The 57,671-nt window shown below is 74.7% G+C and carries 22 protein-coding genes and 3 pseudogenes (1 of these 25 running past the window's edge); 9 read left to right on the plus strand and 16 right to left on the minus strand.

Annotated features, from left to right (window positions below; translation table 11 throughout):
- Nucleotides 1–834 precede the first annotated feature (834 nt).
- Nucleotides 835–1,038 (minus strand): cold-shock protein, encoded by a 204-nt coding sequence (locus ACZ7JZ_RS26065; RefSeq protein ID WP_120089331.1) that lies wholly within the window; start codon nt 1,036–1,038, stop codon nt 835–837.
- Nucleotides 1,039–1,310: 272 nt separating this feature from the next.
- Nucleotides 1,311–1,626: pseudogene (locus ACZ7JZ_RS26070) on the minus strand (response regulator transcription factor); the annotation flags it as partial.
- Between ACZ7JZ_RS26070 and ACZ7JZ_RS26075 the strand changes: the two are divergent.
- A pseudogene (locus ACZ7JZ_RS26075) lies at nt 1,560–1,922 on the plus strand (phospholipase); the annotation flags it as partial. The pseudogenes ACZ7JZ_RS26070 and ACZ7JZ_RS26075 overlap by 67 nt on opposite strands.
- Before the next feature lie 47 nt (nt 1,923–1,969).
- Here ACZ7JZ_RS26075 and ACZ7JZ_RS26080 read toward each other — a convergent pair.
- A complete protein-coding gene (locus ACZ7JZ_RS26080; RefSeq protein WP_470943330.1) occupies nt 1,970–2,554 on the minus strand; it encodes a hypothetical protein in 585 nt (194 codons plus the stop codon).
- A gap of 581 nt (nt 2,555–3,135) precedes the next feature.
- On the opposite strand from ACZ7JZ_RS26080, the gene ACZ7JZ_RS26085 reads away from it, so the two are divergent.
- Nucleotides 3,136–5,427, plus strand: a complete 2,292-nt coding sequence (locus tag ACZ7JZ_RS26085) for an MMPL family transporter (protein WP_470943332.1) — start codon at nt 3,136–3,138, stop codon at nt 5,425–5,427.
- Between the two features lie 70 nt (nt 5,428–5,497).
- Here ACZ7JZ_RS26085 and ACZ7JZ_RS26090 read toward each other — a convergent pair whose 3' ends face one another.
- Nucleotides 5,498–6,259, minus strand: a complete 762-nt coding sequence (locus ACZ7JZ_RS26090) for a GbsR/MarR family transcriptional regulator (RefSeq protein WP_470943333.1) — start codon at nt 6,257–6,259, stop codon at nt 5,498–5,500.
- A gap of 247 nt (nt 6,260–6,506) precedes the next feature.
- Between ACZ7JZ_RS26090 and ACZ7JZ_RS26095 the strand changes: the two genes are divergently transcribed.
- The 6 genes from ACZ7JZ_RS26095 to ACZ7JZ_RS26120 all read left to right on the plus strand — a co-directional run bounded on the left by ACZ7JZ_RS26095 (nt 6,507) and on the right by ACZ7JZ_RS26120 (nt 11,677).
- Complete coding sequence (locus tag ACZ7JZ_RS26095) at nt 6,507–7,175, plus strand: DUF4097 family beta strand repeat-containing protein (RefSeq protein WP_470943334.1); 669 nt, start codon at nt 6,507–6,509, stop codon at nt 7,173–7,175.
- 29 nt (nt 7,176–7,204) lie between these two features.
- Entirely contained in the window at nt 7,205–8,164 is a 960-nt protein-coding gene (locus ACZ7JZ_RS26100; RefSeq protein ID WP_470943336.1) for an ATP-binding cassette domain-containing protein, read from the plus strand.
- Nucleotides 8,161–8,949, plus strand: a complete 789-nt coding sequence (locus ACZ7JZ_RS26105) for an ABC transporter permease (protein ID WP_470943337.1) — start codon at nt 8,161–8,163, stop codon at nt 8,947–8,949. Before ACZ7JZ_RS26100 ends, ACZ7JZ_RS26105 begins: the two co-directional genes overlap by 4 nt.
- A gap of 306 nt (nt 8,950–9,255) precedes the next feature.
- Nucleotides 9,256–10,011 (plus strand): thioesterase II family protein, encoded by a 756-nt coding sequence (locus ACZ7JZ_RS26110; RefSeq protein ID WP_470943338.1) that lies wholly within the window; start codon nt 9,256–9,258, stop codon nt 10,009–10,011.
- A gap of 63 nt (nt 10,012–10,074) precedes the next feature.
- Nucleotides 10,075–10,896, plus strand: coding sequence for an alpha/beta fold hydrolase (locus ACZ7JZ_RS26115; RefSeq protein WP_470943340.1), 822 nt, complete (start codon nt 10,075–10,077; stop codon nt 10,894–10,896).
- Between the two features lie 4 nt (nt 10,897–10,900).
- The gene (locus tag ACZ7JZ_RS26120) at nt 10,901–11,677 is read left to right on the plus strand and encodes a MerR family transcriptional regulator (RefSeq protein WP_470943341.1); all 777 of its coding nucleotides are present in this window, start codon (nt 10,901–10,903) and stop codon (nt 11,675–11,677) included.
- A gap of 42 nt (nt 11,678–11,719) precedes the next feature.
- Here ACZ7JZ_RS26120 and ACZ7JZ_RS26125 read toward each other — a convergent pair whose 3' ends face one another.
- The 8 genes and pseudogenes from ACZ7JZ_RS26125 to ACZ7JZ_RS26160 all read right to left on the minus strand — a co-directional run bounded on the left by ACZ7JZ_RS26125 (nt 11,720) and on the right by ACZ7JZ_RS26160 (nt 36,226).
- Nucleotides 11,720–15,040, minus strand: coding sequence for an AMP-binding protein (locus ACZ7JZ_RS26125; RefSeq protein WP_470943342.1), 3,321 nt, complete (start codon nt 15,038–15,040; stop codon nt 11,720–11,722).
- 140 nt (nt 15,041–15,180) lie between these two features.
- Nucleotides 15,181–18,351, minus strand: coding sequence for a type I polyketide synthase (locus ACZ7JZ_RS26130; protein WP_470943343.1), 3,171 nt, complete (start codon nt 18,349–18,351; stop codon nt 15,181–15,183).
- 5 nt (nt 18,352–18,356) lie between these two features.
- Entirely contained in the window at nt 18,357–24,983 is a 6,627-nt protein-coding gene (locus ACZ7JZ_RS26135; protein WP_470943345.1) for a type I polyketide synthase, read from the minus strand.
- Between the two features lie 9 nt (nt 24,984–24,992).
- Nucleotides 24,993–30,602: pseudogene (locus ACZ7JZ_RS26140) on the minus strand (type I polyketide synthase); the annotation flags it as partial.
- 129 nt (nt 30,603–30,731) lie between these two features.
- Complete coding sequence (locus ACZ7JZ_RS26145) at nt 30,732–33,905, minus strand: type I polyketide synthase (RefSeq protein ID WP_470943347.1); 3,174 nt, start codon at nt 33,903–33,905, stop codon at nt 30,732–30,734.
- A gap of 61 nt (nt 33,906–33,966) precedes the next feature.
- The gene (locus tag ACZ7JZ_RS26150) at nt 33,967–34,707 is read right to left on the minus strand and encodes a thioesterase II family protein (RefSeq protein ID WP_470943348.1); all 741 of its coding nucleotides are present in this window, start codon (nt 34,705–34,707) and stop codon (nt 33,967–33,969) included.
- Nucleotides 34,704–35,954: a cytochrome P450 gene (locus ACZ7JZ_RS26155; RefSeq protein ID WP_470943349.1), complete on the minus strand. Its 1,251-nt coding sequence runs from the start codon at nt 35,952–35,954 to the stop codon at nt 34,704–34,706. The genes ACZ7JZ_RS26150 and ACZ7JZ_RS26155 overlap by 4 nt, the downstream gene beginning before the upstream one ends.
- Nucleotides 35,951–36,226, minus strand: coding sequence for a phosphopantetheine-binding protein (locus ACZ7JZ_RS26160; protein ID WP_470943350.1), 276 nt, complete (start codon nt 36,224–36,226; stop codon nt 35,951–35,953). The genes ACZ7JZ_RS26155 and ACZ7JZ_RS26160 overlap by 4 nt, the downstream gene beginning before the upstream one ends.
- A 341-nt stretch (nt 36,227–36,567) precedes the next feature.
- Between ACZ7JZ_RS26160 and ACZ7JZ_RS26165 the strand changes: the two genes are divergently transcribed.
- Nucleotides 36,568–38,118: an FAD-dependent monooxygenase gene (locus ACZ7JZ_RS26165; protein ID WP_470943352.1), complete on the plus strand. Its 1,551-nt coding sequence runs from the start codon at nt 36,568–36,570 to the stop codon at nt 38,116–38,118.
- Nucleotides 38,119–38,179: 61 nt separating this feature from the next.
- Here the strand turns inward: ACZ7JZ_RS26165 and ACZ7JZ_RS26170 are convergent, their stop codons facing one another.
- From ACZ7JZ_RS26170 to ACZ7JZ_RS26185, 4 genes are all read right to left on the minus strand, one after another.
- Nucleotides 38,180–38,917: a thioesterase II family protein gene (locus ACZ7JZ_RS26170; protein WP_470943354.1), complete on the minus strand. Its 738-nt coding sequence runs from the start codon at nt 38,915–38,917 to the stop codon at nt 38,180–38,182.
- Between the two features lie 69 nt (nt 38,918–38,986).
- Nucleotides 38,987–42,883 (minus strand): non-ribosomal peptide synthetase, encoded by a 3,897-nt coding sequence (locus tag ACZ7JZ_RS26175; RefSeq protein WP_470943356.1) that lies wholly within the window; start codon nt 42,881–42,883, stop codon nt 38,987–38,989.
- Nucleotides 42,884–42,953: 70 nt separating this feature from the next.
- Nucleotides 42,954–50,789: an amino acid adenylation domain-containing protein gene (locus tag ACZ7JZ_RS26180; protein WP_470943357.1), complete on the minus strand. Its 7,836-nt coding sequence runs from the start codon at nt 50,787–50,789 to the stop codon at nt 42,954–42,956.
- Nucleotides 50,790–50,804: 15 nt separating this feature from the next.
- A protein-coding gene (locus ACZ7JZ_RS26185) for an amino acid adenylation domain-containing protein (protein ID WP_470943358.1) crosses the window boundary here: on the minus strand, nt 50,805–57,671 show its 3' portion. 918 nt of this gene lie beyond the right edge of the window; 6,867 of the gene's 7,785 nt are visible here — the last part of the coding sequence; its start codon lies off the right edge, out of view; its stop codon occupies nt 50,805–50,807.

Genomic DNA, 57,671 nt, shown 5'->3' on the forward strand with positions numbered 1-57,671 from the left:
CCCCGCGGAGCGGGTCCCTCCACGCTGCGCGTGGAGGAGGGAACCCCTTCGCTGCGCTCGGGGGCTCGGCTTCGCCGAGCTGGGGCCGGCCCTTTGGGCCGGGTCCTTCAGCGCTGCGCGCTGAAGAGCGGGGACGGCTCGCTGCGCTCGCCGTCTTTGGGGGCGCTTCGCGCCCCCAAAGCGAGCCCCTTCGGGGCTCGGAGGCTTCCGCTTCGCTACAGCCCAAGGGCTTCTTCAGCGCTGCGCGCTGAAGAGCGAAGCCGCGCGCAGCGCGCGCGGTCTTTGGGGCCGCGAAGCGGCCCCAAAGCGAGCCCCTTCGGGGCTCGAACGCTTCCGCTTCGCTTCAGCGCAAAGCGAGGCCCCCTGCGGGGGCCTCGAGGCTTTCGCTCCGCTTCAGCCCTCTTCAGCGCTACGCGCTGAAGAGCGAGGACGGCTCGCTGCGCTCGCCGTCTTTGGGGGCGCAGCGCGCCCCCAAAGCGGGCCCCTTCGGGCCCGGGGCTTCCGCTTCGCTTCAGCCCAAAGGGTTTCTTCAGCGCGCGCGCTGAAGAGTGAAACCGCGGCCCTTCGGGCCCGGGTAGCTTCCGCTTCGCTTAGCGCTTGTAAGTGTGACCGCGCGCGGAACGCGCGGTACTTGGGCCCGCTTGGCCGGCCCAAGGCGATCCCTTCGGGCTGGGGGTTTCCGACTCGCTGCAGCCAAAGAAGGTCTGCTCAGCGCTAAGCGCTCGAGGACTTGCATCTCACGCCGGCCCGGATGAAGTTCAGGGTTCCCTTCGCGCTGCGGGACCAGGGGAGCCGGCTGGGCCCGCAGGCAGGCCCAGTCGGCAGCCGCCGCGGTTAGATCGCGCGGACCTGCTGAGCCTGGGGGCCCTTCTGGCCTTGTCCGATCTCGAACTCGACGCGCTGCCCCTCGTCAAGGCTCTTGTAACCGTTGCCCTGGATCTCCGAGTAGTGCACGAACACGTCAGGACCACCACCGTCCTGCTCGATGAACCCGAACCCCTTCTCGCCGTTGAACCACTTCACACTGCCCTGAGCCATGACCTAAATCCCTTGACCTCACAGCCACCCGCACATTGCCGGCAGCACGCGCCCATCCTCCCCCAGGTATGGAGCAAGAAACTCCACAGAAGCAGTTCATGACCCGAACAGCGCAACGAATACATGGACAGGTGCTTCATATTTGATGGCGGATAAGCTCTGGGCCGTGGCACATGGGGCGACCGCGTCGCTCTCGTCGCTCATTGGCCGGCGGTTGACCGCGCGGGCGTTGGGCGACTGGTAGCCGGAGGCTCGCGCGGTGGCCTCGGGGGTCAGGAGCGGAGGTAGGCGAGGACTGCCCAGACTCGGCGGTGGGTGTGGTCGGCTGGGGGGAGGTCCAGTTTGGTGAGGATCGAGCCGATGTGTTGCCTACTGCGGCTTCGGAGACGACCAGTTGGCGGGCGAAGGCTGCGTTGGACTTGCCTTCGGCTACCAGGCCCAGGACTTCGCGTTCGCGTCCTGGCCCACACGGTCCTTGAGGAGGTACCCGACGCCCGCGCCGTCGCCGGAGTCGAGGAGGCGCGGCGAGCTACAACGCCTGGTCGGCGGCGCGCGGCGACCAGGGGGCCTGGTCGGCGTACGGGTTCGACTGGTCGACGGACTACTGCACGACCTCGCCGGACAACCCCTTCGGCTTCCCGTTCCAGAACTCCTGCGCCCGGCACGACTTCGGCTACCGCAACTACAAGGCGGCCGGCTCCTTCGCCGCCAACAAGGCCCGCCTGGACGACGCCTTCTACACCGACCTCAAGCGGGTGTGCTCGGCGTACTCGGGGCTGAAGAAGACCTCCTGCGACTCCACTGCCTGGACCTACTACCAGGCCGTCAAGGCCTTCGGCGCCAGCGCGGCCGTGGACGGCGCCGCCTCCGTCGCGGCCCGGTAGGCCGTCACCTGCGGATCCCGGCGGGTCCGCGGTGCGCGGTGCACCCGCTACGGCAGCCGGGCCCAGGTGGGCGGTACGGGGTCGGCCAGGTCCGGGCGGTCCTCCGCGAGCTGCCAGCGGCCGGCCGGGGTGCGGGTGAAGACGAGGGTGTGGGGCAGTTCGTACTCCGTGTGCGGCGGCGCGCCGCCCCCGGCGTCCTCGTGGGACAGCCGGGTGTGCTCGGTGACCCGCAGGACGGCCCGGCCGGACCCGGACCCGGACCCCGGGCCCGCCGCGGTGACGGTGACCTCGGCGCGGCTGAAGCCGTGCCCGGCGGCGCGCAGGGCGCGGCCGGACTCGGCCAGGTCCGCGAACTCCCCGGCCAGCAGGGCCGCGAGGGGCGGGGCGACCCCGGTGACCGGACCCGGCGGGACGCCGGTCGCGGTGACGGCGTCGGCGCGCTGCTGGAGGTACGCGTCCCCGATCCGGACCAGGCCGCGGACGTCCGCCTCGGACAGCCCGGCCTTGCTGCGGCCGTCCCCGTCACGCCCGTCCCCGCCGCGGCCGTCCCCGGCGGCGGGGAGCAGGAGCGCGGCGGCGGCAGCGAGGGCGGCCGCCCCGGTGAGGGCGGCGGCGAGGGTACGGCGGCGCATGGCGCTCCTTCTTCGCGGGCCGGTTCCGATCATGGACACGCCGGGTGGCGGCGGACGGTTGCGCTCCGGCTGCCGCCCCCGCGGACGGCCGCAGCAGAGGGGGCGGCAGGGGGCGTTGAGGCTGCTGGGGTAGGCGAGTCAGTCGGGCCGGGTGGGCCCTATGGCGCCAGAGAGGTCAAAGAAACAGGGGGACCGGTTTGGTTTTGGCCAAGTTGTCGAGGGTTCAGCCAGGGCGGGACGTCCGCTTTTCGACCGTCGGCCGAGCACTCCCCCACCCCCGCCCCACCGCGGCTCCGACCCGGCCCCCGCCGGACCACCGGGACTCCAGGAGTACTCCAGTACGGCACGCCACGCTTGTGGCGTGCCGTTTTTCCGGTCCGTACGGGGGCGCGCCGCGCGCGCGACCACGGTCGGGACCGGGGAGGGGTGCATGCGACCCGGTTGAGCGGTGCCTGGTTCCGCCGCACCCCAGGACTCCTGTGGGGTGGCGGAGAAGCGTCGGGTTCACAATAAACCGCATAAGCGGTTTGTTAACCTCCCCGGGTCTTGTTGCTATTTGATCCTGACGGGAGTCCCCCACCGTGGCAACGTTCCTCCATAAGCTGGGCCGCTTCGCGTTCCGAAGGCGCGGCTTGACAGCTCTGCTGTGGCTGTTCGTCTTCCTGGGGGCGGGCGCCGCGGCCGGCGCGGCCCCCGCGCCCCCGGCCGACACCTTCTCCATGCCCGGCACCGAATCGCAGAAGGCCTTCGACCTCCTGGAGGAGAAGTTCCCGGCCGCGAGCGTCGACGGGGCCAGCGCCCGCGTCGTCGTGCGCGCGCCCAAGGGGGAGCAGGTCACCTCCGCCGACAACAAGGCCGCGGTGGCCGCACTCGTCGGGAAGCTGGGCAGGGTCCCGGACGTCACCCGGGTCACCGACCCGTTCACCTCCGGGGCGGTCAGCAAGGACGGGACCACCGCCTACGCCGTGGCCACGTACAAGGTGGCGGCGCTCAAGCTGACGGACAAGCAGCACGACGCCCTCGACAAGGTCCTCAAGGACGGCCGGGCCGCGGGCCTGACCGTGGAGGCCGGCGGTGACGCGGTCAAGGTCGACGTGTCCATGAACGGCACCGGCGAGAAGATCGGCCTGCTGATCTCCGCCGTGGTCCTCGTCATGACCTTCGGCTCCATGATCGCCGCGGGGATGCCCCTGCTGACCGCCCTGATCGGCGTCGGCACCGGTATCAGCGCCATCACCGCGGTCAGCGCCACCTTCGGCCTGTCCGCCGCCACGTCCAACCTCGCCATGATGCTGGGCCTGGCCGTCGGCATCGACTACGCCCTCTTCATCGTCTCCCGCTACCGCGCGGAGCTGGTCGAGGGCCACTCCCATGAGGAGGCCGCGGGCCGCGCGGTGGGCACCGCGGGCTCCGCGGTGGTCTTCGCCGGACTCACCGTCATCGTCGCGCTCGCGGGTCTGAGCGTGGTGAACATCCCGATGCTGACCAAGATGGGCCTGGCCGCCGCGGGCGCCGTGGTCGTGGCGGTCCTCATCGCGGTCTCGCTCGTCCCCGCACTGCTCGGCTTCGCGCCGGTGAAGGTGCTGCGCCGCCGCGAGCGGGCCTCGTACCCGGTCGCGCCGAAGAACGCGCGCCAGGAGCGCAGGGCCGCCAAGCGGGAGGCGAAGCTCGCCGCCCGGGCCGCCAAGCAGGCGGGCAGGCCCGCCAGGGCGACGGACCCCGGGAAGCCCAACCTGGGCGCCCGCTGGGCCGCGTTCGTACTGCGCCGCCCGGTCGCGGTGCTGCTGGTCGGCGTACTCGGCCTCGGCGCCGTGGCGCTGCCCGCGGCCGACCTGGAGCTGGGCCTGCCCGGCGAGGGCACGATGGCCCCCGAGACCACCCAGCGCAAGGCGTACGACATGCTGTCGGCCTCCTTCGGGGACGGCTTCAACGGCCCGCTGACGGTCACCGTCGAGGCCGAGAAGGCGGCCGAGGCGGGCAAGACGGTCGGGGCGGAGCTGGCGAAGCAGGAGGGCGTGGTCTCGGTGTCCCCGCCGGTGGCCAACGAGGCCGGCGACACCGCCATCCTCAGCGTGGTCCCCTCCAGCGGTCCCACCGAGTCGGCCACCGAGGACCTGGTGCGCGCCCTGCGCGAACTGGCCGGCGGGCTGGAGGAGCAGACCTCCTCGGAGATCCTCGTGACCGGCCAGACCGCGCTGTTCATCGACTTCTCCCGCACCCTGGACGAGGCGCTGCTGCCCTACCTCGCCCTGGTCGTGGGCCTGGCGTTCCTGCTGCTGATGGTGGTCTTCCGGTCCGTTCTCGTCCCGTTCAAGGCGGCCCTGGGCTTCCTGCTGTCGGTGGGCGCGGCGATCGGCGCGGTCGTGGCGGTCTTCCAGAAGGGCCACCTCGCGGACCTGTTCGGCGTGGACCAGCCCGGTCCGATCATGAGCACCATGCCGATCCTGATGATCGGCGTGGTCTTCGGACTGGCCATGGACTACGAGGTGTTCCTCGTCAGCCGGATGCGCGAGGCGTACGTCCACGGGGCCGACCCGGGCGAGGCGGTCGTCACCGGCTTCCGCTACAGCGGGCGGGTGGTCACGGCCGCCGCGATCATCATGATCAGCGTGTTCTCCGGGTTCATCACCGAGCAGCACGACCTGATCAAGATGATGGGCTTCGCCCTGGCGGCCGCGGTGCTCTTCGACGCCTTCGTGGTCCGCATGGCGATCATCCCGGCGCTGTTCGCACTGCTCGGCAAGTCGGCCTGGTGGCTGCCGGGCTGGCTCGACAAGGTGCTGCCGAACGTGGACGTCGAGGGCGAGAAGCTGGGCCGGCTGCCCGCCTCCCCGCCGCCGGCGGCCGAGCGCGAGCGCGAGCTGATCCACTGAACCGGCCGGCCCCGGGGGCCTTCGCCCGCGGCGCGCGTGCGCCGCGGGGGGAGGCCGCCCGGGCCGCCGCTCAGGCGGTGGCGCCTTCCTCCTGCTGCTCCTCGCCTTCGTCCTCCTCGGACTCCGGCCCCGTGTGCAGGACTTCGCGGGCCTGTTCGGCGGCGCGGGTGATGCTCTCGGTGACGAAGTCCACGAAGCGGGCGATGTTCTCCAGGCGCACACCGGCGTGGGTGGCGGGGCCGAGGATGCCGACGCCCTGGCGGGCGATCTCCACGAGCTGTGCGGAGGCCCGGGCGCTGGCCATCATCGACTGGTACCAGACGTCGTCGTCGACGAGGTAGCGCTCGCGCCGCCGCTCGTCCCGCTCCCGGCGGACCAGCCCCTGGGTCTCCAGGAACGCGACGGCCTTGGAGATCGAGGCCGGGCTGACCTGGAGGCGCTGGACCAGCTCGGCGGCGGTGAGGCTGCCCTCGTCGGTGGTGTAGAGGCAGACCAGCACCCGGGACATCATCTTCGGCAGCCCGGAGGCCATGAGGACGGTGGTGAAGGTCTCCTCGTACTCGGCGACCGCCTCGGCGTCGCGGCCGTGCTGCTGCGGGGCGCTCCCCGGGGTCCGGGGGGCGGTCTGCTTGCGGCGGTGGGCGCGGTGCTCGGTGGCCCGGTGGGCGAGGTCGGCCCGGTAGGAGGTGGGGCCGCCGTTGCGCATCACCTCGCGGGTGATCGTCGAGGTGGGGCGGTCGAGGCGTCGGGCGATCTCCGCGTAGGCGAGGCCGTCGGCCAGACCCAGCGCGATCTGCTGGCGTTCCTGCTGGGTGAGTCTGCCTCCCGGCATCGGGGTCTCCTTCGCTGTGGCAGTGGATCTCCAGTATAGCGTTCACCTCCAGTTCATTGCAACGCACCCCCTCGGCATCATTGCGTTAGATTCGAGACCATTGCAATGATTGCAATCGCCTGACCTGGTATTTCTTAGATTCTGCGCAACGAATCTGTTGTCAGCATCTAGAAAGCAACGTAGTGTTTCACCCATCGGAAACGACGGGCGGCGCAAGCGGCCCGCGATGCGGATGAAGGAGAGCACCATGAACTTCGACACCCCCAACCCGGTCGCGGCCGTCCTCGACATCGCCGCCGGCCGGATCCACCTGATCGCCGCCGACCGGGCCGACACCGCCGTCGAGGTCCGGCCCGCGGACCCCTCGAAGAGCCGCGACGCCAAGGCCGCCGAGGAGACCTCGGTCTCCTTCGCCGACGGGGTCCTGCGCATCGAGGGCGGGCCCGCGGAGCACCGGGCGCTCGGCAGCTCCGGCTCGGTGGAGGTCACCGTCCAGCTGCCCGCCGGCTCCCGGGTGGAGGCCAGGGCCGCCGCCGCCGACATCCGCGGGGTCGGGCGCCTGGGCGAGGTCTCCTTCGAGGGCGCGCAGGCCACGGTCAAGATCGACGAGGCCGAGAGCGCCCGCCTGACCCTCCAGGACGGCACCGTCTACGTCGGCCGGCTGGCCGGTTCCGCGGAGATCACCACCCAGCGCGGCAGCCTGGAGATCGCCGAGGCAGTCAGCGGCAGGGTCAGCCTGAGCACCCAGCACGGCGAGATCTCGGTCGGCGCCGCCCGCGGGGTCTCCGCCTCCCTCGACGCCGGCACCACCTACGGCCGGATCAGCAACTCGCTCCACAACGCCGACGGCCCCGCCGCCGCGCTGAGCATCCACGCGACCACCGCGTACGGCGACATCACCGCCCGCAGCCTCTGACACCGCAGCCCCCTGAAGGAGCACCCATCATGACCAACCTGGCCATCGCGGCGAACGGGCTGCGCAAGTCGTACGGCGACAAGCTCGTACTCGACGGGGTCGACCTCAACGTCGCCGAGGGCACGATCTTCTCCCTGCTCGGCCAGAACGGCGCCGGCAAGACCACCGCCGTGAAGATCCTCTCCACCCTGATCTCGGCCGACGGCGGCACCGCCGCCGTCGGCGGGCACGACCTGGCCTCCGAGGCCCAGGCCGTCCGCGCCGCCATCGGCGTCACCGGCCAGTTCTCCGCCGTCGACGGTCTGATCACCGGCGAGGAGAACATGCTCCTCATGGCCGACCTGCACCACCTCTCCAAGGAGGAGGGCAAGCGGGTCACCGCCGAACTCCTGGAGCGCTTCGACCTCGTCGAGGCCGCCCAGAAGCCCGCCTCCACCTACTCCGGCGGCATGAAGCGGCGCCTCGACATCGCCATGACCCTGGTCGGCAGCCCCCGGATCATCTTCCTGGACGAGCCCACCACCGGCCTCGACCCCCGCTCCCGCCACAACATGTGGCAGATCATCAGGGAGCTGGTCAACGGCGGCGTCACCGTCTTCCTCACCACCCAGTACCTGGAGGAGGCCGACGAGCTCGCCGACCGCATCGCCGTCCTCAACAACGGCCGGATCGTCGCCGAGGGCAGCGCCGAGGAGCTCAAGCGGCTCATCCCCGGCGGGCACGTCCGCCTCCGCTTCTCCGACCCCGCGGCCTACAACTTCGCCGCCCTCGCGCTCGGCGACGCCACCCGCGACGACGAGGCCCTGTCCCTGCAGATCCTCAGCGGCGGCAGCCAGCGCGACCTGCGCGCCATCCTCGACCGGCTGGAGTCCGCCGGCATCGAGGCGGACGAGCTCACCGTGCACACCCCCGACCTCGACGACGTCTTCTTCGCCCTGACCGGCAGCGACGTTCCGACCCCCGCCCAGTCCAAGGAGGCTGTCCGATGAGCTCCCTCTCCCTCGCCGTACGCGACTCGGCGACCATGCTGCGCCGCAACCTGCTGCACGCGCGCCGCTACCCGTCGCTGACGCTGAACCTGCTCCTCACCCCGATCATGCTGCTCCTGCTCTTCGTCTACATCTTCGGAGACGCGATGGGCGCGGGCCTGGGCGGCGCCGCGGACCGGGACGCGTACATCGCGTACATCGTCCCCGGCATCCTGCTGATGACCATCGGGTCCACCGTGGTCGGCACCGCGGTCTCCGTCGCGGGCGACATGAACGAGGGCATCATCGCCCGCTTCCGCACCATGGCCATCCACCGCGGCTCCGTCCTCTTCGGGCACGTGGCCGGCAGCGTGCTCCAGGCGATCATGGCGGTGGTCCTGGTCGGCCTGGTCGGCGTGGCCATCGGCTTCCGGTCCGTGGACGCGAGCTTCGTCGAGTGGATCGCGGCCTTCGGCCTGCTGTCGCTGTTCGCCCTGGCGTTCACCTGGATCGCGGTCGGCATGGGCCTCGGCAGCCCGAACGCCGAGGCCGCGAGCAACGCCGCCACCCCGATGATCCTGCTGCCCCTGATCTCCAGCGCCTTCGTGCCGCTCGACTCGATGCCCGGCTGGTTCCAGCCGATCGCCGAGTACCAGCCCTTCACCCCGGCCATCGAGACCCTGCGCGGCCTGCTCCTCGGCACCGAGATCGGCAACAGCTGGTGGATCGCGATCGCCTGGTGCCTCGCCCTCACCCTGCTCGGCTACCGCTGGTCGAAGTCGCAGTTCGAGAGCGAGCCGAAGTAGGAGCCGGCGCGGGGCCCCAGCAGCCCTGAAGCCCCCGCCCCCAGGACGCGGCGGCGTATTCCGAACCCCCGTCGGAGTACGCCGCCGCTCTTCCCGTTCCGCCCCCGGGCCCGCCTCGACCGCATCGCGAGCCCCCTTCGAGCGCGGGGCGCGAAGCTCGGTACCAGCTCCGGTACGGACGGGCAGCGACCCCCCGCGGAGCACCGAACCGCCCGCCGGCGCCCCCATCCCCCGAGGGCACCGGCGGGCCTTCGCCCGTCCGCTGCCGGATCGAGCCCGCCGGCGCAGACGAAGGGACAGCCGACGATGAACACCACCTGGTTCCGGCGCTTCACCAAGACCGCGGGGACCGGGCCCCGGCTCGTGTGCTTCCCGCACGCGGGCGGGTCCGCGACCGCCTACATGCAGCTGGCGCGCACCCTGCCCGAGGACCTGGACGTGGTCTCCGTGCAGTACCCGGGGCGCCAGGACCGCTACCGCGAGGAGCCGTTCACCGAACTGGCCCCGCTGGTCGAGGCCGTGGCCGCGGAGCTGGCCCGGGACCTGGCCGCCGAACCGGGGCGCCCGTACGCCCTGTTCGGCCACAGCATGGGCGCGCTCGTCGCCTACGAGACGGCCCGGCGGCTCGCCGCCACCGGGCAGCCCGCGCCGCTGCGGCTGTTCCTCTCGGGCCGGGGCGCGCCGGAGACCCGGCCGAGCCCCTTCGGCACCTCCTTCACCGACGCCGACGTGCTGGCCGAGGTCCGCAAGCTGAACGGCACGGACCAGTCCATGCTCGACAACCCCGAGGTGGTCGAGATGGTGCTGCCGGCCCTGCGCGCCGACTACCGGACCCTCGGCTCGTACCGCTGGGGCGGGGGCGGGCCGCTGAGCTCCCCGATCACCTCGCTGATCGGCGACGCGGACCCGATGGTGACGGTCCCCGAGGCGCAGGCCTGGCAGGGGCACACCACGGGCGGGTACGAGCTGAAGGTGTTCACCGGCGGGCACTTCTACCTCCAGGAGCACCTGGCGGGGGTGGCCGCGGCCGTCACCGGGGGACTGCTCGCCCCGGCGGCCTGATCCGCGATATGGCGCGATAGGCCGGGTTGACCCTGACCCAAGGTCAGGGTGGACGCTGGTTCCATGACGAATTCGACCACTTCGAGTCCTTCGCCCAAGACCGGTCTGCTGCCCTTCGAGGACACCGGCCTGTCGCTGAGCGACACGCGCGGCCCGGGCCGGCCCGTCGTCTACCTGAACGGCGCCTATGCCGACCGCCGCCCCTGGCTGCCCGTCGCCGCCGACCTCGACGCGGACGGCGACAGCGGCTGGCGGCACATCATGTACGACGAGCGGGCCCGGGGCCGTTCGCGGACCTCCGCGGACTACTCCTTCGACGCCTGCCTGCGGGATCTGGACGCGGTGCTGAAGGCGACGGGGGTGGCGCGGCCGCTGCTGGTCGGCTGGTCGTACGGTGCGGCGCTGGGTGTGCACTGGGCCGCCCGGAACCCCGGCCGCGCCGTGGGCGTGGTCTGCGTGGACGGGGGCATCCCGTACGGGCTGACCGGCGCGGAGGGCGAGGAGCGGATCCGCAGGCTGTTCCGCCGGATGGGCTGGATGCTGCCGCTGGTACGGCCGTTCGGCATGGCCGCGCGGATGTCCGCCGCCCAGCACGCGGAGGTCAACATCGAGGCCAACCGGGTCAACGCGGAGATCGGACCGGTGCTCGACCGGCTGGACTGCCCGGTGCGGTACGTGCTGGCCACCGGCGGCAGCCTCGGCGGCGGCAGGGAGGAGATGGAGGAGATGCGGGCCTCCCTCGATCCGGTGCTGGAGCGCAACCCCGGCATCCGGGTGAGCGCGAAGGTGCCGAGCAACCACTCCCACGTCCTGCGCAAGGACTTCCGGGCCGTCGCCCGCGCCGTACGGGAGACCGCGGCCGCCCACGACCAGAGGACCCGCTGAGCACATGGAGTACGGAGTCACGATCGGCCAGGCGGCCGCCTTCGCGGGCGTCACGGTGAAGGCCGTGCGCCACTACCACCGGCTCGGGCTGGTGGCGGAGCCGGAGCGGGACCGCTCCGGGTACCGGCGCTACGGGTCCTCGGACATGCTGCGGCTGGTGCAGGTGCGGACGCTGGCGGGGGCGGGGGTGCCGCTGGCCGAGATCGGGGAGCTGCTGGACGCGGGGCCCGAGCGCTTCGCCGCGGCCCTGGACGACATCGAGCGGCGGCTGACCGAGCGGATCGCCGAGCTGACCGCGCGGCGGGCGGTGCTGCACCGGCTGGCCTCCGGGGACCGGCTGCTGCTGCCCGAGCGGGCCTGCCTGGCCCTGGACCGGCTCGCGGAGCTCGGGTTCGGCGCCGACTACGTGGCCCTCCAGCAGGAGGCGCTGGTCCTGGCCCGGGCGCTGGTGCCGGAGGTGTTCGACGGGTTCCTGACGCAGATGGAGCAGCAGCTCGGGGACCCGGAGTACGTGGCGCTGGTGAAGCGCTGCCGGGACGCGGAGGGCTGGGATCCGGACGATCCGCGGCTGGCCGGGCTGGCGGCCGCGCTGGCCGCCAAGGTGCTGGCGCACCCCGAACTGCTGTCCATGCCGGCCGAGTTCCGGGCCCGCCCCGACGCGGCCACCCGCTACGGGCTGGTCAACCACCACCGGGCCGAGCAGGCCCCGGCGGCCGCCCGGCTGAACGAGCTGCTGGAGGACCGCCTGCGGGCCGCGGGGGTGGACATCCCCGCACCGTGACGGCCGCCCGCCCGCAGTGCGGGCGGCCGTCACGGGAGCGGGTCACAGGACCGCGCCCGCCTTGGTGCGGCGGCGCAGGCTGGGCCTGCTGGACTGGGACAGGTCGTCCCACATGTCGGAGAGGCCGATGACGGTGCGGGCGGCGAACAGCCTGCGGATCGACACCTCCTGCCCCAGCTCGGAGCGGATCAGGCCGACCAGCCGGATCGCCCGCAGGGAGTTGCCTCCGAGGTCGAAGAAGTCCTGGTCGATGCCGACCCGGTCCAGTTCGAGCACATCGGCGAAGGCCGCGGCGAGCACCCGCTCGGTCTCGTTGCGCGGGGCCTTGTACGAGCCGTCCTCGAAGGCGGGCTCGGGGAGCGCCGCGCGGTCCAGGCGGCCGCCCGCGGTGACGGGCAGGCGGTCCAGCACGGTGAAGACCGCGGGGACCATGGACTCCGGCAGCAGGCCCGCGGCGAAGCGGCGCAGCTCGTCGGCGGAGACCTGCTGCCCCGCGGCGGGGACCACGTAGGCGGCGAGCTTCTGCTGCCCGGCCGGGTCCTCCCTGACCGCGACGGCGCACTGCGCGAGCCCGGTGTGGACGGACAGCAGCTCCTCGACCTCGGCCAGTTCGACGGCCGTGCCGCGGACGTCGACGCGGGTGCCGGCCCCGCCGACGTACTCCAGACGGTCCCCGGCGCCCCAGCGGACCCGGTCGCCGGTGCGGTACATGACCGATCCGGCGGGACCGAACGGGCAGGGGACGAAGCGGGCGGCGGTGGCCGCGGGGCGCCCGGCGTACCCGCGGGCCACGCCCTCGCCCGCCACGTAGAGCTCCCCGGGCACGCCGGCGGGTACGGGCGCCAGGCCCGGCCCGAGGACGTACACGGCGGTGTTGTCCAGGGGGCGGCCGACGGCGCCGGCGTGGTGCACGGGCTCGTCGGCGGCCAGCCGGTGGGCGGCGGCGAACACGGCGGTCTCGGCGGGGCCGTGGCCGTTGACGACGCTCAGCCCGGGGCAGGTCTCGCGGACCCGGCGCAGGGCGGCGGCGGAGACCCGGTCCCCGCCGGTCCACACCTCGCGCAGGCCGGCGAGGGCCTCGGGGCGCTCGGCCGCCAGGGCGGCGAAGCGGGCGGCGGGCAGCCAGACGGCGGTGACCCCGTGGGCGGCCTGCGCGGCGGCCAGGGAGTCGGCGGTGAGCCCGTCCCCAGGGGCCACGGCCACGCAGCCGCCGTTGAGGAGGGGCACCCAGACCTCCAGGGCGAGGCTGTCCGCGGTGACCGGCGCGTGCCACAGGACCGTGCCGCTGCCCGCGGCGCGCCACTGGCGGTCGAGGGCGAGGCGGCGCAGGTTGCGGTGGGTCAGGGCGACGGCGGCGGGGGCCTCGCCGGGCGCGGTGCCGTGGGCCAGGGCGAAGAGGCCGTCCTGCGGCAGCGGACCGGCCGGTTCGGGGGCTGCGGCATCCGCTGCGGCGTCCGCTCCGGCCTCGGCGAGGAGCTCCTCGAGGAGGGTCGGGGCGAGTCCGGTGGCGGCGGAGGCGGCGGCCGCGGAGGCGGAGTCCGCGATCAGCAGGCGGGCGCCGGAGTCGGCGGCGGCCGTCTTCGCGAAGGCGCCGGGCAGGGCGGGGTCGAGCGGGAGGTGGGCGGCGCCGGTGCGGGCCACGGCGAGCAGGGCGGTGACCAGTTCGGCGGAGCGCGGCAGGGCCACCGCGACCACGGCCCCGGGTCCGGCCCCGCGGGCCCGCAGGGCGGCGGCGAGCCGGCCGGCGCGCTCGTCGAGGGTGCGGTACGAGAGCTCGGTGCCGGCGCCGACCACGGCCGGGGCCTGGGGATCGCGGCGGACCTGCGCGGTGAACAGCTCCGGAATGGAGAGTTCCGGCACCTCCGCGGCGGTGTCGTTCGCGGAGTTCAGCAGCTGCTCGCGCTCGGCGCCCGCGAGCACGTCCAGGGCGCCGACCGGCTCCTCCGGGGAGGCCACGGCGGCGCGGATGTAGGAGATCAGGGACTCTCCGATGAAGCGCAGCTCCGCCCGGTGGTACAGGTTCGCGGGGGCGTCGAGGCGGATGTAGAGGTCGCTGTCCGGGCTGCCGTCGGAGTAGACGCCGACCGACAGCTCCTCGAAGGTGCCGGTGGTGGCGCCGGAGTAGCGGGCCGGGGCGTCGCCGAAGTGCAGCTGCTCCGCGAACTCGACCACGTTGACGACGGTGCCGAAGCTGCCGCGGCCGCTCAGGGTGGTGCCCGCGGCCCGCTGGATGTCGGAGTAGTGCAGGGCCGCGTGGTCGAAGATCTCGTACGTCTCCTCGGAGATCGCCTCGGCGACCTCGGCGAAGCTCGCGCCGAGCGGGACCTCCACGCGGACGGGGACCACGTTGACGGCGAGGCCGGGGGTGCGGCTGGCCACGCCCACGCGGTTGCCGACGGCGAGCGACAGGAGGAACTCCGGGCGGTCGCAGCGGTGCCGGAAGAACACCGCGGCGGCGGCGGTGACCAGCTGCGAGGTCCACAGGCCCAGCTCCTGGGCGGCCTCGGTCCACTGGTCGGCCTCGGCGCGCGGGACGGTCAGCGTACGGCTCACCATGCCGATGGTCTCGGCCACCTCGGACCAGCGGTCGGCGCTGCTCAGCGGCTCGGCGAGGGCGGTGCGCACGGACTCGGGCAGCTCGAAGCGCGGGACCTGGGCGGGGGCGGGGGCGTCGGCGAGGTACCCGGCCCAGAAGGAGGAGTCCTCGGTGAACTTCTCGGAGGCGAGGTAGTCGACGGCCTCGGCGGCGAAGGACTCCGTGTCCCAGGGGTGCGGGAGCTCCGGCACGGCCCCGCCGCGCACGAGGGCGGTGTACACCTCGGCGAGGCGCTTGGAGAGCAGGCCGCCGGCCCCGTACCCGTCGGAGATGAGGTGGTGGTAGGCGATCACGAGCAGGAAGCGGTCGGCGGCGAGGGTGACCGTGCCGAGCCGGAACAGCAGGTCCTTCTCCAGGTCGAAGGGCTCGCGGACCAGGTCGGCGAGGGCCTCGCGGGCCGCCTGCTCGGGGTCCGGCGCGCCGCTCAGGTCGAGGGCGAAGGGCCGCCAGTCCCCCAGCTCGCGGGGGGTCAGGCGCAGGCCGCTGCCGTCGTCGGAGAAGGTGACGCGCAGCACCTCCGCCTCGGCCATGACGTGGCGGAATGCGGATTCCATCGCGGCGGTGTCCAGTTCACCGGCCACGTCCCACATGGTCAGCGCATGGTTCGGCGTGTCGGCAGCCATTTGCTGCGCCCGCCACATGCCTTTATGCGCAGACGACGCACCGAACGAACGCACACAGATCAACCCCTCGGAAAACAGGCCCGGAATCCAGAATTCGGAATGCGGAATGCGGAAGGACCGGAAGAATTCGCAGATCACCCCCATCTTCGAGGGGGTGCATCCGCCGTTCAAGACAAGTCGGTGCCCGGCGGGACGGTCCGCGGCCCGGGTGGCGGGCAGGCGGCGGGCAGGCGGCGTCCCGCCGGCGGGACAGGACCGCCGGCGGGACGCTGCGTGCGGCCGGGTCAGCCGCCGGCGGCCGCCGAGGACACGAGGTGCCCGGCGATCTGCCGCGGCGACGGGTGCCGCAGCACCAGGTTGGCCTTCAGCTTCAGGCCGGTGGAGGCCTTCAGCCGCTTGCTCAGCTCCACCGACAGCAGGGAGTCGAAGCCGATCTCCTTGAACTCCTGGTCGGGGTTGATGGCCGCGCTCGACGGGTGCCCGAGGACCACGGCGACCTTTTCGAGCACGTGGTCCAGGGCCAGGGCCTGCGCGTCCTCGGCGGGCAGGGCGCTGAGCCGCTCGGCGAGCGGGACGGACGACTCGTCGGCGGCGGGGCCGGCGGGGTCAGCGGGACCGGTGGCGGGGTCCGCGGCCACGGCGGCGGGGACCGCGGGGGCCGTGTGCTCGGAGCTGAGCCAGTAGCGCTGCCGCTGGAAGGCGTACGTCGGCAGGTCCACCCGGCGGCGGCTGCCGTACACGGCCTGCCAGTCCACGGATCCGCCGCGGACGTGGAACCGGCCCAGGGAGGCGAGGACGGCCTCCGGCTCGCTGCGGTCGCGGCGGGCCGAGGACAGGACCAGGGCCTCCGCGGAGTCCGCTGCCCCGGCCTCCTCGGCCTCCTCGAGGATCTCCTGCACGGGGACGGTCAGCACGGGGTGCGGGCTCATCTCGATGAACACCCGGAAGCCGTCCGCGGCCAGCCGGCGCACGGAGGTCTCGAAGACCACCTTTTCGCGGAGGTTCTCGTACCAGTAGTCCGCATCGAGGCGGGCGGTGTCGATGACCTCGCCGTACAGCGTGGAATAGAAGGGCAGCCCGGAGGATTTCGGGCTGATGTCGGAAAGGGATGCGAGGACCTGTTCGCGGACCCGGGTGACGTGGTGGGAGTGCGAGGCGTACTCCACGGATATCCGGCGGGCCTGACCGCCCTCGGACTTCACCTCGGCGACGAATGCGTCGAGGGCGTCGGGCTCTCCGGAGACGACCACCGAGCGGGGGCCGTTGACCACGGCGATGCTCACCCGGTCACCCCACGGAATGATGCGTTCCGCCACCTCGTCGGCGGATTCGGCGACCGAGGCCATCGTGCCGTGCCCGATCAGGCCGACCAGCGCCTTGCTGCGCAGGGCCACGGTCTTGGCGGCGTCGCGCAGGCTGAGCCCGCCGGCGACGTACGCGGCGGCGATCTCGCCCTGGCTGTGGCCGATCACGGCGGTGGGCTCCACGCCCCAGGAGCGCCACAGCGCGGCGGTGGAGACCATCACGGCGAACAGGGCCGGCTGGACCACGTCCACCCGGTCCAGGCCCGGGGCCCCCTCGGCACCGCGGATCACGTCGGTCAGGGACCAGTCCACCCATTCGGACAGGGCCTCCGCGCAGGCGTCCAGGCTCCGGGCGAACACCGGGAAGGCCTCGTAGAGCCCGCGGCCCATCCCGACCCACTGCGAGCCCTGGCCGGGGAAGACGAAGGCCGTTCCGCCCTGCTTCCCGGCCGCGGCGCCGCTGACCACCGCGGGGGACTCGGCGCCGCGCCCGAGGGCGTCGAGCGCGCCGAGGAGTTCCCCGCGGCTGCTGCCGACGACCACGGCGCGGTGCTCGAAGCGGGAGCGGCCCGAGGCCAGGGACCAGCCGATGGCGGCGGGGTCGGCGGCCGGGTCGGCGGCCACGGCCGCGTGCAGCCGGGCGGCCTGCGCCCGGAGGGCGGCCGGGGTCTTGGCGGACAGGATCCAGGGCACGGCGGCCGCGGGGGCGTCCGCCGCTCCCGCAGCCTCAGGGGAGTCGGGTGCCTCGGGGGCCTCCTCCAGGATGACGTGGGCGTTGGTGCCGCTGACCCCGAAGGAGGAGACGCCGGCCCGGCGCGGCCCGGCGCCCCGGGTCCACTCGCGGCCCTCCGACAGCAGCTCCACCGCCCCGGCGGACCAGTCCACGTGCGGGGACGGGGTGTCCGCGTGCAGGGTCTTGGGCAGGTGGCCGTGGCGCATGGCCATGACGGTCTTGATGACCCCGGCGACGCCCGCGGCGGCCTGGGCGTGGCCCATGTTGGACTTCAGGGAGCCCAGCCTCAGCGGCCGGGCGGGGTCGCGGTCCTGTCCGTACGTGGCCAGCAGGGCCTGGGCCTCGATGGGGTCGCCCAGCCTGGTGCCGGTGCCGTGGGCCTCGACGAGGTCCACGTCGGCGGCCCGGACCCCGGCGTTCTCCAGGGCCCTGCGGATCACCTTCTCCTGGGCGAGCCCGTTGGGGGCGGTCAGGCCGTTGCTGCGGCCGTCCTGGTTGACGGCGGAGCCGCGGACCACGGCGAGCACGGGGTGCCCGTTGCGGCGGGCGTCGGAGAGCCGCTCCAGCAGCAGGACGCCCACGCCCTCGGCCCAGCCGGTGCCGTCGGCGCCGTCCGCGAAGGCCTTGCAGCGGCCGTCGGGCGACAGGGCGCCCTGGCGGGCGAACTCCACGAAGGCGGCGGGCGAGGACATCACCAGCGCCCCGCCGGCCAGGGCGAGGGAGCACTCCCCCGCGCGCAGCGCCTGCACGGCCATGTGGAGGGTGACCAGGGAGGAGGAGCAGGCGGTGTCCACGGACACGGCCGGGCCGGTCAGGCCCAGTTCGTACGCGACGCGCCCGGAGGCCACGCTCAGGGAGCTGCCGTAGAGCAGGTAGCCCTCCAGCTCCTGGCGGCCGGACTCCAGGAAGCGCCAGCCGTACTCGGTGGAGCTGATCCCGGCGAAGACGCCGACCTCGGAGCCGCGGACGTCGGCGGGGACGATGCCGGCCCGTTCGAAGGCCTCCCAGGAGGTCTCCAGCAGCAGCCGCTGCTGGGGGTCGGTGGCGAGGGCCTCGCGGGGGCTGATGCCGAAGAACTCGGCGTCGAAGCCCGCGGGGTCGGCGAGGAAGCCGCCCTGGCGCACGTACGCGCTGCCGGGGGCGTCCGGGTCCGGGTCGTACACGTCGCGCCAGCCGCGGTCCGCGGGGAAGGCGTCGACGACGTCGCGGCCGCTGCGGACCACGTCCCACAGCTCCTCGGGCGAGGACACGCCGCCGGGGTAGCGGCAGGCCATGGACACCACGGCGATGGGCTCGCCGCGGCCGGACTTCAGGTCCTCGTTCTCCTGGCGGAGGCGGTCGCGCTCCTCCAGCAGGGTGCGCAGTGCCCGCTGGACCCGGTCCGCTCCCTCCGCCGTCTGCTCTGCGGAGTTGGTCATGTCACTTACCTCTTCTCATCCAGGGCCAGGTCGAGCAGCGCGTCGAGGTCCAGGTCGGACAGTTCTTCCGCCGGGGCGGCGGGGGCCGCGTCCGCCGCGGGGGCGGGGGCGGCGCAGGCGAGGAGCTGCTCCAGCAGGCCGGCGCTGCGCAGGCTCGCCACGGAGACGGTCCGCAGCAGCTCCCGCACCTCCTCGTCGGTGGCCGCGGCGGCGGGTGCCGCTGCGGCCGCCGGGGCCTCGGGGCGCAGGAGTCCGGCGAGGTGGCCGCCCAGTTCGCGCGGGGTCGGGTAGCTGAAGACGAGCGTGGAGGCCAGGCGCAGCCCGGTGGCGGCGGAGAGCCGGTTGCACAGTTCGACGGCGGTCAGCGAGTCGAAGCCGAGCTGGGTGAAGGCCTGGTCGGCGTCGATGCCGGCGCCGGAGGGGTGGCCGAGGACCACGGCGGCCTGCTCGCGCAGCCACTCCACCACGGCCTCCTCGGCCTCCGCGGGCGGCAGGGCGGCCAGCCGGGCCGTCAGGCCCGCGGCCCCGCCGTCCTTGGGGGCGGCGGACCGGCTGCGGCGGGGGCGGCCGTCGGCGACGAGGTCGCGCAGCAGGAGGGGGACCTCCTCGGCGGGTCCGCCGCGCAGGGCGGCGAGGTCCAGCCGGGCGGGGAGCAGGACGGGCTTGCCGTTGCCGCGGGCGGCGTCGAAGAGGGCCAGCGCCTCGGGGGTCGGCATCGCGCCGATGCCCATCCGGCGGAGCCGGGACAGGTCGGCCCCGTCCAGTTCCCCGGCCATGCCGCGGCTCTCCTCCCACCAGCCCCAGGCCAGTGCGGAGCCCGGCAGTCCGGCGGCCCGGCGGACGGCGGCGAGGCCGTCGAGGAAGCCGTTGGCGGCGGCGTAGTTGGCCTGTCCGGCCGTGCCGAGGGTGCCGGCGAGGGCCGAGAACAGCACGAAGGCCGACAGCGGCAGGCCGCGGGTGAGCTCGTGCAGGTGGAGCGCGCCGCCGGCCTTGGCGGCGAGGACGCGGTCCAGGCCCTCGGGGGTCAGGGACTCGACGGTGCCGTCCGCGAGGACGCCCGCCGCGTGCACGACCGCCGTGACCGGGTACTGCGGGGGCGCCTGGGCGAGCAGGGCGGCCACGGCGTCCCGGTCGGAGACGTCGCAGGCCGCGATGCGGACGGTGGCGCCGGCCGCCTCCAGTTCGGCGGCGAGTGCGGCCGCCCCGTCGGCTTCGGCGCCGCGGCGGCCGGCCAGCAGCAGGCTCTTCACCCCGTGCGCGGTGGCGAGGTGGCGGGCCAGTACGGAGCCGACGCCGCCGGTGCCGCCGGTGATCAGGACGGTGCCGCCGCCGAGTCCGCCGCCCACGTCGAAGACGAGCTTGCCGGTGTGCCGGCCCTGGCCCATCTCGCGGAACGTCGTACGGGCGTCGCGGATGTCGCGGACGGAGACCGGGCTCAGCCGGACGTGCCCGGCCGCGAACAGGGCCATGACCTCCTCGAACATCGCGCCGATCGCGTCCGGCCCGGCCTCGTACAGGTCGAAGGCCCGGTAGGAGACCCCGGGGTGGTCCTGCGCCACCCGTGCGGGCTCGCGGATGTCGGTCTTGCCCATCTCGACGAAGTGGCCGCCGCCGGGGAGCAGTTCCAGCGAGGCGTCGACGAACTTGTGCGCGAGCGAGTTGAGGACCACGTCCACGCCGCGGCCGCCCGTGGCCTCCAGGAACTTCGGTACGAAGTCCAGGTCGCGGGAGGAGGCCAGGTGGGCCTCGTCCAGGCCCAGTTCGCCGAGCGCGGCCCACTTGGCGGGGCTGGCGGTGCCGTAGACCTCGGCGCCGACGTGGCGGGCGAGCTGGACGGCGGCCATGCCGACGCCGCCCGCGGCCGCGTGGATGAGGATCTTCTGGCCCTTTTCGAGCTTCATCACGTGGAAGAGCGCGAAGTAGGCGGTCAGGAAGGTGCTCGGCATGGACGCGGCCTCGGCGTAGCTCCACCCGTCGGGGACGTGGGTGAGCAGCCGGTGGTCGGCCACGGCGGTGCGGCCGAAGGCCCCGGTGAAGATGCCGGTCACGCGGTCGCCGGGGGCGATGCCGGTGACGTCGTCGGCGACCTCCAGGACGAGTCCGGCGCCCTCGCTGCCGAGTCCGGCGTCGATGGCCGTGCGGTCGACCAGGCCCAGGGCGATGGTGACGTCGCGGAAGTTGAGTCCGGCGGCCTGGACGGCGATCCGGACCTGGCCGCTCTCCAGCGGCCCGTCCACCTCGGGGCAGGGGATCCAGGCCAGGTTCTCCAGGGTGCCCTTGCTGGGGATGCCCAGCCGGTGGGCGCCGGCGGGCGGGGCCTCCAGCCGCTGGGCGGCGGGGGCCGCCGGGGCCATCCGCGGGACGAGCAGGGCGCCGCCGCGCAGGGCGAGCTGCCCCTCGCCGAGGGCGAGGGCGGCGGCGGTGCGGTCCCGGGAGGAGTCCTCGCCGTCGGTGTCGATCAGGCGGAAGCGGCCGGGGTGCTCGGTCTGGGCGGAGCGGACCAGGCCCCACACGGAGGAGCCGGACAGGCCGGCGACGCCTTCGTCGGGGCTGGTGCCGGTGTCCAGGGCGCGGCGGGTGAGGACGGTCAGGACGGAGTCGGCGAACCGCTCCTCGGCGAGGAGGCGCTGGACGGCGGCGAGGACGTGCCGGGCGGCGGCGGCCGCCGCGTCGAGCGCTCCGGCCCCGGCCGCCCCGTCCCCGGCTGCTCCGGGGGCGTCGTCGAGGCAGAGGACGAGGTGGCGGGCCGCGTCAGTCGCGGGGACCTCGTCGAGGGAGGCCGCGAGCACGGCGCCGTGCCCGGCCGCGGCGAGGGCTCCGGCCTGTCCGTCCGCCGTGCCGATGGCGGTCCAACGAGCGGGCGGGGCGGGCTGTCCGGCCTCCTCGGCGGGTTTCCACGCCAGCTCGTACAGCGGCCGCTCGCGCTCTCCGCGGACCTGTTCGGCGGTGGCCGGGCGGAAGGTCAGCGAGGCGACCGAGGCGACCGGTGCGCCGTGCTCGTCGGCGACGGCCACGGAGACGGTCCCCGGGCCGGTCGGGGTGATGCGGACCCGCGCGGTCGGGCCGCACGGCCGCTCCAGGTGGACCCCGGACCAGGCGAAGGGCATCCAGCCCTGTTCGCCGGTGACCTCGATGACCCCGGCGACCACGACGGCGTGGAGCACGGTGTCGAGGAGCGCCGGGTGCAGGCCGAAGCCGCCGCCGGCCGCGGTGCCGGCGTCCTCGGGCAGGGTGGCGAGGGCGAAGACCTCCTCGCCGCGGCGCCACACCTCGCGCAGTCCGCGGAAGGCGGGCCCGTAGTCGAAGCCGCCGTCGAGCAGGGAGTCGTAGAGCCCGTCGAAGGGGAGCGGGCCGGCTCCGGCGGGCGGCCAGGCGGCCAGGTCCGGCCCGGGGCCGCCGGGCTGCGGGGCCCCGGCGGCCAGGGTGCCCATGGCGTGGCGGGTCCAGCCGGCGGTGTCGTCCGCGGCGGGGCGCGCGTACACGTCCAGGGAGCGGCGGCCGTCCGCACCGGGGGCGCCGGCCACGGCGCGGACCTGCACCCCGCCCTCGTCGGGGAGGAGCAGGGGGACTTCGAGGGAGAGCTCCTCGACCCCGGCGGCGCCGACGTGCGCGGCGACGGAGAGGGCCAGGTCGAGGTGGGCGGTGGCGGGGATGACGGCCGCGCCGAAGACGGCGTGGTCGGCGAGCCATTCGCGGGTGCGCAGGGACCACACGTCGGTGAAGACCGTCTCGCCGGTGCCGGGGTGCTCCACGGCGGCGCCGAGCAGGGGGTGCGCGGCGGCGGTGAGGCCCGCGGAGGACAGGTCGGCGGAACCGGTCCCGGCGAGGAAGTCGAGCCAGTAGCGCCGGCGCTGGAAGGCGTACGTCGGCAGTTCCGCGCGCGGCTGGGGTCCGAAGAGGGCCGGCCAGTCGACGGGCAGTCCGCGCACGTGCAGTTCGGCGAGGGCGGCGACGAGGGCGTCGGGGGCGCCGCGGTCGCGCCGGGCGGCGGACAGGACCAGCGGGCCGGTCACGTCCTGGGCGGCGAAGGCGTCCTTGGTGAGGCCCGTGAGGGTGGCTCCGGGGCCCACTTCGAGGAAGAGGTCCGCGCCGGCGGCGCGGGCGCACTCGACGGCCGCGTGGAAGCGGACGGGCTCGCGGACGTGGTCGACCCAGTAGCCGGCGGAGGACAGCTCCTGCACGCTCGCCTCGCGGCCCAGGCGGGTGGAGACGACGGGGATCTCCATGGGGCCGGTGTGCAGTCCGCGGATGGCCTCGGCGAACTCCTCCAGGACCGGGTCCATCAGCGGGGAGTGGAAGGCGTGCTCCACCGCGAGCAGCTTGGCGGACTTCTTGTCGGCGACGAGCCGGTCGCGGAGCTCGTGGACCTGCTCGCGCAGGCCCGACAGGACCACCGACTCGGGGCCGTTGACGGCCGCGATGCCGACCCGGTCGTAGGGGGCGGCCAGGGCGGCGGCCTCGGCCTCCGGGATGCGTACGGCCAGCATGGCGCCGCGCTCGCGGACGGTCTGCATGATGCGGCCGCGGGCGGCGACGAGCCGGGTGGCGCTCTCGAGGCCGAGGATGCCGGAGACGTGGGCGGCGGCGATCTCGCCGACGGAGTGGCCGATCAGGAGGTCGGGCTGCGGGAGGTACTGCGCGACCGTGCGGTACAGGGCGACCTGGAGGGCGAACAGCGCGGGCTGGGCGATGTCCGTGCGCTCGGGGTCGGCGGGCGCGCCGGACAGCAGCAGGGCCTTCAGGTCGAAGGGCAGGTGGGCGTCGAACTGCGCGCAGACCTCGTCGAGGGTGCGGGCGAAGACGGGGAAGGCCTCGTACAGCGGTCCCGCGGCCCCGGCCCACGGGGAGCCCTGGCCGGGGAACATGAAGACGGAGCGGCCGGGCTCGCCCGCGGTGCCGCGGAAGGCGGCGGCCGAGTCGGTGCCCTCGGCGAGGGCGTCGAGGGCGGTGAGGAGCGCGTCGCGGTCGTGGCCGACGACCACGGCGCGGTGCTCGAACAGGGCGCGGGTGGCGGCCAGGGAGGCGCCGGTCGCGGCGGGGGAGGCGCCCTCGGCGGCGGGGGAGGCGGCGAAGGCGCGCAGCTTGGCCGCCTGGGCGCGCAGGGCCTCGGCGGAGCGGGCGGAGAGCGGCCAGGCGACCGGGATGCCCGCGGTGCCGGCGGTGCCCGCGGCGGGGGCCTCCTGCGGCGGGGCGGCCCGGTCGTCGGCGGCCGGTTCGGCGCCCGGTTCGGCGGCGGCGGGGGCGGGGGCCTCTTCGAGGATCAGGTGGGCGTTGGTGCCGCTGGCGCCGAAGGAGGAGACGCCCGCGCGGCGCGGGTGCCCGGGGGCGCTGGGCCAGGGCCGGGCCTCGGTGAGGAGCTCGACGGCTCCGGCCGTCCAGTCCACGTGCGTCGAGGGCTTGTCCACGTGCAGGGTCTTGGGGAGCACCCCGTGCTGCATCGCCATCAGCATCTTGATGATGCCGCCGACGCCCGCGGCGGCCTGCGTGTGGCCGACGTTGGACTTCAGGGAGCCCAGCCACAGCGGCTTGGCGGGGTCGCGGTCCTGTCCGTACGTGGCCAGCAGGGCCTGGGCCTCGATGGGGTCGCCGAGGGTGGTGCCGGTGCCGTGGGCCTCGACCACGTCGACGTCGCCGGCCTGGACGCGGGCGTTGGCGAGGGCGGCGCGGATCACGCGCTGCTGGGCCGGGCCGCTCGGGGCGGTGAGGCCGTTGGAGGCGCCGTCCTGGTTGAGGGCGGAGCCGCGGATGACGCCCCAGATGCGGCGCCCGTTGCGCTGTGCGTCGGAGAGCCGCTCCAGGACGAGCATGCCGACGCCCTCGGCGAAGCCGGTGCCGTCGGCGGCGTCCGCGAAGGCCTTGCAGCGGCCGTCGGCCGACAGTCCGCGCAGCCGGGACATCTCGCGCAGGACCTGCGATGTGGCCATGACGGTGACCCCGCCCGCGAGGGCGAGCCCGCACTCGCCCTGGCGCAGGGACTGCACGGCCTGGTGGACCGCCACCAGCGAGGAGGAGCAGGCGGTGTCGGTGGAGATCGCCGGGCCTTCGAGGCCGAGGGCGTACGCGATGCGGCCGGAGGCCACGCTCAGCAGGGAGCCGATCTGCCCGTAGCCGGCGATGGCCTCGGGGGTCTCGTAGTGGTTGCCGTAGCCGAAGTAGGCGAGTCCGGCGAAGACGCCGGTGCTGCTGCCGCGCAGGGTGTGCGGGTCGATGCCGGCCCGCTCCAGGGACTCCCAGGAGGTCTCCAGGAGGAGCCGCTGCTGCGGGTCGGCGGAGAGCGCCTCGCGCGGGCTGATCTCGAAGAACTCGGCGTCGAACTCCCCGGCGTCGTGCAGGAACCCGCCGGAGCGGGCGTAGCAGGTGCCGGGGGTGTCCGGGTCGGGGTCGTAGAGGGCGTCGAGGTCCCAGTGGCGGTCCTGCGGGAAGTCCGACACCACGTCGGCGCCCGCCTCCACCAGGTCCCACAGGGCCTCCGGGGAGGCGGCCCCGCCGGGGAAGCGGCAGGCGACGCCGACCACGGCGACGGGCTCGCCGGCGGCGTCCGTCAGCGCCTTGAGGCGCTTGCGGGTCTCCAGCAGCTCGATGGAGGTCCGCTTGAGGTACTCGAGGACCTCGGCGTTGTTGTCGTTCGTCATCGCTTTCCCCTAGCCGAGCTCTTTGTCGAGGAGGGAGAGGAGCTCTCCCACCGAGGCCGAACTGATCTGGTCGGCGGCTGCGGCCGGGGCCCCGGCGTTCGCCATCGAGCGGACTCGGCCCTGCAGCTCGCCGAGCAGTGTGGAGACGGTGTCGCGGTCCTCGTCCGCGAGCCCCGCGAAGCCCTCGTCCAGCAGGGCGCCCAGTCCCTCGATCCCCTGCACCAGGCGGGCGGCCGGGGACTCCGGCTCGGCGGCGGGGGTGTCGGGGGCGAGGCGCGCCTTGAGGAACTGCACGAGCGCGTTCGGGTTCGGGTGGTCGAAGACGAGGGTGGCGGGCAGCTTGAGGCCGGTGGCCGCGGTGAGCTTGTTGCGCAGTTCGAGGGCCGTCAGCGAGTCGATGCCGAGCTTGCGGAAGGCGACGGCCGGGCCGATCTGCGCGGTGTCGGGGTGGCCCAGGACCAGGGCGGTCTGGGTGCGGACGGCGTCCAGCAGGGCGGCCTCGGCGGCGGCCGGGGCCAGCGCGGCCACCTGTTCGGCGAGGCCCGGCCCGGCGGGTCCGGCGCCGGGGCCCGCGGGGGCGCCGGCGAGGGTGCGCAGCAGCGGCGAGGCCATGGCCGCGCCCTGCGGTGCGGCCAGGGCCGCGGGGTCGAGGCGGACGGGCACCAGGACCGGCTCGGCCGCGGGGACGGCCGCGTCGAAGAGCGCGATGCCCTCCTGCGAGGACAGCGGCTGCACGCCCTGGCGCTGGAGGCGTACGACGTCGGCGTCGAGGAGTTCGGCGCTCATCTCGCTGCGTTCCGCCCAGAAGCCCCAGCACAGGGCGAGGGCGGGCAGTCCGGCGGCGCGGCGGTCCTCGGCGAGGCCGTTGAGGAAGGCGTTGGCCGCCGCGTAGTTGGCCTGGCCCGCCGTGCCGAGCACGCTCGCGATGGAGGAGAACAACACGAAGGCCGACAGGTCCAGGCCGCGGGTCAGCTCGTGCAGGTTCCAGGCGCCGCGCACCTTCGGGGCGAGGACGGCGTCCACGCGGTCCTCGGTGAGGGCCTCGACCACCCCGTCGTCCAGGACGGCGGCGCAGTGCACGACGGCGCTGAGCGGCCGGTCCGCGGGGACGGAGGCGAGGAGGGCGGCGACGGACCCGCGGTCGGCGACGTCGCAGGCGGCGATCTCGACGCGGGCGCCCGCGGCCGTGAGCTCCTCGTACAGGGCGGCGGCGGCCGGGGCCGCGGGGCCGCGCCGGCTGGTGAGCAGCAGGCTCTCCACCCCGTGCCGGGCGACCAGGTGGCGGGCCAGCATGGCGCCCAGGCCGGTGGTGCCGCCGGTGATCAGCACGGTGCCGGTGCCGAGGGCGGGGGCGTCCGGGGCGGCGGGGGCGGCGGCGCGGGCCAGCTGCGGTACGGACGCGAGCCCGGCGCGGACCGCGAGCTGGTCCTCACCGGTGGCGGCGGCCGCCGGGAGGGCGGCCCAGGACTCGGCCAGGCCGTCGGTGTCCACGAGGGCGAAGCGGCCCGGGTTCTCGGTCTGGGCGGTGCGTACGAAGCCCCAGACCGCGGTGGCGGCGGGGTCGGTGCGGGGCACCTGCGCGCCGTGGAAGGCGTCGCGGGTGACGAGGGCGAGGCGGGACTCGGAGAACCGCTCGTCGGAGAGCCAGTCCCGGATCCAGCCCAGGACCCGGTGGAGGTTGCGCTCGGCGGCCGCGGGGGCGTCGGCCCGGCCCGCTGCCGCCTCGGGGCCGTCCGCGTCGACCACGGCGAGGACGAGCGGGGGCACGGCCCCGGCGGCGGCGAGGGCGGCCGGGCCGGAATGGACCGCGGCGGGCTGCGCCGCGCCCGCTGCGAGGGTCCCGGCGAGGGCGCCGGGGGCGCCGGGGGCGCCGGGGGCGCCGGGGGCGCCGGGGGCGCCGGGGGCGCCGGGGGCGCCGATGACGGCGTACGGGCCGGGGGCCGCCGGGGCGGGCGCGGTGAGCGGCGCCCACTCGGTGCGGAACAGCGAGTCCTGGTGGTCGAAGCTCAGTTCGGCCAGCCGGGCCGTGTCGACGGGCCGCAGGCCCAGGGAGCCGAGGCTGCCGACGGGGGTGCCCGTGCGGTCGGCGAGGGTGACGGTCAGGGCGCCGTCCGGCCCGGTGGGGGCGAGGCGCACCCGCAGGGCGGTGGTCCGGCCGGGGGCGGTGCGCAGGCCGGTGATGCGGTGGGGCAGGAGCGGCCCGGCGGATCCGGCGTCCGCGGATCCGGCGAGGGCGGCCGGGAGCAGGGCGGCCTGGAGCAGGGCGGGGTGGATCCGGTAGGCGTTCCGGTCGGGGGCGCCCTCGGGCAGCTCGGCCTCGGCGAACAGCGTGTCGCCGCGGCGCCAGACCTCCTTGAGTCCGCGGAAGAGGGGCCCGTGGGCGAGGCCGAGGGCGGCCAGCCGGTCGTACTCCTGCCCGGCGGGCACGCGGACGGCGCCGGCGGGGGGCCAGGAGCCCAGCTCCGCGTCCGCGGCGGCGGGCGCCGCGGTGGCGGTGCCGGCGAGGCCGACGGCGTTGCGGGTCCAGCCGGTGTCCCCGCGGCCGCGGGAGTGGACCGCGATCTCGCGCTTGGCGTCGAGGACGACGCGGATCTCGCGCTCGCCGGTGCGGGGCAGCACCAGCGGGGTCTCCAGGGTGAGTTCCTCGACGGAGTCGAAGCCCGCCTTGGCGGCGGCCCAGCCGGCCAGTTCGACGAGGACGGCGGCCGGCACCAGGGCGGCGCCGTGGACGGTGTGCTCGGCCAGCCAGGGGCGGCGCTCGGCGGACAGGCGCCCGCCTGCGACGACCGCGGCGTGCCCGCCCTCCTCGGGCAGGTCGACCACGGCGTCGAGCAGCGGGTGGTCGGAGGTGCTCGCGCCGGTGGCCTCGTCGGGGGCGGCGAGCCAGTAGGTGCGGCGCTGGAAGGGGTACGTGGGGATCAGGTCGGCCGCGTCGGCGTCCGCGCCGCCGGGCAGGGCGGCCGTCCAGTCCACGGGGACGCCCGCGGTGAAGGCCTCGGCCGCGGAGGCGAGGAAGCGGGTGAGGCCGCCCTCGTCGCGGCGCAGGGTGGCGAAGGCGCGGGCGGTGGCGCCGGGCACGGCGTCGTAGATCTCCTGGATGCTCAGGGTGAGCAGCGGGTGCGGGCTGACCTCGAAGACGGCGGCGCCGGGGTCGCGGGCCGCGAGGACCTGCATCGCGGGGGCGAAGCGGACGGGCTCGCGCAGGTTGCGGAACCAGTACGCGGTGTCGAGCGCGGCCGGGTCGACGGGGGCGCCGGTGACGGTGGAGTAGATCTCGACGGCGGTGGGGGCGGGGGTGATCCGGCCCAGCTCCGTCGTGAGCGCGTCCTCGAAGCGGTCCATGAGCGCCGAGTGGCCGGGCACGCTGGACTTGATCATCCGGGCGCGGGCGCCCTCCGCCTCGCAGAGCGCGACCAGGGCGCGGACGGCCTCCGTCTCGCCGGAGACGGTGGTGGAGCCGGGGCCGTTGACCCCCGCGATGCCGACCCTGCCGCCGAACTGCTCCAGCAGTTCGAGCACGCGGGCCTCGGGCAGCAGGAGTGCGGCCATGCCGCCCTGGCCGGCGGCGGAGGCCAGCAGCCGGGAGCGGACGGCGACGATCTTGGCGGCGTCCTCCAGGGTGAGGGCGCCGGCCACGTGGGCCGCGGCGATCTCGCCCTGGGAGTGGCCGACGACCACGTCGGGGGTGACGCCCAGGGAGCGCCACACCTCGGCCAGGGAGACCATCACGGCGAACAGCGCGGGCTGGACGACGTCGATGTCCTCCAGGTCGGCGGCGTCCGGGCCCCCGCACACGGTGTCGACCAGCGGCCAGGAGACGTGGGGCTCCAGGGCCCGGGCGCAGGCGCGCAGCTTCTCGGCGAAGACCGGGGAGGTCTCGTACAGTTCGCGGCCCATCGCGGTCCACTGGCCGCCCTGGCCGGGGAAGACGAAGACGGTGCGGCCGACGGGTGCGGCGGTGCCGGCGACCGAGGCGCAGCCGGGTCCGGCGGGGGTTTCCTCCCCGCCCGCGGCCGCGGCGGCCAGGCCGGCGAGGAGCTCCTCGCGGCCGGTGCCGATGACGACCCGGCGGTGCTCGAAGAGGGAGCGGGTGCCCACGAGGGCGCGGCCGATCCCGGCGAGCGGCGCCTGCGCCGCGGCGGAGACGGCCTCGTGGAGGCGGCGGGCCTGCTCGCGCAGGGCCTCGGGCGAGCGGGCCGACAGGATCCAGGGCAGGGCGGCGGAACCGGCCGCGCCTTCTGGCGCCGCCGCCGCTTCAGGGGCCGCGGGGGCTTCGGGGGCCTGCTCCAGGATCAGGTGGGCGTTGGTGCCGCTGATGCCGAAGGAGGAGACGCCCGCGCGCCGGGGGTGGCCGGGGACGGCGGGCCAGGGCCGGGCCTCGGTGAGCAGTTCGACCGCTCCGGCGGACCAGTCCACGTGCTCCGAGGGCTTGTCCACGTGCAGGGTCTTGGGGAGCACCCCGTGCCGCATCGCCATCAGCATCTTGATGATGCCGCCGACGCCCGCGGCGGCCTGCGTGTGCCCGATGTTCGACTTGAGGGAGCCGAGGTACAGGGGGGTCTGCGGGTCGCGGCCCTGGCCGTACGTGGCGAGCAGGGCCTCCGCCTCCAGCGGGTCGCCGAGCCGGGTGCCGGTGCCGTGGGCCTCGACGGCGTCCACGGATCCGGCGGCCAGGCCGGCGTCGGCGAGGGCGGCGCGGATGACCTTCTGCTGCGCCAGGCCGTTGGGAGCGCTCAGGCCGTTGGAGGCACCGTCCTGGTTGACGGCGGAGCCGCGGATGACGCCCCAGATGCGGCGCCCGTTGCGCAGGGCGTCGGAGAGCCGCTCCAGGACGAGGACGCCCGCGCCCTCGGAGAAGCCGGTGCCGTCGGCGGCGTCGGCGAAGGCCTTGCAGCGGCCGTCGGCCGACAGGCCGCGCTGGCGGGCGAGTTCGACGAACATGCCCGGGGTGGGCATGGTGGTGACCCCGCCGGCCAGGGCGAGCCCGACCTCGCCGGAGCGCAGGGAGCGCACGGCCTGGTGGACGGCCACGAGCGAGGAGGAGCAGGCGGTGTCGGTGGAGACCGCCGGGCCCTCCAGGCCGAGTACGTACGCCACGCGGCCGGAGGCCACGCTGTTGTAGAGGCCGGTCATGGCGAAGCCCTCGACCTCGCCGGCCGCGCCGCCGCCCATCCGGGGCCCGTAGTCGGTGGCGTACAGGCCGGTGAACACGCCGGTGGCGGTGCCCTTGAGGGAGGCCGGGTCGATGCCCGCCCGCTCCAGGGCCTCCCACGAGGTCTCCAGCACCAGCCGCTGCTGCGGGTCCATGGCCAGCGCCTCGCGCGGGCTGATCCCGAAGAACGGGGCGTCGAACCCGCCCAGGCCGGGCAGGAACCCGCCCGAGCGGGTGTACGTCTTGCCGAGCGCCTCGGGGTCGGGATCGTACAGCGCCTCGACGTCCCAGCCGCGGTCCTGCGGGAAGTCCCCCATGGCGTCCACGCCGCCGGAGACGATCCCCCAGAGTTCCTCGGGGGAGGCCGCCCCGCCCGGGAAGCGGCACCCGACGCCGACGACCGCGACGGGTTCGCGGGCCGAGTCCTCCAGTTCGCGCACGCGCTCGCGCAGCTCCTGCGCGTCGCCTACGGCGCGTCGCAAGTAGGACCGGAGCTTGTCGACATCCTCCACCAGGGCCTCCCCCAACGGTTGCTTGAAGTACGGGTACTGCGGGTCATGCGGGTGGTGCGGGTGGTGCAGGTGGTGCAGGTGCGGCTACACGTAGCCGCGGTCGATCAGGGCGTACAGGTCGTCGTCGCTGCTGCTGTCCACGCCGGCCGGGGCCGCGGGGGCCGGGGCCGGCTGCGGTGCCGGGGCCGGGACCTCCTGTGCGGCCGCGGGCGCCTGCGGGGCGAGCAGCTCGAAGACGCGGCCCGCGAGGGCCTGCGGCGAGGGGTGGGTGAAGGCGACGGTGGCCGGGAGGCGGACCCCGGCGGCCGCGGCGAGGCGGTTGCGCAGCCCCACCGCCATGGAGGAGTCGAAGCCCAGGCTCTTGAAGGAGTCGCCCGCGCGGGCGGCGAGGGAGGCGCCGGTCAGGGCCGCGTCCTTCGCGCTCAGCAGGGCCGCGGTCTCGGCGCACACCAGGGCGAGGACCGCCGCGGGGGTGTCCAGTCCCTCGGCCCGGGCGGGGGCCGCGGGCGCGGCCGCGCCGCCTGCCGGGTCGGCGGATCCGGCGGCGCCGGGGGCGCTGAGCCAGTACCGCGCGCGCTGGAAGGCGTACGTCGGCAGGGCCGTGCGGCGCGGGCGGGCGGCGCCGGACGCGGGGGCGAACAGCGGCCGCCAGTCCACCGGCACCCCGCGCACGTGCAGTTCGGCCAGCGAGGCCAGCACCTTGCCGGGGCTCCCGTCGTGCCTGCTCAGGGTGTTGACGACCACGGGCGGGACGGGCAGCGCATCGGCGGCCTCCTCCATCGCGACCTGGAGCACCGGGTGCGGGCTGACCTCGACGAAGACCCCGCCGGTGGTGTCCATCAGCCCTTCGACGACCTCGCCGAAGCGCACCTGCGAGCGCAGGTTGTCGTACCAGTACGCGCCGTCGAGGGACCGGGTGTCGAGGAGGCCGCCGGTGACGGTGGAGTGGAACCGCACGGCGGACTCGCGGGGTTCGATGCCCGCGGTGTCCGCCAGGAGGCGTTCGCGGATGCGCTCCACGTGGTGGGAGTGCGAGGCGTAGTCGACCTTGATCCGCCGGACCCGCACGCCCTCGGCCCCCGCGGCCTCGGCGAAGGCGTCCAGGGCCTCGCCGTCCCCGGCGAGGACGGTGGAGGCGGGGCCGTTGACGGCGGCCACGGAGATCCGGCCGGACCAGGCCGCCAGCCGCTCGCGGACCCAGGACTCGGGGGCGGCCGCGGCGCTCATCCCGCCCCGGAGCCCGGCCAGGTCGGTCAGGGCCCGGCTGCGCAGGGCGACGATCCGCGCCGCGTCGTCCAGGCTGAGGGCGCCCGACACGCAGGCCGCGGCGATCTCGCCCTGCGAGTGGCCGACGACGGCGTCGGGGACCACGCCCAGGGAGCGCCAGACCCGCGCCAGGGAGACCATCATGGCGAACAGCGCGGGCTGGACCACGTCCACGCGGTCCAGGGAGGCCGCCCCGTCGGCGCCGGTCAGCACCTCCGTCAGCGACCAGTCCACGTACGGGGCGAGGGCCTTCTCGCAGTCCTCGACCCCCTGCGCGAAGGCCTCGGACCCGGCGTACAGCTGCCGGCCCATGCCGAGCCACTGGGAGCCCTGGCCGGGGAAGACGAACACGACGTCCCCGGCGGGGGCGGCCGTCCCGCGCAGGACCTGCGCCGAGTCGCCGCCGGAGGCGAGGAGTCCGAGCCCGGCGCGGGCCTGGTCGCGGTCGGCGGCGAGGACGACGGCGCGGTGCTCGAAGAGGGTGCGGGTCGTGAGCAGGGAGTGGGCCACGTCGGCGGGCTCCGGCGCGGGGTCCGCGGCCAGCAGGGCGCCGAGCCGGGCGGCCTGCTCGCGCAGGGCGGGCTCGGAGCGGGCGGACAGGACCCAGGGCAGGACGCGGGCCTGCGCGGGGGCGTCCGTACGGGCCTCCGTACCGGCGTCGGTCCCGGCGCCCGTCCCGGTGTCCGTACGGGCCTCCGCAAGGGACTGCGGGGCCTGTTCGAGGATGACGTGGGCGGTGGTGCCGCCCATGCCGAAGGCCGAGACCCCGGCCCGGCGCGGCCGGCCGGGGCCGCCGGGCCAGGGCCGCGGGGCGACCGGCACCTCGAAGTCCTCGTGGAATCCGGCGACGGCCGGGTTCGGGGAGCGGAAGTTCAGGCTGGGCACCAGCTCGCCGCGGTCCACGCACAGGGCCGCCTTGACGAACCCGACCATGCCCGCGGCCGGCTCCAGGTGGCCCACGTTCGTCTTCGCGGAGCCGACGGCCAGGGGGCGGGTGCGGGCGTCCGTACGGGAGACCTCGCGCAGTCCGGCGAGTTCGGCCGGGTCGCCCATGCGGGTGCCGGTGCCGTGGGCCTCGACGTAGTCGACGGAGTCGAAGGGCAGGCCCGCGCGGGCCAGGGCGGCCCGCACGGCCGCCGCCTGCCCGCTCGGGCTGGGGTCGGGCATCCGGGCGGAGGAGCCGCCGCTGGCGACCCCCCAGCCGCGGACGACCGCGTACACGTGGTCGCCGTCGGCGAGGGCCTGGTCGAGCCGCTTGAGGAGCACGAAGGCCCCGCCCTCGCCGCGGGCGAACCCGCCGGCCCGCTCGTCGAAGGTGAAGCAGCGCCCGTCGGGCGAGAGCGCGCCCAGGTTGGCCAGACCGCTGCCCGTCTCGGGGTCGACGATCAGGTGCACACCGCCGGCCAGCGCCATGTCCACGGCGCCGGAGGCGATCCGCTCGCAGGTCAGGGCCAGGGACACCAGGGAGGAGGACTGGCCGGAGTCGGCGCAGAAGCTCATCCCGCGGACGTCGAAGAGGCTGGAGATGCGGTTGGCGATGAGCGCTCCGGAGGAGCCGAGGGCCGCGTAGTGGTCGTCCCGGTCGCTGCCCGTGCGCCTGCGCAGCTGCTCGTACCCGGAGGGGCCGGAGCCGACGACCACGTCGATCTCGCGGCCGGCGAGCGCGGTCGCGGGGATCCCGGCGTCCTCGACGGCCTCCCAGGCCAGTTCGAGGCCGAGGCGCTGGGCGGGGTCCATCGCGGCGGCCTCCGCCGCGCCGGTCCCGAAGAACCCGGCGTCGAACCCGTCCAGGGACTCGAGGAACGAGCCCGTGCCCAGGGTGTCGGCGTCGGGGTGGGAGGTGTGGCTCGCGTCGGCGGCCCGGGATGCGGGGAAGGTCCCCACGGTCGACTCCCCCGCGCGCAGCAGGCGCCAGAAACCCTCCGGGTCCCGGACGCCGGGGAAGCGGCACGACATCCCGACGACGGCAATATCGGCGGCTGCGCCACTCATGTGAATTCCTTCCGGTTCCCTCGGGATACGGCTCGTGCGGGCGGCGGCGCTGCTTTCACTTTCACCGCCAGGAGGTCAGCAGGTCCCGGAGTCCGGCCGGGGCTTCCATGAACTCGTAGTGGCCGCCCTCGACCACGTGGAATTCGACGGAATCCGCGTACCGGCGCCAGCCGTCGAGTTCCTCGAGGCTGGTGTCGGGGTCGTCCTTCCAGTGCAGGACGGTGACCGGGCAGTCCACCCCGGCCGGCTCGGTGCGGGCGTAGGCCCCGGCGGCGGCGTGGTCGCGGAGCAGGACGAGCATCCCCAGGTCGACCATGTCCGGGCGGGGCTCGATCCCGCGGCTGCGGATGAAGGCCTCCAGCTCGGCCCGCAGCCCGTCCTCGGTGAGGGTGAGCATCCGGTCGCGCGAGGCGTCGTGCGGGGCGGGCTGCCCCGAGACGAACAGCCGCTGCGGGCCGGGCAGGCCCCGCTCGGCGAGGCGCAGCACGGTCTCGTACGCGGGGATGGCGCCCGCGCAGTGCGCGAAGAAGGCGTACGGGCGGTCCAGCTGCGGTGCCAGGGCCTCGGCGAGGGAGTCGGCGAGGTTCTCGTAGGTGCCGTAGTGGGGGTGCCCGAGCCGGTTCTCGCGGCCCGGGAACTGCACCGGGACCACTTCGGCCCCGCCGATGGCGGCGGGCCAGGCGCTGAAGGCGGAGGCGCCGGAGCCGGAGAAGGGGAAGCAGAAGAGCCGGGCGGGGTGCTCGCCGGAGGGCGGCCGTACGAACCAGGGCGAGGCGGCCGCGGTGGTGGTGCCGGTGGTCATGGCGCCTGCCGTTTCTGGGCGGTGATCGGGAGGTGGGTCATGCCGGCGATGAAGTACGAGCGCAGGTGCTGCGGCTCGCCGGCGAGTTCGAGGGACTCGAAGCGGGTGAGCAGTTCCTCGAAGAAGATCCGCAGGGTCATCCGGGCCAGGGGGGCGCCGATGCAGAAGTGCGTGCCGAAGCCGAAGGCGGCCTGGCGCTTGGCCCCGGCGCGGGTGATGTCGAAGGTGTGCGGGTCCGGGAAGAGGGTCTCGTCGCGGTTGGCGGAGCCGATCCAGGCGACGACCGCCCCGCCGGCGGGGATGGTGCCCCCGGCGATCTCCACGTCGTCCACGGCGTACCGCATGAAGTTGCAGGCGGCCGAGGTCCAGCGCAGCCCCTCCTCGACCAGGTTGGGGACCAGGGAGGGGTCGGCGACGGCCTTGTCCCACTGCACGGGCCGCTCGATGAGGGCCTGCACGGTGCCGGAGACGGTGTGCGGGGTGGTCACGTTGGCGCCCAGCAGGATGCTGTAGCCGTCGAGGGCGATCTCCTCGTCGCTCAGGGGGGCGCCGCCGGGGCGGACGCTCATGAGGTGGTGGAGGAGGCTGTCGTCCTCTTCGCCGGTGGCGCGGCGGTTCCTGACCCACTCGCGGACGTAGGTGACCAGCTCGTGGTGGGAGATGGCGAGGGTGGCGGCCTCGTGGCCGACCATGAAGTGCGGGTCGGAGGGGGCCGTGACCATCGCGGTCAGCTGGACGAGCTCGGCCCAGTCCTTCTCGGGGATGCCGAGGAGGGGTCCGGTGACCATCGCGGGCAGCAGGAGGGCCTGTTCGGCCAGGTCGAAGACCTCGCCGTCGAGTGCGGGCTCCAGGAAGCGCACGACCGTCGCGCGGATGGAGTCCTCCCAGGACTTCACGGCGCGGGCGGTCAGCTTGGAGCCGAGGGGGCGGCGGACCTCGGTGTGGCGCGGCGGGTCGGTGGAGGTCATGAGCACGCCGGCGGCGGCGTCGTCCGTACCGAGGTGGGTGGGGACGGTGCCGCGCTCCGAGGTGAACTCGCGGTGGTCGGCGAGGACGCGGTGCACGTCCTCGTAGCGGGTGACCGACCAGAACTCGCGGCCGTCCGGCAGGACCTGGTGGTGCAGGGGCGCCTTCGCCCGCATCACGTCCCAGATCGGGTGCGGGTCGCCCTCGCTGTAGAGGTCCAGGTCGAACAGGTCGAGGGAGCCGAGGTCGACCTCGCGGGCGGGACCCGGGGTCAACCTCACGCCGCGGCCCTCCCTCGCTCGATCAGCTCGGCGACCCTGGCCGGGGTCTGCGCCAGGTAGAAGTCGCGTACGGACAGCTGGACGCCGTAGTCCGCGGCGACCCGCTCGATGATTTTGATGCCGGTCAGCGAATTCCCGCCGAGCACGAAGAAGTCGTCCTCGACCCCGACCTCGGGGGCGTTGAGGAATTCCGCCCAGAGGGCGGCGACTTCCTGCGCCAGCTCTCCGCCCTTTCCACCGTCCTGGTGGACCACCTGCGTCGCCGATTCCATTGCCAGCCTTCCGTTCTTCCACCGACCGGGAATGCCCGCTCGAACACTTCTCTGAAATGGCCGGAGCGAGTCTTGCGCGGATTCGTGTCCGCGCACACCGCTGCCGGAGGCGTCCGGGTCCGCCGGGCGGCGGGGTGGCGGGCGGACCGGAGGTCCGTCCGCGCGCACCGCGGAGCCCCGCGGCGCGCGGCACCGTCCCGCCGGCGGGACGGGCGGGCCCGCGGACGGTTCCCGTCCCCGGCCGGGCGCGAGCGTTCCTCGACCGGTCTGGGCCACGTTCAGTGAACGTGAAGGCTATTCAGCGGCGTTAGAGGCGCACTGGAATGAGGGGGAGGGACGCGATGGACACGACGGGCGCAGCAGACCCGACGGGCACGGCACACAGCGGTCCGGACGCGGACGTGGTGATCGCGGGCGCCGGGCCGACCGGCCTGATGCTCGCCTGCGAGCTGCGGCTCGCGGGCGTGGACGTGGTCGTGGTCGACCCGCTCGCGGAGCGCTCGGGCGAGTCCCGGGCCGGCGGCATGCACTCGCGCACCCTGGAGGTGCTGGACCAGCGGGGCGTGCTGGAGCGGTTCCTGGCGGCCGGCGAGCTCCAGCCGGTGGGCCACTTCTCGGGTCTGTACCTGGACTTCGACGAGTTCGAGTCCCGCCACCCGTACCCGCTGATGATCCTCCAGTCGACGATCGAGCGGCTGCTGGAGGAGTGGGCCGCGGAGCTGGGCGTACGGGTGCGGCGCTCCGCCGGGGTCTGCGGGTTCGCGCAGGACGGCGACGGGGTGACGGTGGAGCTGGAGACCGCCGCGGGCCCGGAGCGCCTGCGGGCCGGCTACCTGGTGGGCTGCGACGGCGGCCGCAGCGCGGTCCGCAAGCTCGCGGGCATCGCCTTCCCCGGCACCGAGGCCACGATGACGGCCCTGATCGGGGACGTGGAGCTGCCGGGCCTGACCGAGGACTACATCTGGATCCGGCGCTGCGCCGGCGGGGACTACTCGGCGATCGCGTTCGAGCCGGGCTGGTACCGGGTGATCACCTCCGAGTACGACCGGGTGGTCGACCGGGACGAGCCGGTCACGTTTGAACAGCTGCGGGAGTCGATGACCCGGCTCGCGGGCACCGACTTCGGGATGCACAGCCCGCGCTGGGTGTCCCGCTTCAACGACGCCGCGCGGCAGGCCGCGCAGTACCGGCAGGGCCGGGTGCTGCTGGCGGGGGACGCGGCGCACATCCACTTCCCGGCGGGCGGCCAGGGTCTGAACATGGGCGTGCAGGACGCCGTCAACCTGGGCTGGAAGCTGGCCGCGGTGGTCAGGGGCACGGCTCCCGAGACCCTGCTGGACACCTACCACGACGAGCGCCACCCGGTCGGCGAGCGGGTGCTGCACAACACCCGGGCCCAGTCGGCCCTGGCCCGGCCGGGCGCCCAGACGGACGCGCTGCGCGAGGTCTTCGGCGAGCTGATGGTCTTCGACGAGGTCAACCGGACCCTGCGCAACATGCTCACCGCGCTGGACGTCCGCTACCCGGTGCCCGGCGGCGGCCACCCGCTGGCGGGCCGCCGGGTCCCGGACGCCGACCTGAAGACGGCGGGCGGCGAGAGCCGGGTGTACGAGCTGCTGCGCACGGGCCGGCCGGTCCTGCTGGACCTGGGCGCGGGCCCCGCGGCGACCGCGGCGGCCGGGGGCTGGACGGACCGGGTGGACGTGGTCGAGGCGGTGTCGGAGGACGGGGCCTGGCCGGTCCCGGTGATCGACGAGGTCCCCGCCCCCGCCGCGGTGCTGATCCGCCCCGACGGGCACGTGGCCTGGGCGGCGCAGGAGGGGGAGCCGGTGGACACCGCGTCCCTCCGGACGGCCCTCACCACCTGGTTCGGCCCGCCCCGGCAGGGCTGAGCGGCACGCGGAGGCGGCCGCCGCACCCCCGAAGGGTGCGGCGGCCGCCTCCGTACGTCCTCTACCGGTCGCCCGCGGACTCCCGCTCGATGGTGTCCAGCACCTCGCGGCCGGCGTCCACGAGGTACATGTGGTCGCCGGGGAACTCGGCGTAGGTGAAGGCGGCCGTGGTGGCGGCCCGCCACTGGCGGCCCTCCTCGGCGGTGACCAGCCCGTCCACGTCGCCCCGCAGGGAGGTGATCGGGACGGAGACCGGCACGTCGGTGCTCGGGACGTAGTTCTCGTGCATCTCGCAGTCGGCCTGGAGCACCGGGAGGATCAGCTCGCGCATCTCCGGGTGGTCGAGGGCCTCGTGCCGGAAGCCGGCGAACTCCTCGACGCGGGCGAGGAACTCCTCGTCCTCCAGGCCGGTGGCCCGCCGCTCGCGCTGGGTCCAGGGGCCCGGGGAGCCGCTGACGACCAGCCGCTGGACGCGGATCCCGCGCTCGGTGAGCAGGTGGACCAGCTCGTAGGCGAGCACCGCGCCGAGGCTGTGCCCGAAGAGCACGACCCGGGCGCCCTCGCCGAGGTCCTCGACGATCTCGTCGACCGAGCCCTTGGCGGCCTCGAAGACGTTGCGGTACGGCTCCTCGAGGATCCGCCGCTCCCGGCCGGGCAGTTCGACGGACGCGATCCGCCAGCGGCCCGCGGCCAGGTCCCGCCACGGGTGGAAGAACGACGGCCCCGCCCCCGCGAAGGGGACGCACAGCAGCGTCGGTTCACCGTCCTGCGCGGGCACTCCGGACTCCTTCTGCGTCATTGCGACCAACCCCCATCAGTGTGTCGTTCTGCTTGTGTGCGTGCGTGCGGCGGCCGCACCGGCGTGCGGTCACGGGAGCCTCGGGGCGACGACCTCGAAGAACTCGGACACCGGCGCCGGCATGTGCATCTCGTGGTGGGTGGCCCGCATCTCGTGGACCTCCAGGTTCCCCTGGACGTAGGGGCGCCACAGGTGGGCGTACGACTTGTCCTCCAGCGTGGCGTGGAAGTACAGGACGTCGCCGCGGTAGGCCGGGGAGGTGTAGTCCATCATCCGGGCCGTGTTGTTGGCCATGACCCGGGCCATGGTGTCGAGGAAGCCCTGCCGGTTGCCCATCCGGATGTACTGGCTGAAGTCGTCCTCCAGCTCGGCCCGGTAGTCGTCCGAGTCCTTGCCGGCGTGGACCTCGGTGAACCCGTGGCCGCCGGGCTGGGCGTCCAGGATGCAGACGAGGGAGACCTCGTGGCCGAGCCGGTCGAGGGCGTCGGCGACGGCGTGGACGACGGTGCCTCCGTAGGACCAGCCGATGAGGTAGAAGGGTCCCTCGGGCTGGATCTTCAGCATCTCGGCCGTGTAGTCGTCGACCATCTCCTGCACCGAGCCGGCGAGGGCGTCCTCGCCGTCGGAGCCGCGGGACTGCAGGGCGTAGGCCGGGCGGTCCGCCAGGTGGGTGACGAAGCTGTAGTACGCCCAGCCCAGCCCGCCGCCGCCGTGGAAGAACCAGACCGGCGGCTTGCCGGTGCCGGGGTCGGTGTTCAGCGGCAGGACGACGGCGAAGGTGTCCGCGTCGTCGGAGGGGACGCCGCCGGCGAGCATCAGGGCGGCCAGTTCGGCGACCGTCGGGTACTTGATGATCGTCCGGATCGGGATGTCGATGTCGAACTCGCTGCGGATGCGCACGCTGAGCCGGGTGGCGAGCAGCGAGTGGCCGCCGAGGGCGAAGAAGCCGTCGTCGATGCCGACCTGCTCGCGGCCGAGGAGTTCGGCGTACAGGGCGCACAGCCCGCGCTCGTAGGCGTTGCGCGGCTCGCGGCCGGCGGCGGCCGGGGCGGGGTCCCCGGAGGGCAGGGCCCGCTTGTCGAGCTTGCCGTTCGAGGTGAGCGGGATCTCGTCGAGGGCGACGACCGCGGAGGGGACCATGTAGTCCGGGAGGCGCTCGCGCAGGTACGCGGTGAGCTCCTCGGCGAAGGCGGGGCCGGCGGCGCCCGGCTCGGGCACGGCGTACGCGACCAGCCGCTTGTCGTCCTCCTGGTTCTCGCGGACGAGGACCACGGCCTGGGCCACGTCCGGGTGCCCGGAGACGGCGTGCTCGATCTCGCCGAGCTCGATGCGGAAGCCGCGGACCTTCACCTGGGAGTCGGCCCGGCCCACGTATTCGAGGCGGCCGCCCTTGCTCCAGCGGACCAGGTCGCCGGAGCGGTACATGCGCTCGCCGGGCTCCCCGAAGGGGGAGGCGACGAAGCGGCCGGCGGTCAGGCCGGGGCGGCCGTGGTAGCCGCGGGCCAGGCCGTAGCCCGCCACGTACAGCTCGCCGGTGACCCCGGTGGGGGTGGGCTTGAGGCTGCTGTCGAGCACGTAGGCGCGCAGGCCCGGGACGGCGGGGCCGATGACGCTGGCCTTGAACTCCCCGGCGGAGTCCGCGTCGAGGTCGACGCGGGTGACGTGCACGGTGGTCTCGGTGATGCCGTACATGTTGACGAGCACCGGGGCGTCGGAGGCGTGGCGGGCGTACCAGTCGGCGAGCCGGTTCAGGTCGAGGGCCTCGCCGCCGAAGACCACGTACCGCAGGGCGAGTTCCTGCCCCGGGGCCTCGGCGTCGGCCTGGACGAGCTGGTAGAAGGCCGAGGGGGTCTGGTTGAGGACGGTGACCTTCTCGCGGGAGAGCAGGGTCAGGAAGTCCGCCGGGGAGCGGGAGACGTCGTACGGGACGACGACCAGGCGGCCGCCGTGCAGCAGCGGGCCCCACAGCTCCCAGACCGAGAAGTCGAAGGCGTAGGAGTGGAAGAGGGTCCACACGTCGTCCGCGCCGAAGCCGAAGTCCGCGGTGGCCGCGAACAGGCCGACCACGTTGCGGTGCGGGACGGGGACGCCCTTGGGGCGGCCGGTGGAGCCCGAGGTGTAGATGACGTAGGCCGGGTGGAGGGCCGTCAGGGGGCTGCGGCGCTCGGTGTCGGCGAGGTCGGCGCCGGAGGTGCCGGCGAGGTCGCCGAGGGAGTCGAGGTGGACCTGCGGCAGCTCGAGGGAGAGCTCGCGGCCCGCGGCGCTGCTGCTGGTGGTGACCAGCAGGACCGGCTGGGCGTCCTCGACGATGTAGGCGGTGCGGTCGGCCGGGGAGTCGGGGTCGATGGGCAGGTAGGCGCCGCCGGCCTTGAGGACCGCGAGGAGGGCGGTGACCAGGTCGGCCGAGCGCTCCAGGCAGACGCCGACGAGGGACTCGGGGCCGACGCCCCGGGCCACGAGGTGCCGGGCGAGGCGGTTGGCGCGCGAGTTCAGCTCGGCGTACGTGAGGGAGGTGCCCCCGTAGCTGACGGCGACGGAGCCGGGGTGCAGGGCGGCCTGCTGCTCGAAGAGCGCGGCGAGGGTGGCGTCGGGGATCTCGCCGCCCGCGGCGTTGACCCCGTGGAGCAGGTGCGCGCGCTCCTCCTCGGAGAGCACGTCGATGTCCCCGATGCGCAGGGACGGGTCGGCGGCCAGCTGCTCCAGGACGCGGCCGAGGCGGCCGGCGATGACCTCGGCGGAGTCCCGGTCGAAGAGCTGGGTGGCGTACTGGAGGTCGCCGCGCAGGGCTCCGGTCTCGTCCACGGTGAGGCTGAAGAACAGGTCGACCATGGCGGTGGAGGGGATGGCCTGCTCGAACTGCACGTCGAGGCCGGGGATGCCGAGGTCGGGCTTCTGGTAGCTCTGCCAGGCGAACATGACCTGGAACAGGGGCTGGTAGGAGGCGGAGCGCTCGGGGTTGATGGCCTCGACCAGCAGGTCGAAGGGGACGTCCTGGTACTCGTACGCCGTCAGGGCCTTGTCGCGGACCTGGGCGAGGAGCTCGGTGAAGGCCGGGTTCCCGGCGAGGTCGGCGCGCAGCACCTGGGTGTTGACGAAGAAGCCGATGAGGTCGGCGAGGGCCTCGTCGGTGCGGCCGGCGATGGGGCTGCCGATGGTGACGTCGTCGCCGGCGCCGAGCTTGCGGAGCAGGACGGACAGGGCGGCCTGGAGGACCATGGACATGGAGGCGCCGCGCTCGTCGGCGATCTTCTGGAGCCCGGCGGCGACCCCGGCGGGGAAGTGCAGCCCGATGGTCCCGCCGCGGGAGTCGGCGGTGGCGGGGCGGGGCCGGTCGGTGGGCAGGCTGATCGGCTGCGGTACGCCGTCGAGCTCCTTGCGCCAGTACTCGACCTGCTGGGCGGCCAGGCTCCCGGGGTCGGAGACCTCGCCGAGCACGGCGCGCTGCCACTGCGCGTACTCCTTGTACTGGACGGGCAGCGGCTCCCACAGGGGGGCGGCGCCGTCCTTGCGGGCGGCGTAGGCCTGGATGAGGTCGCGCATCATGGGGGCGCTGGAGCTGCCGTCCGAGGCGATGTGGTGGACGACCATGACGAGCACGTGCTCCTCGTCGGAGACCCGCAGGAGGTGGGCCCGCAGGGGGATCTCGCCTTCGAGGTCGAAGCCGTGGGAGACGGCCGCGTCGATGGCGCGGCGCAGGTCCGCGGGGTCCGCGTCGGCGGTGCGCACCTGCGGTGCGGCCTCCTCGACGGTGAGGATCCGGGAGTGGGGTTCGCCGTCCGCGTCGGTGGCGTAGGTGGTGCGCAGGATCTCGTGCCGGTCGACCAGGTCGCGGACCGCGGCGGCCAGGGCGTCCTGGTCGAGGGGGCCGGTCAGCCGGAACGCCGCCGAGATGTTGTAGGTGGCCGCCCCCCGCTCCAGCTGGTGCAGAAGCCACATGCGGCGTTGTGCGAATGACAGCGGAATCATTTGTTCAGTCCTTTGCGTGCATCAGTGACGGCAGGGGGGCGGGCGGCGGGTGCGGGCGGCGGCTGCCGCTTCAGCCCTTGCCGGCCATCTGGAGCAGACTGGGGCGGCGGGGCGCGGCCGACTCCTGCGACCAGGCGGCGAGTGCCGCGACCGTCGGCAGGTCGAACACCTTGCGGATGGGGATCTCGATCGACAGTTCGGCGCGGGCGCGGCTGATGAGCCGGGTGGCGAGCAGGGAGTGCCCGCCGAGCTCGAAGAAGCCGTCGTCGACGCCCACCCGCTCCACGCCGAGCACCTCGGCGAAGAGCCGGGCGAGGGTCTCCTCGCGGGCGTTGCGCGGGGCGCGGTACTCGGCGCCGGTGAACTCCGGCTCGGGGAGCGCCTTGCGGTCGAGTTTGCCGTTGGGGGCCAGCGGCAGCCGGTCGAGGACCACGAAGGCGGACGGCACCATGAACTCGGGCAGCCGCTCGGCGACGTGGGCGTGCAGTTCCCTCGGCTCCGGTCCGGCGTAGCCGGGGTCCTCGGCCGCGGCGGGTACGGCGTAGGCGACGAGCCGCTTGCCGGTGCCCTCGGCCCTGCCCTCGCGGGCGACGACGACGGCCTGGGCGATGCCGGGGTGGGAGGCGAGGGCGGCCTCGACCTCGGCGGGTTCGACGCGGAAGCCGCGGACCTTGACCTGGGAGTCGGCGCGGCCCTCGTACTGGATCCGGCCGCCTTCGCCGGTGCGGGCGAGGTCGCCGGTGCGGTAGAGCCGCTCGCCGGGCTCCCCGAAGGGGGAGGCGACGAAGCGCTCGGCGGTCAGGGCGGGGCGGCCGTGGTAGCCGCGGCCGATGGCGCCGCCGACGTACAGCTCGCCGACCGTGCCGGGGGGCACGGGGGTGAGGCCGGGGCCCAGGACGTAGGCCCGCATCCCGCCGAGGGGGGTGCCGACGGGGGCGCTGCCGTTCCAGTCGCGGGCTCCGGCGGGGACGGTGTGGGTGGTGGCGTAGAAGGATTCGCTCTGGCCGTAGGCGTTGACGATCCGTACGCCGGGGAAGGCGGCCCGGGTCTTGTCGACCAGGGCGGCGGGCAGGGCCTCGCCGGCGAAGACGACGGTCTCGACGCGGGTGCGGCCGGCGATCTCGTCGACGAGTTCGGCGAAGGCGGAGGGGACGGTGGAGATGACGCTGCCGGTCCACTCCTTGCGCTCGCCGAGGACGAGGACGTCGCGGACGACCTCGACCACGCCGCCGGCGGCGAGGGTGGTGAAGACCTCGAAGGCGGAGACGTCGAAGTTGACCGAGGTGCCGGCGAGCATCCGCTTGCCGGCGGCCATGCCGACGCGCTCGGCGAGCCGGCGGACGCCGTTGACCACGCCCGCGTGGGTGATGGCGACGCCCTTGGGCTTGCCGGTGGACCCGGAGGTGTACATCACGTACGCGAGCTGCTGGGGGTGGACCTGCGGTGCGGGCTCCCCGTCGCCGCCGTCGCCGGCAGCCAGGTCGAGGGTGTCGATCCGCAGTTCCGGGGCCCCGTGCTCCGGCAGGGCCGCGGCCGTGTCGGAGTGCGTGAGCACCAGGCGCGGGCGGGCCTCGTCCAGGATGGCGGCGAGCCGGCTGCTCGGGTACTTGGGGTCGACGGGCAGGTAGGCGCCGCCGGCCTTGAGGACCGCGAGGAGGGCGGTGACCAGGTCGGCGGAGCGCGGCAGCGAGACCGCGACCACCGATTCGGCGCCCACGCCGCGGCGGACGAGCTCGCGGGCCAGCCGGTCGGCGCGGGCTTCGAGCCCGGCGTACGTGAGCTCCTCGTCCCCGGCGGTGACGGCGGTCGCGCCGGGGGTGCGGGCGGCCTGGGCCGACAGCAGCCCGTGCACGGTGGCGGGGGCCTCGGGCAGGGCCGGTGCGGTGTGCGCGCCGAACCCGGCGAGCAGCTGCTCGCGCTCGGCGGGGGCGAGCACGTCCACCTGGGCCACCGTCAGCTGCGGGTCGGCGGCCAGGGCGCGCAGGACGCGCACCAGCCGCTCGCCGAGGGCCTCGACCGCGTCCCGCCCGAAGTGCCCCTCGGCGTACTGGAGGATGAGCTGGAGGTGGGGGTCGGCGGCGGCCATCAGGGTCAGCGGGTAGCTGGTGCCCGTGGAGGCGCGCAGGCCGGTGAAGGCGATGCCGTCGGCGGCCTCGGAGGCGGCGCTGATGCCCTCCTCGTCGACCGGGTACGACTCGAAGACGACCAGGGTGTCGAAGAGGGTGGGCAGTCCGGTGGACTGCTGGATCTCGGTGAGCCCGTGGTGGTGGTGGTCGAGCAGGGCGGCCTGCCGGGCCTGGAGCCGGGTGAGGACCTCGGCGAGGGTGTCGCCGGGCGCGTAGCCGACCCGTACGGGCAGGGTGTTGATGAACATGCCGACGATGGAGTCGATGTCCGGGACGGCGGGCGGGCGGCCGGAGACGGTGGCGCCGAACACCACGTCCTGGCGGTTGGTGAGGCGGCCGAGGAGCACCGCCCAGGCGCCCTGGACCAGGGTGTTGACGGTGATGCCGAGCTCGGTGGCGCGGCGGGCCAGGAGGCGGGCCTCCTCGGCAGGGAGGGCGATGTCGAGCTGCCCGATGCCCTCGCCGGTGACCCCGCCGGAGGAGTCGGCGCCGGGGACGAGGAGGGTGGGCTCCTCGACCCCGTCGAGCTCCTCGGCCCAGACGCGGGCGGTCTCGGCCGCGTCCTGGCGGGCGCGCCAGGCCAGGAACTCGCCGAAGTCGCGGGCCGCGGGCAGGCCGGCCGGGTCCCCGCCGGAGGCGTAGAGCAGCAGCAGGTCCTGCATGAGCAGGGGCATGGACCAGCCGTCGAGCAGGACGTGGTGGGCGGTCATCACCAGTTCGGCGCGGCCGGGTTCGAGCTGCGCGAGGGCCATCCGGATCAGGGGCGGGGCCGCCGGGTCGAAGTGGGCGGCCCGGTCCTCGGCGAGGAAGGCCTCGAAGCGCTCGGTGCGCTCCTGTTCCCCGGCGGCGGTGAGGTCGAGGTGCTGCCAGGGCAGGGTGACCGACTCGGGTACGACCTGGACGAGTTCGCCGTCGGCCCGGTGGACGAAGGCCGCGCCGAGGCCGCCGTGGCGGCGCAGGAGGGCCTGGGCGGCCCGGTGCATCCGCTCCGCGTCGACCTCGCCGGACAGGTGGAAGACCAGCTGCATGTGGTACGCGTCGAAGGTGCCGGCGGCCGACAGCATGGTGTGGAAGAGCATCCCGGACTGGAGCGGGGTGGTCGGCCAGACCTTGGCCAGCTTGCCGAAGGTGCCCTCCCAGGCGTCGATCTCCGACTGGGCCACGCGGACCAGGGGTGCGTCGCTGGGGGTGAGCCCGCCGGCGGCGGGGGACGCGGCATGCGCCGCCAGGGCGGTCAGGGCCTCGACCCACAGTCCGGCGATCTCGGTGACCTCCTCGCGGGAGAGCACCCCCGTGGGGAAGCCGAAGTAGGCGGTGAGCTGCTCGCCCTCTGCCGTGTGGGCGGCGACCGCGTTGATCTCCAGCGCGGACAGGGCGGGCATGTCCGCGTCGGCGGCGGCGATCAGGTCGGCGTGGGTGGTGTCGGGGGTCCAGCCGAGGCCGCGCAGCTCCTCGGGGATGTCCGCGGCGGAGGCCCGGCCGAGGTAGTTGAAGCCGATCCGGGGCTGGCGCAGGCCCGCCAGGGCGGCCGCGGTCTGCGGGTTGAGGTGGCGCAGCAGTCCGTAGCCCATGCCGTTGTCGGGTACGGCGCGCAGCTGCTCCTTGACGGCCTTGACGGCGCGTCCGGCGGCCGGGCCGCCGGCGAAGGCCTCGGCGAGGTCGACGCCCGCGAGGTCGAGCCGGACGGGGTACATGGCGGTGAACCAGCCGACGGTGGCGGACAGGTCGGCGCCGGGCACGAGGTGGTCCTCGCGGCCGTGGCCCTCCAGCCGGACCAGCGCGGAGGGGGCCGCGGTGCCGCGGCCGGCGTGCCACTTGGCCAGGGCCAGGGCGAGTCCGGCGAGCAGTCCGTCGTCGACGCCGCCGCGGAAGACCGCGGGCAGGGTGTCGAGGAGGGCGGCGGTGACCGGGGCGGGGACCTGGACGCGCACGGTGTCGACGGTGGCCGTGACATCGGTGGCGGGGTCGGGTTCGCGGGAGCCGAGTACGGGCTCCTGCCCGCCGAGCAGCTCCTGCCAGAAGGGGAGTTCGGCCACCCGGGCGGGGGCGGCGGCCTCCTCGGCGAGGGCGTGCATCCAGCGGCGCACCGAGGTGCCCGCGGGGGCCGGCTCGGGGGCGAGGCCTGCGCGGACCCGCTTCCAGGCGGCGGCGAGGTCGGGGACGATGATCCGCCAGGAGACCCCGTCCACGACGAGGTGGTGGAGCACGACGAGCAGGCGGTCCGCCTCCGTGTCGGAGGTGAGGTGCACGAACTGCGCCATGACCCCGGCGTCGGGGTCGAGCCGGTCCGCGGCGGCGTCGAGCGCGGCCTGTACGTCGGCACCGGCGCCGGTGTAGGGCACCTCGTGGACGAGGGCGGCGGCGGCCGTGCTGCCGGCGGGCTGCACGACCAGGGCGCCGGCGCCGCCGTCCGCCCCGCGGTCGAGGCGGGAGCGCAGGACGTCGTGCCGGTCCAGCAGGGCCTGGAGGACGGCGGCCAGCCCGGCGCGGTCGATGTCCTCGGGGAGGGTGAGCAGGGCCGACATGCAGAACCGGCCGATGCCGCCGCCGAGTCCGAGCACGTGGGCGCCGGTCGGGGGCAGCGGGGAGGGGCCCACGGCCCCGCCGGGCAGCTCGGCCAGGACGGCCCGCTCCTCCTCCTCGCGGCCCTCGACGAGCTCGGCGAGCCGGGCGACGGTGCGCTGCTCGAAGATCTCGCGGGTGCTGACGAGGACGCCGCGGGTCTTGGCGCGGGCGACGACCTGGATGGAGCGGATGCTGTCGCCGCCGCTGGTGAAGAAGTCGTCGTCGATGCCGACGCCGTCGGCGCCGAGGACGTCGGCGTACACCTCGGCGAGGATCCGCTCGGCCCCGGTGCGCGGGGCGCGGTACGCGGTGCCGGCGAACTCGGGCTCGGGCAGGGCGGCCCGGTCCAGCTTGCCGTTGGCGTTCAGCGGCAGCCGGTCGAGGACGACGAACACGGCGGGGACCATGTAGTCCGGCAGGCCCTTGGCGGCGAACCGGCGCAGCTCCGCCTCGGAGACGGGGGTGTGCGGGTCGGCGGGGGCGACGTAGCCGACCAGCCGGGGGGTGCCCTTGTGGTCGGGGCGGACGGTGACGGCGGCCCGGCCGACGGCGGGGTGGCGGCCGAGGACGGTCTCGACCTCGGTGGGCTCCACGCGGATGCCGTTGACCTTGACCTGGCCGTCGGCGCGGCCCGCGTACCTCAGCTCGCCGTCCGCGCCCCAGTGGGCGAGGTCGCCGGTGCGGTACATGCGGGCGCCTTCGGGTCCGAAGGGGCAGGGGACGAAGCGCTCGGCGGTGACGGGCCCGTTGCGGTGGTAGCCGCGGGCGACCAGGCCGCCGACGTACAGCTCCCCGACGACCCCGGGGGCGACGGGGGTGAGCTCGGGCCCGAGGACGTACGCGCGCATGTTCGCGAGCGGGCGGCCCACGGGTACGGCGCCCGCGGCGTGCCCGTCCCCGTCCCCGTACCCGGGGACGGTGTGGGTGGTGGCGTAGAAGCTCTCGGTCTGGCCGTAGGCGTTGACGACCCGGGTGCCGGGCAGGGCCGTCTGGACCCTGGCGACGAGGTCGGCGGAGAGGGCCTCGCCGGCGAAGACCACGGTGTCCACGTCCAGGCCGGTGCCCTCCGCGCCGCCGCCCACCTGGTCGAGGAGGGCGGAGAACACCGAGGGGACGGCGCTGACGGTCGTGCCCGACCAGCCGCCGCGCTCGGCGAGTTCGAGGACGTCGCGGACGATCTCGACGGTGGCGCCCGTGGTGAGGGCCGTGAAGATCTCGAAGACGGAGACGTCGAAGTTCACGGAGGTCGCGGCGAGCATCCGGGAGCCGGGCTCCACCTGCACGGTGCGGCGCAGGTCGCGGACCCCGTTGACGACCCCGGCGTGGGTGATGGCCACGCCCTTGGGGGTGCCGGTGGAGCCGGAGGTGAACATGACGTAGGCGAGGTTGTCCGGGGCGGTGCGGAAGCCGTCGGGCCCGGCCGCGGAGTCCGGGCCGGCCGGCTGCGCCGCGTCCGGGTCCCGTTCCAGGTCGTCGAGCCGGAGCACCGGCGCCGGGGAGCCGGCCACGGTGTCCGCGGCTGCCGCGTCGGTGAGCACGAGCGCCGGGCCGGCCGTCTCCAGGAGGAGTCCGACCCGTGCGGACGGGTAGGCGGGGTCGACGGGCAGGTAGGCGCCGCCGGCCTTGAGGACGCCGAGCAGGGCGACCGCCAGGTCGGCGGAGCGCGGCAGGGCCACGGCGACGAGGACGTCGGGTCCGACGCCGCGGGCGCGCAGGGCCCGGGCGAGCCGGCCGGCCCGCTCCTCCAGCTCGCGGTAGGTCAGCGACGTGCCGCCGCAGACCACGGCCGTGGCGTGCGGGGTCTGGGAGGCGCGGGCGGAGACGAGCTCGTGGACGGTGGCCACCGGTACGGGGGCGTCGGTGCCGTTGGCCTTGGCGAGCCAGGCGTGCTCGTCGCCGGTGAGCACGTCCACGGCGCCGAGCCGGGCCGAGGGGTCGGCGGTGACCTGGCGCAGGACGCGCACGTACCGCTCGACCAGGGCTTCGGCCGTGGCGTGGTCGAAGAGCTCGGTGGCGTACTCCAGGCGGCCGATGGCGCCGCCGCCCGGGGCCGGGACGATGTTGAAGAACAGGTCGAACTTGGCGGTGCCGGTGCCCGTCGGGACGGGGGTCAGCTTCAGCCCGGGGATCTCGATCTGCGACCACTCGAACTGCCAGGCCAGCATGACCTGGAAGAGCGGCTGGTAGGCGGTGGTGCGGTCGGGGCTGAGCAGTTCCACGAGGCGCTCGAAGGGCACGTCCTGGTTGTCGTACGCGGCCAGGGCCCGGTCGCGCACCTGGTCGAGGAGCTCGCCGAACGAGGGGTTGCCCGACAGGTCGGCGCGCAGCACCCAGGTGTTGGCGAAGAAGCCGATCAGGTCGTCGAGCTGCTCGTCGGCGCGGCCCTCGATGGGGCTGCCGATGGTGAGGTCGTTGCCGGCGCCCAGGTGGTGCAGCAGGGCCGCGAGCACGGCCTGGGCGACCATCGGCGCGGTGGCGCCGTGCGCGCCGGCCAGCTTCTGGACCGCGGCCAGCAGGCCGTCCTCCAGGGCGAAGTCGACGTGGCCGCCGTCGTGGCCGGCGGCGGTGGGCCGCTGCCGGTCCAGCGGGAGCTGGACCGGCTGCGGCACGTCGGCGAGTTCCCGGCGCCAGTAGTCGAGCTGCGCCGCGGCGACGCTCTCGGGGTCCTCCTCGTCGCCGAGGACCTCGCGCTGCCAGAGCGTGTAGTCCTTGTACTGGATCGGCAGCGGCTCCCAGCCGGGGGCGGCGCCCCGGCTGCGGGCCGCGTACGCCGCGAGGAGGTCCCGCATGAACGGCGCCATGGACGCCCCGTCCGCGGCGATGTGGTGGAACACGAACGCGAGCACGTGGTCCTGCTCGGAGATCCGCAGGACCGTGGTGCGCAGCGGGAGTTCGGTGTCGAGCTCGAAGCCTTCGCACGAGGCCTCGCGCACCGCGGCCTCCACCGCGTCCGGGGCCGTGTCGGCGATCCGGAACGGTACGACGGCCTCCTGCGGGGGCAGGATCCGCTGCTCGGGGGTGCCGTCCGCGTTCTCGGACACGAGGGTGCGCAGGCTCTCGTGCCGGGTGACGACATCCTGGACGGCCGCGGCCAGGGCCGCCGTGTCGAGCGGCCCCTCCAGTCGCAGCACGAACGGGATGTTGTAGGTCGCAGACGGGCCTTCGAGACGGTGGAGGAACCACAGCCGGCGCTGTGCGAAGGACAACGGGATCATCGGTGTAACTCCTGCCTACACGTTCATCGGGCGCAGCATGGGACGCAGCTTCGGACGGTTCGTTGCGGTGGCCGCCTCGTCGACCCGGGCCGCCAGTTCGGCGACGGTCGGGCTGCGGAAGACGGTGGTCACCTTCACGTCGGCCTTGAGCTCGTTGCGGATCCGGCCGGTGAGCCGGGTCGCGAGGAGGGAGTGGCCGCCGTGGTCGAAGAAGTCGGCGTCGATGCCGATCTCCGGGAGGCCCAGCAGCTCGGCGAAGAGCCGGCAGAGGACCTCCTCGGTGGGGTTGCGCGGTCCGCGGCCGACCGCGGCCTCGGCCGGGAGGTCCGGGGCGGGCAGCGCCTTGCGGTCGAGCTTGCCGCTCGGGGTCTGGGGCAGTTCGGCCAGCGGTACGACGGCCGAGGGCACCATGTACGCGGGCAGGTGCTCGCGGGCCAGGGCGGTGAGCGCCTCGGGGTCGAGGTCCGCGGGGGCCTTCCCCGGGGCGGGGACCACGTAGGCGACCAGGCGCTGGTCTCCGGGGCGGTCCTCGCGGACGAGGGCCACGACGGCCTCGGCGTCGGGGTGGGCCGCGATGGCCTGCTCGATGTCGCCGAGTTCGATGCGGAACCCGCGGAGCTTGACCTGGAAGTCGGAGCGGCCGATGTACTCGACCTGGCCGTCGGCGTTCCAGCGCACCACGTCGCCGGTGCGGTACATCCGGCTGCCCGGCCCGCCGTAGGGGCAGGCGACGAACCGGTTGGCGGTCAGCCCGGTCTGGCCGAGGTAGCCGCGGGCGAGGCCGGTGCCGGCGAGGTAGAGCTCGCCGGGGACCCCGGGGGCCACCGGGCGCAGGGCCGCGTCGAGGACGTAGACCTGCGTGTTCCAGACGGGGGCGCCGATCGGCACCCGGTCGGCGCCGGGCACGTGCTGGTAGGCCGTGACCTCGACGGAGGCCTCGGTGGGCCCGTAGAGGTTGTGGATCCCGCAGTCCGGCAGGACCTCGGCGGCCCGGTTGGCGAGGGCGGGCGGGAAGGCCTCGCCGGCGACCTCGATCCAGCGCAGGCTGCTGCACTCCTTGGCGCCGGGCTCGTTGGCGAAGGCCTCCAGCAGGGAGGGGACGAAGTCGGCCCCGGTGACGTTCTCGCGGCGGATCAGCTCGGCCAGGTAGGCCGGGTCGCGGCGGCCGTCGGGCCGGGCGATGACCACGGCCGCGCCGACCTGCAGCGGGGCGAAGATCTCGGGGACGGAGACGTCGAAGCTGGCGGTGGTGCTGAGCAGCACCCGGTCCTCGGGGCCGACCTCGAAGTGGGACAGGCCCCACGCGAGGCGGTTCATGATGCCGCGGTGGGCCACCTGGACGCCCTTGGGGCGGCCGGTGGAGCCGGAGGTGAAGATCACGTACGCGGCGCTGTCCGGGGTCAGTCCGGGGCGCTGCGGATCGGTGTCCGGGTAGCCGGAGACCTCGGGGAGGTCCGCGTCGAGGACGAGCAGCGGCTTCGCGCCGTCGAGGACGAGGCGTACGCGGTCCTCGGGCAGTTCGGTGTCGACCGGCACGTAGGCCGCGCCGGCCTTGACCACCGCGTACAGGGCGACCATGAGGTCCACGGAGCGGGGGATCCGCACGGCGACGAGCTGCTCGGGACCCGCTCCCTGCTCGACCAGCCAGTGGGCGAGGCGGTTGGCGCGCCGGTTGAACTCGGCGTAGGTGAGGGTCTCGTCCTCGCCGATCAGCGCCGTGCTGTCGGGCGTGCGCGCGGCCTGGGCCTCGAAGGCGTCCGGCAGGGTGGCGGCCGGTACGGGCTGCGCCGTGTCGTTGATGCCCTCGAGCAGCCAGGCCCGCTCCTCGGCGGACAGGACGTCCAGGGCGCCGACGGGGGTCTGCGGGTCCTCGAGGACCTGCTCCAGGATCCGGACGAGCCGGGCGGCGACCACCTCGGCCGCGTCGCGGTCGAAGAGCGTGGTCGCGTAGTCGAGGGAGCAGCGCAGGTACGGGTCGGAGGCGTTGAGGGTGAGCGGGTAGTGCGATCCGGCGAAGGGCCGGATGGCGTCGATGCCGAAGCCCGCGGACTCGTTGGCCTCGACCATGCCCTCGCGGTCGATGGGGTAGTTCTCGAAGACGACGATGGTGTCGAAGAGGGCGGGCAGCCCGACCCCGCGCTGGATGTCGGCCAGCCCGTAGTAGTGGTGGTCGAGCAGGGAGATCTGCCGGTCCTGGAGGTCGGCGATGACTGCTCCGACGGTGTCCTCGGGGCGGCAGCGCACCCGGGTCGGCAGGGTGTTGATGAACAGGCCGACCATCTCGTCCGAGCCGACCAGGTCCGCGGGGCGGCCGTTGACCGCGGCGCCGAAGACCACGTCGTGCGCTCCGGTGAGCTTGGAGAGCAGGACGGCCCAGGAGGCCTGGAGGAGGGTGTTGAGGGTGACGCCCAGTTCGGCGGCGCGGCGGGCCAGTTCGCGGCCCTGGTCGATGGAGAGCGGGACCTCGACGCGGCCGAGGGCCTTGGCCTCGCCCTGCGCGGTGCGGTCGGCGGCCAGCAGGGTGGGCTGCTCGAACTCGGCGAGCTCCTCCTTCCAGCGGGCGGCCGAGGCCTCGCGGTCCTGGCGGGAGAGCCAGGCCAGGTAGTCGCCGTAGCTGCGGACCGGGGCGGGCTCCTCGTCCCCGGCGTACAGCCGGACCAGGTCCTTGATGACCAGGGGCGAGGACCAGCCGTCGAAGAGGGTGTGGTGGGCCGTGAGGATCAGCTTGCTGCGCTCGGGCCCGCAGGTGAGCAGGGCCAGACGGATCAGCGGGGGCCGGGAGGGGTCGAGCTGGTCGGCCCGGTCCTCGGCGAGGGCCCGGTCCACGGCCTCGGTCTGCGCGGCCTCGTCGAGACCGCTGAGGTCGATGTGGCGCCAGGGGATGTCGATGTGCTCGGGGACGAGCTGGACCGGGTCGCCCCCGGCGCCGGCGACGAAGGCGGAGCGCAGGTTCGGGTACCGCTCGATCAGCGCCTGCCCGGCGGCGCGCATCCGCTCCGGGTCCACGTTCCCGGACAGGTGCATCAGGAACTGCATGTGGTAGACGTCGAAGGTGCCGTCCGCCAGGGCCGCCTGGAACTGGATGCCGGACTGGCCGGGGGCCTGCGGCCAGACCTCGGCGAGGCGCCCGTACAGCTGCTCCCAGTCGTCGATCTCGTCCTGGGTGATCTGGACGAGGGGGGCGTCGGAGGGGGTGAGCCCGCCGGCGGCGGGGGTCGCGGCGTGCGCGGCCATGCCGGTCAGCACCTCGACCCACAGGTCGGCGAGTTCGGCGGTCCGCTCGCGGGTCAGGACCCCGGTGGGGAACATGAACGCGGCCTGGAGGCGGGCGCCCCCGGGGGTGTCGGTGACCACCGAGTTGACCTCCAGCGCGGAGAGCGCGGGCAGGTCGGGGTCGGGCATCGGGACCAGCTCGGAGGACCAGTCGGCGGGCACCCAGCCCTCGGCGCGCAGGTGCTCGGGCACGTCGGAGTCGGAGATCCGGCCGAGGTAGTTGAAGCCGATCTGCGGGTCGGCGTACTCCTCCAGCTGGACGGAGGTCTCGGGGTTGAGCCAGCGCAGCAGCCCGTAGCCGAGGCCCTTGTCCTTGATGCCGCGCAGCTGCTCCTTGACCCGCTTGACGGCCCGGCCGGCGGCGGGGCCGCCCGCGAGGACCTCGGCCAGGTCCACGTCGTGCACGTCGATCCGGGCCGGGTACATGCTGGTGAACCAGCCGACGGTGCGCGAGAGGTCGGCGCCGGGGACGGCGGACTCCTCGCGGCCGTGGCCCTCCAGCCGGACCAGGGTGGAGCGGCTGTCGCCGCGCCAGCGGTTGACGGCCAGGGCGAGGGCGGCGAGGAGCACGTCGGTGCCGGTGCTCCGGAAGGCCGCGGGCAGCTTGGTCAGGACGGCCTCGGTGACGTCGGCGGGCAGCTGCACGCGGACGGTGTCGAGGGTGGACATGACGTCCACGGCCGGGTTGAAGGACCGCTCCCCCAGCGGGAGGTTGGGCGATTCGAGCACGTCGCGCCAGTGGTCGAGCTCGTCCTCGCGCTCCGGGGACAGGGCCTCGGACTCCAGGGCGGCGGCCCAGCGGCGGGCGGAGGTGCCGACCTCGGGGAGCTGCGGGGTGCGCCCGGCCTTCACGTCCTGCCAGGCCTCGGCGAGGTCCGACATGAGGATGCGCCAGGAGACCCCGTCCACGACCAGGTGGTGGAGGACGGCGAGGAGCCGGCCGGCGCCGTCGGGGGTGGTGAACCAGACGAAGTCGGCGACCGTGCCGGCGGCCGGGTCGAGCCGGCCCGCCGAGTCCTCCAGCGCCGCCTTGGCCGCCTCCAGAGCGGCGGGGTCGTCCCAGCCGCCGGGGACGGGAACGCGGTGGATCAGGTCCGCTGCGCGCACGCTGCCCTGCGGGGCGACCAGCAGCGAGGGCTCGGCGCCGGGCAGGAGCCGGGCGCGCAGCAGGTCGTGGCGGTCGAGTACGGCGTCCAGGGTGGCGGCGAGCCCGTCCGCGTCGATGCCGGCGGGCAGGTCGAGTACGAGCGACATGGCGAAGCGGTCGGTGCCGCCGCCGTGGTCGAAGACGTGCCGGGCCACGGGCTGGAGGGCGAGTTCGCCGACCCCGCCGCCGGGCAGCTCCGCCAGGGCGGGTATCTGGTCGCGGCGGTCGGCGGCCACCTCGGCGAGCCGGGCCGCGGTGCGGCACTCGAAGATCTCGCGGGTGGTGACGGTCAGTCCGCGGCTGCGGGTGCGGGCCACGACCTGGATGGAGCGCAGGCTGTCGCCGCCGACGGCGAAGAAGTCGTCGTCGATGCCGACGCGGTCGACGCCGAGCACGTCGGCGTAGGCGGCGGTGATGATCTTCTCGGCCTCGGTGCGGGGCTCCCGGTAGGCCTCGCCCAGGAACTCCGGCTCGGGCAGCGCCTTGCGGTCGAGCTTGCCGGTGGGGCCGAGGGGCAGTTTGCCGACGGCCACGAAGGCCGAGGGGACCATGTAGTCGGGCAGCCGGGCCGCGACGAACTTGCGCAGTTCGGCGGCCGAGGCCCCGGCCTGCACGTCCACGTCGCCGATGCCTCCGGCGCCGTCGTCGCCGACCCCGCCCTCGCCGGTGTGGACCACGTACGCGACCAGGCGCTTGCCGCCGCCGGAGGGGACCTCGCGGCTGATGACCACGGCCTCGCTGATGCCGGGGTGGGCGGTCAGGGCCGCCTCGACCTCGGCGGTCTCGATGCGGAAGCCGCGGACCTTGACCTGGCCGTCGCCGCGGCCGACGCACTCCAGGGAGCCGTCGGCGTTCCAGCGGGCCAGGTCGCCCGTGCGGTACATCCGCTCGCCGGCGGCGAAGGGGCTGGCGACGTAGCGCTCGGAGGTCAGTGCGGGGCGGCCGTGGTAGCCGCGGCCCAGGCAGGTGCCGACCACGTACAGCTCGCCGACGACCCCCTGCGGGACCGGGGCGAGGCCCGGGCCCAGGACGTAGGCGCGCATGTGCCCGAGGGGGCTGCCGATGGGGGCGACCTCGCCCTCGGACCAGTCGGCGCCGGCCTCCAGGGCGAAGGTGGTGGCGTAGAAGCTCTCGCTCTGGCCGTACGAGTTGACGATGCGGGCCCCGGGCAGGGCCTCGCGGACCTGGCGGACCAGGCGGGCGGGCAGCACGTCGCCGGCGAAGACGACGGTGCGGACGTCCGGTGCCTTCTCCAGGTGGGGGACCAGCTCGCCGAGGACCGAGGGGACCCCGCTGATGACGTGCCCGTCCCAGGACTCGCGCTCGGCGAGGGCCAGGGCGTTGGGGACCAGTTCGGCGGTGCCGCCGGTGGTCAGGGCGGTGAGCAGCTCGAAGACGGAGACGTCGAAGTTGACGGAGGTGCCGGCGAGCACCTTCCAGCCCGGCTCGGTCTCCCCGAGGACGCGCACCAGCTCGCGGACCCCGTTGACGAGGTTGCGGTGGGTGATCGAGGCGCCCTTGGGCTTGCCCGTGGAGCCCGAGGTGTACATGACGTACGCCAGGTTGTCCGGGGACAGCGGCGCGGTGCGGCCGGAGCCGGAGCCGGCGGGCTGCCACGCGTCGCGCCGGTCGAGGTGGACGGTCTCCATGCCGTGCGCGGGCAGCTGGGCGGCGGTCGCGGTGTCGGTGAGGACGAAGCGCGGGCGGGCCTCCGCCAGCACGGTCTGCGCGCGGCCCGCGAGGTACTGCGGGTCCATCGGCACGTACCCGGCACCGGACTTGAGGATGCCGAGCAGGCCGGCGACCAGGTCCTCGGTGCGCGGCAGGGCGAGGGCGACGAGGTCCTCGGGGACGGCGCCGCGGCGCACCAGCTCGCGGGAGACCGCGTCGGCGCGCTCGTCGAGCTCGCGGTAGGTCAGGGTGCGGCCGCCGCACAGCAGGGCCGGGGCGTCCGGGGTGCGGGCCGCCTGGGCCTCGAAGAGTTCCGGGACGGTCAGCCCGGTGAGTTCCGCGGCGCCCGGGTTCGCGTTGAAGCCGGTGAGCAGGCGGTCCCGCTCGACCGCGTCGAGGACGTCGAGGCCGGCGACCCCGCGCCCGGTGTCGGCGACGAGCCGGGACAGGACGCGCACGTAGCGCTCGGCGAGCAGTTCGACGGTGGCCCGGTCGAAGAGGTCGGTGGCGTACTCCAGGCGGACGCCCGCCCCGCCGGAGCCGTCCGGGATCATGTTGAAGAAGAGGTCGAACTTGGCGGTGCCGGTGTCCAGGGTCTCGGACTCGACGCCGAGCCCGGCGAACTCCAGCCGGCCCACGGGCTCCTGCCAGGCCAGCATGACCTGGAAGAAGGGGTGGTAGGCGGTGGAGCGGTCGGGGTTGAGCAGCTCCACGAGCCGCTCGAAGGGCATGTCCTGGTTGTCGTACGCGCCCAGGGCCCGGTCCCGCACCCGCTGGAGCAGCTCGGTGAA

The organism is Streptomyces sp. NPDC038213, from assembly GCF_055600495.1.

Coding starts and splice junctions, on each gene's coding strand:
- ACZ7JZ_RS26120 (WP_470943341.1), top strand. CDS start 10,901: ATGGAGTACGGAGTCACGATCGGCCAGGCGGCCGCCTTCGCGGGCGTC.
- ACZ7JZ_RS26095 (WP_470943334.1), top strand. CDS start 6,507: ATGAACTTCGACACCCCCAACCCGGTCGCGGCCGTCCTCGACATCGCC.
- ACZ7JZ_RS26150 (WP_470943348.1), bottom strand. CDS start 34,707: ATGACCACCGGCACCACCACCGCGGCCGCCTCGCCCTGGTTCGTACGG.
- ACZ7JZ_RS26130 (WP_470943343.1), bottom strand. CDS start 18,351: ATGACCAACTCCGCAGAGCAGACGGCGGAGGGAGCGGACCGGGTCCAG.
- ACZ7JZ_RS26110 (WP_470943338.1), top strand. CDS start 9,256: ATGAACACCACCTGGTTCCGGCGCTTCACCAAGACCGCGGGGACCGGG.
- ACZ7JZ_RS26180 (WP_470943357.1), bottom strand. CDS start 50,789: ATGATCCCGTTGTCCTTCGCACAGCGCCGGCTGTGGTTCCTCCACCGT.
- ACZ7JZ_RS26090 (WP_470943333.1), bottom strand. CDS start 6,259: ATGCCGGGAGGCAGACTCACCCAGCAGGAACGCCAGCAGATCGCGCTG.
- ACZ7JZ_RS26115 (WP_470943340.1), top strand. CDS start 10,075: ATGACGAATTCGACCACTTCGAGTCCTTCGCCCAAGACCGGTCTGCTG.
- ACZ7JZ_RS26065 (WP_120089331.1), bottom strand. CDS start 1,038: ATGGCTCAGGGCAGTGTGAAGTGGTTCAACGGCGAGAAGGGGTTCGGG.
- ACZ7JZ_RS26160 (WP_470943350.1), bottom strand. CDS start 36,226: ATGGAATCGGCGACGCAGGTGGTCCACCAGGACGGTGGAAAGGGCGGA.
- ACZ7JZ_RS26170 (WP_470943354.1), bottom strand. CDS start 38,917: ATGACGCAGAAGGAGTCCGGAGTGCCCGCGCAGGACGGTGAACCGACG.
- ACZ7JZ_RS26080 (WP_470943330.1), bottom strand. CDS start 2,554: ATGCGCCGCCGTACCCTCGCCGCCGCCCTCACCGGGGCGGCCGCCCTC.
- ACZ7JZ_RS26135 (WP_470943345.1), bottom strand. CDS start 24,983: ATGACGAACGACAACAACGCCGAGGTCCTCGAGTACCTCAAGCGGACC.
- ACZ7JZ_RS26100 (WP_470943336.1), top strand. CDS start 7,205: ATGACCAACCTGGCCATCGCGGCGAACGGGCTGCGCAAGTCGTACGGC.
- ACZ7JZ_RS26125 (WP_470943342.1), bottom strand. CDS start 15,040: ATGGGGGTGATCTGCGAATTCTTCCGGTCCTTCCGCATTCCGCATTCC.
- ACZ7JZ_RS26175 (WP_470943356.1), bottom strand. CDS start 42,883: ATGATTCCGCTGTCATTCGCACAACGCCGCATGTGGCTTCTGCACCAG.
- ACZ7JZ_RS26105 (WP_470943337.1), top strand. CDS start 8,161: ATGAGCTCCCTCTCCCTCGCCGTACGCGACTCGGCGACCATGCTGCGC.
- ACZ7JZ_RS26145 (WP_470943347.1), bottom strand. CDS start 33,905: ATGAGTGGCGCAGCCGCCGATATTGCCGTCGTCGGGATGTCGTGCCGC.
- ACZ7JZ_RS26165 (WP_470943352.1), top strand. CDS start 36,568: ATGGACACGACGGGCGCAGCAGACCCGACGGGCACGGCACACAGCGGT.